The following is a 57,671-nucleotide window of genomic DNA, read 5'->3' as shown; positions in this document are numbered from 1 at the left end:
AATTACAAAAGGTGTTTCGTCTGTAGCAATGCATGCTGGTTCTACTCTGGCAATTACAAATCCAAAACTAGCAAAAGGACTTGTTTACCTTCCAGAAAATCCATCAAAATGGAATAACGCTGTTGATAGCGGCGTTTATAATGGCGGTGGTATTGCAGAAGGCCCATATGCTGCAATTGCAAAAGTAGGACTTGGAAAAGCTGCCTTTATTGGTGACTCTTCTCCTGTTGAAGATGCTACGCCAAAGTACGTTCGTGAAGATTCTGGCCAAACAAAGAAAACTTACGATGGTTATAAAGAAGAAAACGATGCTATCTTATTAGAAAACATCGTAAATTGGTTATCAAATAAAGAGACATTTACAAGTTTAGATCAAGTAAATGGTTTACAACTTGATTCACCTACAGCTCTACAAACATTTGAACAGCCAAGCTTATCAACAGAACCACAACCTGAACCTTGGAGTGCACCAAATGCAGGTTATCAATGGTTTAATACAAATACTTTTAAACCAGGTTCATACGGTTATAACGGTGCGGTAACAACAAGCGACTACGTCGTTACACACCCTAGCATTCTACCAAACAATGAAATTTTCCAAATGAAGATTCAAGTAAACAACTTACTACCTAATACAACTTATAACAACTATTCTTTAGGTATCTTCACTACTGGTGGAACACAAGTGGCTAAAGTACAAAATGCAAACGGCACTTGGCCATCTACTTTTGGATATAGTAGTGCATTTTCTTTCACAACAAACAGCTTAGGCTCTGCTGAGAAAGTTGTAAATGTACAGATTGATTCAAATACAATTGGACAAGCAACGCTTCGTCTACGCCAAAATACAACAACGAAATATAATGAAACTGTAACAATTAATAAGAAATAATAAAAAAGGCAATCCATACATGGATTGCCTTCTTCTCACTTCTCTTCCTTCGAGAAAAACATTCTTGAAATAACGATACCTATACTACCGACGATTAGGAATAACACTGCCCTAATCATCATCGATACCTCTGGTAAGTCAAGTAAGAATAACTTCCCTACCGTTACGACTAAAACGACTAAACCAGCATATAATATTTCATTCATATTTCTATTTCTTCCAAACCAAACCGCAAATAATGCATATACCATCCATAATAACGATACTGATACACTAATTACGCTTCCATCTGTAGATAAAACTTCACCGATTCTCGTAATTGTAATAAATACAATTATCATAAACCAATAGAGCACTATAGAATACATATATTTGCCGAAGCTCGCTAATACTTCTTTCGCTTCTCTCATGCAATAATAGAACGTTCCTATTAAAATAAGATGAGCAACAAAGCCTGCCGAAATAAATTGATCAAACGGGCTAAAAATAGTCTGTATCATTCCAATTGCGTAAACCGTCGCACTAACATACAATTTTATCTGTTGTTTTACTTTAATAGAAGTGACCATGCCGAGGAAACCTTGTAACAATAGTACAATCGCTGCATTCACTAAACTATACTCATATAAAATTGCTAAACTAAATGCTCCCATTGCGAAACCAAATAAGAGATTTGTAAATGTAGAATGTCTATTTTTCCTATATTCAAATACGAACATAACGGCATGCACGAGTGCACTAATAATTAATCCCCATGTTGTAAAATCAGGTATTTTTGAAATAGCTAGTATAAAGAACACTGCATTCGCACTAAATATTGCCAAACGTGGTTCTAGTATAAAACTTCTCTCCGTAAACATATGCCAAAATAATAGTAAATGAATCAAACCATATACAATCGTTAACTGTATTTGCAAGTTCTCTACTAACATTGACATAACAGCAAAGAAAACGAAAAGGACAATGGCAGCAACAGCGTAAGAAATCATATATAAGTATTTATAACGATTTTTCAACGCATACCATAATAAACTAAGTGTTAATACTGTCTCATATCCAAAGAAAATATAAGGATTAGGAGTCGTACTATTTAACAAGAATGGTACGAAGAACGCTCCGACCGCTACGAAAATAGTGAGATATTCCGATTGATATCTTTTCGCTAAATAAATACCTAAAATAACCCATGCAATATTACAGAGAAACGCGACACTTGCCGGAATAAATCCATATAAATAATGTGCTGCAAACGTTGTTAGAACAATCCCGGTAATACTTCCTCCAGCTAATACTAACCCTAACGCCTGCCGCTCTCTTTTAATTTGAATATCTCCTATATAATACAATCCGATAGATAATACGATACCAAACACAATTCGTATCGCTGGTGTTAATAAGCCAGCATCTGCCCCTGCTTTAAATAACCAGATCACTCCAAGCAACATAATACCGACAAATACACGCGGTAACCATGTTTGACAAAACTTAATAATATTAAATGGCTCTGGTTTAAAAGCAGATATATCTACTTGTTTTACCTCACGTTCTTGCAAAGGCTCTTTTATCTTAACTATTTCTTCTTTTGGCTTTTCCTCCATTACCGTTTCAATATATTCTTTCTTGTTCTTACTAACATGTTGCTGAGCGTTTTCTACTTCTATTTCCCTTTGCTTCACTTTTAATTCAGCAAGTGCTTCTTGAATTGTTTCAATTGCCGTTTCGAGTGCTTCTATTTTCTTATCCAAATCCTTCTTCATACGCTCCCCCCTCATTTGTAACTCTCATTAAACCTATATATTACCAATTATCTTTATCATACTCTTAGTCTATTCATTTTCAATAGTATTTTTTCCAAAAAAGAAAGGCGTCTTCCAAAATCGGAAAACACCTTTTTACTCAGTTATTCTTATTTAAAACAATGCTAACGATGAAACCAAGACACATGCCTACAATAGCTGGAACAATCCACCCAACACCTTCTGTATAAAACGGAATGTATTTTAATGCTGACGTCCACTGATTCATCATTACATTTTTATTTAAAATGTCAATTGCACTAAATATCGCTACAACCAAAACAGTTACTGCATATACGTATGCATACTTTCCAATATACTTATGGAATAACCCTAGAATAATAAGAGTTAATGCAATTGGATAAATAAATCCAAGAATTGGAACTGATACTTTTAAAATTTGCGTTAATCCTAAATTAGCTAAGATCATACTAACAACGCTTACTATAAATGCCCACACTTTATAAGATACTTTCGGAAATGCACTCGCAAAAAATTGACTACAAGACGTAACAAGTCCAATTGAAACACATAAACATGCGATAGTAAAAATAAGACCTAATAAAACGACTCCGCCCTCCCCAAATAATGTAGTCATAACTTGCGCTAACACTTTCGCACCGTTATCGAATGTTCCTAATGAGCCACTAATTGCCCCCACATATCCAAGGATGACATAAATAATCGATAATAATAATCCTGCCACAATGCCAGCAATACTCATATATTTCGCTAAACTTTTATCATCTTCAATACCTTTTGCACGTAATGCATTTGCAATAACAATTCCAAAGATTAAAGCAGCTAACGCATCCATTGTTAAATATCCATCTAAAAACCCTTGAAACATAGGAGCTTGTCCATAGTTCCCTATTGGTTCTTTCATATCTCCTACCGGTGTAAACATACTCTTTATAAAAATAAGTGCAATCATACATAATAATAACGGCGTCAATACTTTTCCAAACAACCCCATTAATTTAGATGGAGATAAACTTAACCAGTAAACAATACTAAAGAAAATAACTGTGTAAAACAACAATAGTCCGCTTCCTGCTTCAGGGAATAACTGACCTGGCCCCATTTCAAAAGCTAAACTTCCCGCACGTGGTATACCAAGCCCAGGTCCAATAAATACATACACGATACATGGAAAAATAATTGCAAATGAAGAATGAACCCTACCCGCTAACGTTTGAAAACTTCCTGCTTTTGCAATAGAGATAACACCTAATATAGGAAGACCTGTTGCTGATATAATAAACCCTACTAATGAAATCCAAACATGTTCTCCTGCTTCATACCCAAGGAAAGGTGGAAATATAAGATTCCCTGCTCCAAAGAACATAGAGAATAACATAAGGCTAATAAGTAAAATTTCTTTTTTCTGTAACAATTTCATTTCTTTCTCCTTCTTTAATTTCATCTTTTATGAAATCAATTTCACATATAAAAAAAGTACAATAACCCGCTTCCTTACAAAGAAAACATAGTCCATAGTCTATCACAAAAGAAACACCCATTCTATAGCTATTCCTCTTTTCCAATTTCTTCTGAAAAATCAACCTTTATTGACTTATAATAGTTAATAAAGTAAAATATTAAATATACAAAATTATTAACTTTGTTTTTGTTTGTGTCAGGAGGAAAATAACATGGAATCAGCGATACAACTAGAAAGAGAACAACAAAGAAAAAAGAAACATCCTCCAGGTTTATACTTACTCTTCTTTACAGAAATGTGGGAAAGATTTAGTTACTATGGATTACGAGGATTATTAACATTATATTTAACGACAGCTTTAGTAAGCGGTGGTCTTGGGTTTAGTCCCGCATGGGCACTCTCTATTTACGGATTTTATACTGGAGCCTGTTATTTCACACCAATGATTGGTGGATACTTAACAGACCGGTTCCTAGGTAGACGAAAAGCGATCACAATTGGTGGTATAACAATGGCAATCGGTAACCTTACACTATTTGCCATGCAAAACCAAGTCGGCCTATACCTCGGATTAGCGCTTATTATTATAGGTAACGGATTCTTCAAACCGAACATCTCTACACTGGTTGGGGAATTATACGAAGAGAACGATCCAAAACGTGATAGTGCATTTACGATTTTCTATATGGGTATTAACGTCGGTTCATTTTTAGCTCCACTCGTTTGCGGATTTTTATCAGAAAATTTATTCAAAACAACAGTGGATGGCGTTGTTCACTTTGGATTCCGTTACGGTTTCTTAGCCGCTTCAATCGGAATGATCATTGGACAAATTTTATTTACAACATTATCAAATCGCTTCCTTGGTAATATCGGTAAAAAACCAACTCGTGATTTGCAAACAACAGATGGACAACCATCAGTAGGAGATACACCGTTAACAAAAAAAGAAAAACAACGTACCGCAGTTATCGTCATTTTAACATGCTTCGTTGTCTTCTTCTGGGCTGGCTTTGAACAAGCTGGTAGCTCATTAACATTATATACAAACAAATTTGTAGACCGCTCTGTGTTCGGATGGGAAGTTCCAACATCTTGGTTCCAATCGGTCAATCCATTATTTATTATTTTACTTGCTCCAGTCATTTCTGCATTATGGGCAAAACTTGCAACTCGCAAGCGCGGTGATTTAAAAATCCCAACTAAAATGGGACTTGGTATGATCTTGCTCGGTATCGGTTATATCATTCTCGTTATCGCTACATTAAAAACAGGTAGTGATGAACATAACATTACAGAAAAAGCAAACTTACTGTTTATCGTCTTTACGTATCTTTTCCATACGTTAGGTGAGCTATTCTTATCACCTGTCGGACTATCAATGGTTAGTGCGCTTGCTCCGGTAAAATTAGCATCTTTATTAATGGGTGTATGGCTAGCAAGTTCAGGTATCGCCAACATTTTAGGCGGACAACTTGCAAGCTTCACAACTTCACTTGGATACGCTGAAGTATTCACAGTTATTGGCGCTGTGGCAATTGTATTAGGCTGTGTTTTATTATTAATTTCTAAGAAATTAGTGAAATGGATGGATTAAAAAAGATGAGGAATTTCTCCTCATCTTTTTTATGCTGTTTTACCTTTTTCTATTGCTTGTTCGTACAGCTCTTTATGTTCTTTATATTCACTTGGTACGAAACTCTTATAGAAGAATGAGAACCAGCTGTCTCCTTTTTTATACCCTTCTTCTCGAATTTCCGCTGCTTTTTTATTCGATTTAAATCCTTCAGTAAACCACTTCTTTAACAATTCATTTCGTTCATACTTAGCAGGAACTTTTAAATCATAGTTTTCAAATGCATACTTATAGCCAGCCTTTTCTACTGCCTTTTTTGTAGACTTATAGCCTTTTTCATACGCTGTTTCATATGCCTTCACGTATACTTCTTTCTCTCTATTTTCAGGATTCTTTTCAGCTAGTTCTTTCCCTGTCTTTTCCCCTAATTCAGCTTGCTCTTTTTCAATTTTTTCTGTTCTTTCTTTATTCCCTACTTTGAACCCGTCTGCAAAGTTTACCTTAAACTCTGGAGCAACTTGACTATCGTCCATCGTCTCTTGTGCTAAACCTTGTTCTTTTCCTTTTTCAAAATGCGTTTTCTTCTGCTCTTCTAAAGACCATGCGGCTGCATAAGTCGCTTTAAACGCTTGTTTATATGCATCAGATTTTCCAGCTACATGCACTTCTGCATCATTTTTTCCTGCTTTAAAATCAGTTTCTCCATTCTTTTGACCTTCAAGTTGACCTTTTTCCATATCAGCTTGGCGCTGCGCTTCCTCTTGCTTACGTGCCTCTTCAGCTTTTCTTTGTTCCTCGGCTACACGTTGTCTCTCCTCTTCAGCTTTACGCTGTGCTTCTGCATTACGTTGTTTTTCAGCCTCAGTATTGCGCTGTGCTTCTGCTTGTCTCTCAGTTTCTACAGCACTATTATTATTCTGACTAGGAGCTGGGCTCGTTACGCCACTACTAGAAGCTGGTTTATTGTGATAATGATATTCCCCATACTGTAATCCCCACTTCTCACAATTTGTACGACACGTATGTCCGCCATTAGCATCTGTACGCCCTGGATGCGCATAAGCTGAAATTGGAGCTATCAATAACGCTATACTCGTTGTTAAAAGAAGTTTCTTCACCTGTTGTCTCACTCTTGTTCCTCCCAAAATATAGAATTCTAAATTTATTATACATAAATAGAAGAATAATTAAATACAAACCGAAATATTCTATTATTTCTCAACATTAGTAAAAAAGAAGGGGAACTCTTTAAAGAGTTCCCCTTCTTTTTTACTTCTTCGCCTTCGTTCCTACTAAATCACCAGCAACAACATAACGCTTAGAATTATCCTTTACAGATACACATGTAATAAGCGTTATCTCATCTTTCCCATGATCCTCTACAACTTCCCACTTATCAGGAGTCACTTCAGATACACCAGTAACCGCATACTCATATTCATTTTCATTGTCATACAAATAAATTTTATCGCCTTTTTTCAAAGAAGCTATATCACTAAATAAAACACCTTTTTTAGACATATTATGTCCTGCTAATGCGTAATTTCCTTTTCCCATAACTTGATTCTCTTTTACTGTCGCTGCACCTGATAATAAGTTTTTTTCAGTAGAAGCTTTTAAAACAGGCAGTTCTACTGAAACACTTGGAATCGAAATACGACCAATTACTTGTTTCTTATCTAATGATGCATTCGCTACTTCCGCCAAGTCTGGTTGATTAATTTTGGAAGCATCTACAAATTCCGTCTCATGCTTTTCATAATCCATCTTTTGAACAGCCTGCACATTTTCAGTCTGTTTCTTTTCAGCCTGATATCCATCATAAAATGGCTTTCCAATTAACACGCCACCTACAACAAATAGCAAAATTGCTACTATACTATAAATTCTTTGCTTATTCATACACAGTTCCTTTCCCTTACAAAATCTTACTCTATATAAAATGATAAAATAATATCGCTATATGTACAAGTATTAGCTGAAAAGAAACCTTCTTGCCGGTGCAAGAAGGTTTCTTTTTAAGCTAATTTATTTCTGTATAGTGATACGTGAAATACTGTCATTTGAATAAAGAAAATAGAAAATAGAATATATAATGGGTATCCAGGAAGATATTCATTAATAATAGGTGAAAAAGTTAAAAATCCAACTGCACAAGGTAAGACAAACCATAACGATACAAATGTTGTTCTACAAGCTTTATCCGTAATCGCTTTTTCACGTTCATCTTCTAGTGGAAATAATAATGGATACATCAAAAAAGATAAATTCTTATATTTTTTCTTTTGAATTCGATAAAAAATTGTAACTATAATTGCTCCGATAAATAATAAAATGAATGGTACTCCATTAAACCATACTTCAAACGGGAATTTCTCATTTTTAATCATATCTGCTAACTCTGTAATAACACTATAAAATTCAACAAATGTCCAACATGCTAGTGCAGTATAGAGTACATTTATAATATAAGAAAAAACAATTCTATTCATCCTCTTCTCCCTCCTTATTTAAAACAAACACATCTTCCATCTTTAACTGGAACACATCACAAATCGTAAGTGCTAATAACAACGAAGGAACGTAATCCCCTTTTTCAATTGCTGCAATTGTTTGTCTCGTTACTCCAACCTTTTCTGCTAATACGCTTTGCGTAAAGTTAAAACGAGCTCTTAATTCTTTTACTCTGTTTAAAATGGTCAAATTTACCACCTCTCACCATTATTGTATGCTATTCTTAACAAAATGTAAACTCAACTTAACATTATTATTATAAAAAAATCCAACTCTACGTATTGTAAAGTTGGATTACTTGTTAGTTTAAAATTGTAACTTTAACTGTTCTTCTGCCCCAGCTACTTGATGAACCTTTATCTGGCATTAAAACATCAATTCTATGCCCTTTAATAGCCCCACCAGTATCGGCTGCAATTGCTACTCCATAACCTTCAACATTTACAGTCTTACCTAATGGAATAACATTTGGATCTACAGCAATTAATTTCATTCCTGGGTTTGCAGTTAGATTATAACCTTTACCACCTGGTCCCCATGCAGAAAATACTTGTTGACCTGGTGCATAACCATTTTCCCCTGGATCAGCTGTATAAGCTGTAGCTTCTACATAAATTTCTTTCCCACCAGCAGTTGGCTTAGAAGATGGTTCAGGTTTTGCAGGTTCTACCTTCGAATTATTATTAGCAACTGGTTCAGCTGGTTTACTAGCTTTTTCCTGCTTTTGCTTTTCAGCAATTTCTGCTTGTGCTTTCGCTAAAGCTTCTTGCTCTGCTTTTGCAGCCGCTTCTGCTTTTGCACGCTCTTCCGCTGCGATTCTTGCTGCTTCTTGCTCACGAGCAATCGTTTCTTGTACTGTCTTCATATTTGATTCAATTTTAGCTTTTTCTTCCGCTGCTAAATTAAGTTGACTTGCAACTTCATTATATTTAGCTTGAACTGTTTGTAAGTTATCTTGACGCTTTTTCAAGTTATCTTGCAGTTCAGCTTGCGCTTTTGCTAATTTTTGTTTGTCTACTACTAAAGATGCTTCTTTTTCGTCAATTGTTTTCTTATCTTCTTCAATTTGACGAAGATCTTGTTCTTGTAGACGTAAAATTTCTTTATCAGCTTCTAGAATAGTAGAAACTGCGTTCATACGTTGTAAGAAGTCTGCAAAGTTTTTTGACTCTACTACAACTTCTACTACTAAACTTGTATTTGAACTGTTTTGAACAGAAACCATACGTTTTCTCATAATATCTTTACGAGCAAGGACTTTATCCTCCAAAACGACAATTTCTTGCTTTTTTTGCTCAATCTGCTTATGTGTTTCATCGATTTTACGTTGAATAGCAGCTTGATCCTCTTTATTTTTTGCAATTGTATTATTTAAATTATGTAGTTCGTTTTCGATACCTTTAATTTCTTTACTAACAGCTTGCTTCTCTTGCTCTTTCTTTTGCATTTCTGCATCGTTTTGTTGCAATTGCTGTTGCATGTTGTTAAGTTTCTCGTCGTTTGACTCTGCTTTAACAGCGACTGTACTAGAAAGACCGATAATTCCTGCTAATACTAGACAGCTGATTCGCTTAAAATAGTTCATAATCCGACTCCCTTCTTATACAGTTATACATGATTTATTTTACAGTTTGTTTACAAAACGATTAAATACAGTTTATTTTTCGTGACAAAAAAAAGAGAATTATGAATAAAATGTAATAGATTCTTAAATATTTAACAATTCCTATATTTAAAAAACACAAAAGATGCTAAAATCCAAATATAGAGAAAATATAACTTTCGAAGGCGGTTGAAATAAATACATGTTTACTCAAAAAAAATCACTCCAACATACAATTTCTCAATTAGAAGAGCGTATACAAGAATTAGAAGCAGAATTAAAACAAAAAGATATCGAAAAGCAAGAGACTATTTCTACTATCCACGATCGTGTACAAAGCGTTATCCAAGAGCATCAACTTGTAAATAACCAACATAATACACTTCAAAATTTAGTTCAACAATTAAGTTCATGTTTCGAAAATGTTTCAACACGTACGACACATTCCAATGAGTTAAATAATGAAATGTTACAAAAGGAACAAAGCTTAATTCAGTCTATTGCAGAAATTATTGACTGCTCTAATGAAGGAAAAGAATCCGTTCACCGCTTACTTATTGTAATTAATAAATTAGGTGAACAATCTCAACGCACGTCTAATAGTATGAATCATCTAAGCGAACGCTCAAAGGAAATCGAGCAAATTGTAGAAGTCATTCAAAACATTGCAGCACAAACAAATTTACTTGCTTTAAATGCGAGTATTGAAGCCGCGCGTGCTGGAGAGCACGGTAAAGGATTCGCCGTCGTTGCCAATGAAGTAAGAAAACTAGCGGAAAGTACAGCAGAAAGTACAAAAAACATCGGCAACTTAACGAAAAAAATACAAGAAGAAATTGAAAAAGCATATGATAACACAAAAGATAATCTACATTTAGTCGATGAAGGTGTAGAAATGAGCGCCGATACAAATGCTAGAATTGAAAATATTTTAGTTATGATTCAAACGTTACAAAATGGTGCTACAAATGTTATTAAGGCTATCGAAAACCAAAAGTCTTGTAATGATGACATATTACGAGAATTCGCTAACACACAACAAATGTTCCAAAAATTAAATACTACTATTATGAATCATATTCATGATGCTGAAAAAGTCGATGTTCAATTATCTAAAAGTCTTCAAGGAACAGTGACTTCTTAATTAAAATTAAGAATCCCTTATACTGCTATAAGGGATTTTTATTTTATTTTGAATATTTATTTCTTTTCAATATTCATCCATATCTTTGTTATAATGGAAAAGTTGTTTCTTTCAACTAATAAACAAGGAGGTTATTATGGAACAATTTTACTACGTTTTAAAATATTTAATTCTCGGTCTGTTCCAAGGACTAACAGAACCAATTCCGATTTCTTCAAGTGGTCATCTCGTTTTAGCACAACATTTGCTAGGACTAAAAATAGAAGGGTTTAGCTTCGAACTACTTGTTAATTCAGCTTCATTATTAGCTGTATTACTTATTTATAGAAATGATTTAATTCGTCTAACGAAGAATGGTCTCTCTTATATATTTACAAGAGCAGAAGACGCAAAATCAGATTTCTTCTTTATTATTTATCTTGTTATTGCAACCATTCCAGCAGGTGTTATTGGTGTTTTATTTAAAGATTACATCGATCAGTACTTAAAAGGTGTGAAGATGGTTGGGGTTTCCCTTCTTATTACTGCTGTCGGCCTTTGGATTATTAGAAATTTACGCGGTCGTAAAAATGATGGCGACCTTTCTATGAAAGATGCAATCATCGTCGGATTAGCACAAGCTTGTGCACTGATTCCCGGAATAAGCCGATCTGGTGCCACAATCGTAGCAGCAATGTTACTTGGTATGAAGCAAGAAACAGCTCTTCGCTTCTCATTCTTACTATACATTCCTGTTAGCTTAGGTGGCTTATTGTTAAGCATTACAGACATTGCAAATGACCCAAATCTAGACACATTATTCGTACCATATGTCGTTGCATTCATCGCAACATTTATCATGACGTATATTTCACTAAAATGGTTTATGAACATTATGGCAAAAGGAAATTTAAAATATTTCTCTTTCTATTGTATTATCGTAGGTGTACTTACTCTTATTTTCTTATAAAGTAAAACTTACAAATTAAAAGCGAGTCATCTAGTGTAATAGAATGACTCGCTTTTTTATACCTTTATTAAGTTAAAACCTATTATTTACTTACAATTTTCAGAATAGTATAATATTTATCAAGTTCACTATTACAGTAATTCTATCTTTCCTACTATTATCGTAAAAGAGGTGTTTATATGTTTATAGTTACTAAACTCATTCACATTAAGTACGAATATGAAAATGAGCTACTTTATGGGCTTAAACAATATTATCCTTCCCCCGGAACGAACGGTTGTATTAACATAGAGTTTTCACCTGTTCATCGTACAAATGATAAGGCAGAGTATATGATTCGTATGTTATGGAAAACACAACAAGATTACCATACATGGCTTTCTCAAAAAGAAGGCAATGAAACTTTGAAGCACAAAATACAAGGCTATATCCTTTCTTCCAAATCAAATGCTACCTATGTGCATTAATCCTTCTCTTTTTATTCCTTACGAGGGGCAAAATGATAAAGTGAAACTTTAATCACCCTCATCAATTGGGCTATTCACAAATAACGAGATAAGGACCCTCTTACTTTTCATACTGTAAGAGGGCTTCTCTTATGCATACACTTTCTTCTCTTGACAATACAAACGAATAACATGTTTATTTTGTTGAAATACATCATGCGTCAGCCGAATAATAATAAAGTTTCGTTTTGTTTGATCATCATGAACAAAAATCTGTTCTCCCTCCTGAAAACGCCATGCACTTTCAAAAGTCGTAATATGATCCCCACTTACAGAAAAAAGTTCATATCGCATCTCTTGTACCCTCTCTCAACTTATATAATCACAATATCCTTATATTAATTTATTATAACTTAATCCCTATCAAATTAGTAATTTTTTCTATTTCGAAAGGTTTTAACTTTGTATTTAAATATTTTTAGCGCTATAATGATAAACGAATTTTTATTGAAAGGAGTTTTACTTTGACTGCATATTTATTTCCAGTGAAAACAGCATTTATTTTATTTCCTTTTTTAGCAATGTTTCTTTTAATCCCTTTTTTAATATTTAATTATCGAAAATACGGTTATTTAAATAAATGGCGCTCATTTATTTTATACTCATTATTACTTTACTTATTAAATGCCTATTTTCTTGTTATTTTGCCGTTGCCACAAACGTTTGATACTTGTAGCCTACAACCGGCTAATACACAACACATGCAACTCGCACCATTTTATTTCATACAAGAGATTAGTAGTCATACATCGGCAGTTTTAACGAAACCAGCTACTTATTTCTACTTATTAAAAGAGTCTGCGTTTTTACAAGTTGCCTTTAACGTTCTATTAACTGTTCCATTCGGTATTTACTTACGTTATTATTTCCGACGTAGTTTCTTACAAACAATTTGCATTTCCTTTTTCCTTTCACTATTTTTCGAGCTAACACAAGTGACTGGATTATACGGTATATACAATTGTGCATACCGATTATTTGATATCGATGATTTGTTTTTAAATACATTAGGTGGCGTAATTGGTTTTATCATTGCACCAATATTTACGTACTTCCTTCCGAAGACAAACGAGTTAGATAGTCATATTGATTTGGAAACGAAACCAGTCGGATTCATTCGTCGCCTTATCGCGATGCAAATTGATTGGATTTTCTTATCTATCGTCGTACCTGTCGTTAAAAACAAAGGAAATTCTTTCTTCGTTTCTAATATGCAATCTTACACCAATATGTATGAACTCATTTTCATTACGTGTTCAATCCTTATTTACTTTATTATTATTCCATACTTTACTAACGGAAAAACAATTGGGAAAGCATTGCTTCGCATTCACGTGAAAGGAAAATCAAATCGTATTACATTAAAAGAACTATTTATTCGCTACGGTATATTTTATTTTGCGTTAGGTGGAATCAATTATATTCTTTCTAGTAGCTCTATTTTAAATCACACAGAGCCTTTAGTATTACTCGTTACATTATTATTCCTATTCATCATTAACGGCCTATTTATTATTCATGTTTTACTACATGTATTTAGCCGTGATAAACTACTATTTTATGAACATATTAGTCATACAAGAAATGCAATTACACTAAAAAAAGCTGACAAATAATTATTTGTCAGCTTTTTCATATACATAATGTGAAACTTTAATTAGCCCTCACCTAACTTCTTTGCTTCCACTGAATTTTGACGTAGGGGTCTTACTGCCTGACAAATAGCGGGATAAATAACTTCTCCGCATAAGGATTAAAAAACATTCCAAGTTCATCTAGAGATTTCCTCACCTGTAAAAACGAATGAAACTCTGGATATATATATTGTAATTGCTCATACGATAATGTATGCATTTTCCCCCAATGTGGACGCCCTTCATACTTCAGAAAAATCTTTTCCACTTCGCCAAAGTAAGCAGCATATTTCATACCTTTATACATATGAACAGCGATATATGCTGAATCTCTTCCATAGGCCGGACTAAGCCATATATCATCCCCTTTCACATAGCGGCATTCGATCGGGAAGTGCACCTTATACTTTTTCTTTTCAATAAGATTTGAGATTTCTTCTACAACCGTCCTCATATACTTTGAAGGAATGCTATACTCCATTTCATAAAATGGCACCGTACGTGATGTAGCAAATACTTCATAGCTCGGGCCAATTATTTTTGTGTTTGGTACAGCTTTAGCTGATAATCGACTCACTCCTTTACTTATAGAAGGAAACCATTTACATCCTTTAGATAGTAAAGAGAACATCCTATTTTCAAGTAACTCTACCTTTAGTTTATGCCATTTCAAATCACTGCCTTTATTCGTTGTTTCGTTCGTAAGTTTCACTTGTACTTCATCAGAATAAGGAAAAACGAAAAATTCAAACTGACGATGCTTCTTATATTCTTCTAGTTTGTTCATTACAGTAGATAATGACTGTTTTTCACTTTCATAAACGAGTGAATACGCTGGAATAACCTTCAATTTTATCTTTACAATGATACCTAACATTCCAAGTGACAACTGAAACGCTCTCCAATATTCTACGTTCTCAGCTTCCGAACAAACTATACTCTCACCATTAGATAGAACTGCCGTAATCTCTATAACTTGTGTTGATAAACTCCCAAAGGTAATACCCGTTCCATGAGTCCCCGTACTAATCGCTCCTGCAATAGATTGCGAATCAATATCCCCTAAATTTTCTTGCGCATAACCTTTTTCCTCAAGTAACTTCCCTACATCATATAACTTTGTTCCTGCCCATACTTCAGCAACCATCTTCTCTGCATCAATATTCACAATACCCTTCAATTCATCTAAAGAAACTAAAACTTCTTCCGTTTGCACAAGGGGGGTAAACGAGTGTCCTGAACCGACAACACGAATTTTCTTTCCCTTTTTTCGCGCAAGCCCCACAACTTCTACTACATCTTGTATACTTTCTGGATACATCGTATAATGCGGCGTTCCTTCTACATTCCCTGTCCAATTTCTCCACTTTTGTCCCTTTATAGAAAGCATTGGCCATCCCCCCGATATGTTGAATACTCCCCGACAATCTCTCCTTTTTTAACACGATACAAAAAAGGAAAGCGTTCACATAATTCACCAGCCTTACTATGACGAAACAAAATGGTCTCTCCTATATCCACTCGTTCCTCGCCGTTATAAAAAATTGGCGTTTGTACCTCGCCAGCACCTTCTAAAGCTAATAATTTTGCACCCTTCGGTCTCCAAACTTCAGGCTCTTTATCTTTTCCAACTGCTCCTGAAGCAATATATCCACCACCTAGGCAAGTGTAAATAAACGGGACTGGTTTACGCACAACTGGTAAGGCAAATCCAACCGCTGGATGAAATTTCACCTCTTTATAATAATCAAACAGCTTCGGAGAATAAAAAGCAGAACCTATTGTAATCTCTGAAACTGAATTATCTTTCTCGGTTGTTTTTATGCTTCCTGTTCCGCCTCCATTTACAAACCTTAGCTCAATACCAATGTTTTGTATTGCTTTTACAATATGTTCTCTTCTTTCTTTAACTTCTAGCACTGATTTCTGCTTTAAATACGAAATCACTTTACTTTTCAACCATTGATTCGGTATATAATCGCCCACCCCGGCAATTTGAGCTTCATATCCCATTACACCATCTAACATTAAATATGATGACCTTCTCACCTTTTCTACTACTTTCAACGCATCTTGCACATTTTTTACTGGGGACCTTTTTACACCAAAATGAAATTGAAAGAAGCGACTACTCATATCAATATCCAAACAAACACGAAAACATCCTTTAGATTGCTCAGCAATGTTTTCTAAATACACAATATGCTCTTCACAATCCACCATACAAGTTATAATGAAACCTTTCTTTGTTAACAAACTAATTTCATACAGAGCTCTTTCATCGTAAGCAGGATATCCAAGCAATAAATCATTAAATCCTTGTTCTATTAAAAATAAAATCTCTCTAGGTGAAAAGCACATAATACCTTGAAATCGATCATTTGCAGCTAGTATCTTTTGCATAATCGGAACAGAGCGTAACGATTTACTCGCTATACGAATCTTTTTATTTCCACTTAACTCTATAATCGATTGAATATTTCTATCTAAAGCCACTTCATCCAAAAATGCACACGGTAATGGAACTTCTTTAAAAATTCCTCGATCCACATTTTTCTCTCCTCTTCTCAATATGTCTTATACATATTGGAAAGAAAGTGTGATTTTCCTGTTTGCAAATAAAAAAAGTTTCTTCTTTACGAAGAAACTTTTTGAAACTACTTCATAGAAATAGTCGCCTCTACTGGATAATGATCAGAGTAATCATTATACGTATATTTTTGGAACCATGATGTAACAGTCCATTGTGGAGATTGCGGCTGTAACACCTTATTCTCTATATACGATGGGTTCGCATGGTCTTTACTTGCAATAATATAATCTAAATACTCAGCAGGACTATCAGGGAAATTATATTTTGCAATACTGTTTGTCGTTGCGTCCCAAGTCGCTGTATGTCCAGTATAAGATGGTACAGAAGCGTTCAATGTTTTAAACATAGATGCATACTCTGAGTCATTCTTGTTCTCTGCATTTATTTTATTTACGTTCATATCACCACCAATTAATACATACTCATTATTTGGTATATTTTTATTTTTAATAAAGTCTTGAATTTCTTTTAATTGGTCTGTACGTACAGATGCAGGTGAAGTTTTTCCGCACATACTATCTTCCGCTTGCAAATGCGTACCAATTACATGAACAAAGCGATCATTTTTCTTAATTTTCGTGTATACAAATCCTTTATTCGATAAATTATCTGGCCCGCATCCTTTTGCAAATACATATTGAATCTTTTCAGCGATTGGCCATTTGCTCACAATCGCAACGCCACCATCTTCAGGAGTTGAAGATGAATAGTTTCCTAACGTTTTATCCCATTCACTTCCACTACTACGACCTAATACTGCTGTTTGATTTGGATATTCTTTCTTCAAATTCCCTAATAAACGATCTGATGCGCTATTATCAAACACTTCATTTAATATAACTACGTCTTGATTCTTTATATAATCTGCCGCCCCGATTAAATCAGCACGCTCAGTTTGTCCCCAGTTCGGATATAAGTTTGTTGATAGCATATATACATTATGCGTCATCACTTTTAATGTATCGTTTTGATTTGTAGACGCTTCTGCTTGAGCTGACGTTCCGCTATATAAAGCTCCTAGACCAACACCTAAGCTAAGTACACCTTTTAGCAATTTACCTTTCACGTTTCATACCTCCATGTATTGTATAGTGATAAAAAGGCCAAATACTCTATTCTGAGATTTGACCTTTTTTAAATACTTAACGATTTCCGTACGTATCAAACCAAAGCTGAATATATCCAGCAGTAACACGTTGTGCATCCATTAAACGCTTACCTGTCATTGGTGTAACTTCAGCGCGCCATTTATCTGCATATTCTTGTGATACAGCAGCTCTCACGAACCAATCTTTCGTATTATCATTTACAATGCCAGCGTAATCTTGTTTCGCAACTACTGCCGCTCCATGAATCCAATCTTCTGGATTCGTACCTTTCCAGTTCCAATATCCATTTCCATCCGTTACTTTATAGTTATCTTTTATCGTATCTACAAAGTTTTCATATTTAGAATGGAACCCTTGTGGATACGAAAGGTTCGTAAAGTTTGCTGCATGCATCGGTTGGTTTACATCCCCTAGATAATGAAGAGATAATCCTAAATAGAAGAATGCTTGTTTCATATCTTTATTTTTGTAAGACTCACCAGCTAATTTAAAATACTTAGCTCCAGTTTCCTTTGCCTGCTTTGCATACGGAATATAAGTTTTCCCATTGTCAGGGTCATAGAAATGTGAAGCAAATGTGCTATTATCATAATAAGGATTTTCATAGTCAGCAGCATAAATACCGTTCTCTAACTCCGTACGCCATTCATTTAATAGTGCAACTCGATCTTGTTTTACAAGTGTTGTATTACGAGACATAATATCAATTGCACGGTTTACAATCCATAAATGAGAATTCACGCCTTCTTTATGTTTATCTTCAGCAGACCAGCGTGGAATAACTCCAAATCTCTGTCCCCCATCATTTTCATGAGCAAATGCAACACTTTGTAATGGAGCAACTAATGTAATAGCTGCCGCTAAAGCAAGTACTTTCTTTTTCATATAAAATCCTCCATTTTATAATTGAATTATTGTAAACATTTTGTTAGGATCCTATGATGTCGTCCGGTTAACCTATGACTAGAATATCCCACCTTTCACGAAATTTCTATCAATAAATTAAAATATGCAAATGTTCATATCATTATAACTTTATACACAGTGAATATAATGAATGAATACACTTTCATTTTAATAAACTATTATTAAGGCTTGTCTAAACTAATGTAAAAAAAGAGTAAAGCATCTGAATGCTTTACTCTTTTTTTCTATTCGATAATATACTTGGCAATTGTACATTAACTGCTAACTTATGAATAAATCCAAACACTAATCCAATCCCAATAAATATGTATAAGATTGTAAATATCTTTCCGAAATCAGTTTGCGGACTAAAATTCCCATCACCGACAGTCGTCAACGTGACCACACTAAAATATAAAGCGTCAATAGGACGTAATTCTTCAACTGTACTATAAAAAATCGTACCCGATATTAAAGTCAAAATTGTTAATACGAATAATACTTGAAATTCTTTATCTTTCCACGCTCGTAAACAGGCTCTTAACATTCGCTTTAAAGTTAACAAAAATGAAAGCATTAGATTCTCCCTTCCAAACAAAAATACATTTAGTCAAAGGAAAGTCTATCACCTTTCAGTATAGAAAAAAAGTAGCCCTCTTCTATTTCTAGAAAAGGGCTACTCTATTCGATTCTATCTTATTTAGGTGAAACAAGAATTTTCACTTGTGTTTTATCTTTTACAAGTGCTTCAAATCCTTCTTCAACAACTTGATCGACTGTAATTTTTTTCGTAATTAATTTCTCTGCTTGAATTTGACCAGAGCTAATTAATTTAATAACAGCTGGGAAGATGTGACGGTATCCTAAAATACCAATAACTTCTTTTTCTTTTAATACTAAGTTATTTGGAGTAATTGTTGCGTCTTTTTCCCATACACTAACAATTACAGTTTGTCCTTCGAAGCTTGTACTTTCAATCGCTTGACGTAGTACAACTTCAACACCTGTTACTTCAAAGCTAACATTTACACCTAAACCATTTGTTAAGTTACGAATTTCAGCTAACACATCTTGAGTTGCTGGATTTAATACATAATCCGCACCTGCTAATTTCGCTAACTCTTGACGTTCTTTAGAAAGTTCAACTGCAATAACAGGAGTTGCTCCTGCTGCTTTAGCTGCTTGGATAACAAGAAGTCCAATTGGACCGCAACCAAATACTGCTACAGCTTCCCCTTCTTTTAATTTACTTTGACGTACTGCATGAACTGCTACTGCTGCTGGTTCTACAAGCGCACCTTGTTCATACGTCATTTCATCTGGAATGTGATGAACCATATCTTCTGGTACTACTGTATATTCAGAGAAACCGCCGCCTTCTCCGCCAAGACCGTGGAAAACAAGTTGTTCACAAACATTGTAATGTCCATGTTTACAAGCTTCACATTTACCACAAGAATAAATTGGTTCTACAACAACGCGGTCTCCCACTTTATGAGATGTAACTCCTTCACCAATCTCTATTACCTCACCACTAAACTCATGACCTAAAATAACAGGTGCTTTCACATGTGTTAATGGATGTTCTTCTGTTGGAATAAAAATAGGCCCTGCTAAATATTCATGCAAGTCTGTCCCACAAATACCACACCATTTAACTTTGATTTTCACTGTTCCTGGTTTTACTGTTGGTTCTGGTACTTCTTCTACTCGTACATCACGTTGATTATGCCAAAGTAGTGCTTTCATTTTATACATCCCTCTCTATGTATATACTTAACCTGGTGAAGTTTACAATTCTATTATAATACTTCTATCCATATATTTCAAAAAAAACAATCGCATCTCTACTAATTTTTTACAAATAACGTTCAATATTTTGTCACTTTGTACTTTTTTCCACATCTGTTAATTCAATTTCATTGCAGGTGAAATTAGCATTGTGCCATAATAGCATAGGAGAGGTGAATATCGCTTGAAACATTTTATTTACTTTATCGTTATCGTGGCTTTTTTAGATACATTTTCACAATTACCTATTATGAGTACTTTCGCTCAAAGCCTTGGAGGAACCCCTCTTATTATCGGGCTAGTTGTCGGTATGTACTCATTCGCTAATATGATCGGTAATATTATTGCTGGAGCAGCTGTCGATAAATTTGGTGCAAAAAAAATCCTTTATATAAGCATGGGAATTACGAGTTTCATAGTCTTGTTATACACCGTTGTTCAAAGTGGTGAACAACTATTAGTTGTTCGCTTTATGCATGGATTTAGTGATGGCTTTTTAATTCCTGCTGCCTTTACATTTTTATCAAAACAAACAAATGCAAAAAGACAAGGAAAAGCAATGGCTCTATCTGGTGCTGCTGTTGGAACAGCCGCAATCGTAGGACCGGCTTTCAGCGGTATTATGAAAGCAACAGCTGGCGTAGAATGGGTCTTCATTACTATTTCTATTTTAATGGCTCTTGGTACGATCGTATCTCTATTCTTCTTACCAAATAACGTATCAAGAAAAGATACATCAAGAACGCAAATGATGAACAAAGAAGATATGGTTGAACTTTTAAAATCAGAACCGTTATTACAAGCATATATTGGTGCTTTCACATTAATGTTTTCACAAGGAATTGTCACTTATATGTTACCAGTAAAAGTTGAGGCATTAGCGCTTAAAGCATCCACAACAGGCATGATGTTAAGTGTATTTGGTATAACTGCTATCCTCTTCTTCTTGCTTCCAACAAATCGTATTTACGATCGATTTAATCGTTCGAAACTAATGCTAATCGGAATTGCAGTTATGGCATTCGCATTATCTTTACTCGGATTATTTGCTACAAAAGGTATGCTCTTTATCGTAATGATGATTTATGGTATTGGATTCGCAATCCTCTTCCCCTCTATTAACGCTTTACTCGTTGAAAATACTACAGACGATAATCGCGGAAAGGCATTCGGATTATTTTATGCCTTCTTCTCATTAGGAGTTGTTGCTGGCTCCTTTACAGTCGGCGCAATCGGAGCATCACCTAGCATCAGCTTCATTATCGGGACAGCATTTTTATTAACATTTGCTGGGATGATTTATGTAAGAAGCAAAGTAAAAAAGACAATGATGGGATAATCCATCGTTGTCTTTTTTAAAATGCATATTGATATAATCCGTAATATAATGGAAGCGTTGGAATAATTCCAATTACTTTAAATATAAAAGGTAACGGCTCATCTCGCTCCTCATATAAACGAAAAACAAAAACTGCAGTTAAAGTCCAAATGATGCTAAACAAGAAAATACATTTCCAAACAATTGAGGTTAATATTTGTATATCAAATACAAAACCAAAGAGCCCTATCCACATAATAATAGAAACTACAAAGTCAAACTTTTGAATTGGTGTTTGAAACATGCCCCTTACTAACGAAATAATAGCTAACATTGCTACAATAACTAAATATATTTTCCAAAGCATTATGATAATCTCCTATTCAATTCAACTTTTAACTTTCAATAAGCCGTATTTAATAAACAATATAGCATTATATTTTTCATAGAAATAATACAATGGATAACAAAATAAGAAGAAAATAAGTACAGTTGGTACATCATCTATAATAGAAAAATATTTTACTAGTAATTCCTTAATACTCTCTCCAATTATAATAAACAGTGGAATGATACAAATTGCTGCTAATATTAAGCACGGTGTGATTCTCATTTCTTTTAACTTCACCTTGCAGTGTGGACATCTGAATGAAAAAGGATGCGGGAGATCAATAATATGTTGCGCAGTAATCTCTCCTTCACACTGTGGACATTCAATTATTTCTTTCATTTAACTCAACTCCTTTCTATCTACAAAAAGAGCACTATCCAATAGCGCTCTTTTACTGCCGAATATATTACTTTTGTGTGTAACCAAGTAACAATGTAAATAAATTAAACTGTAAAGGCAATACTACATTTCTTCTTTTACAAAAAAGGTGTATAAATACCGACGATACTTCGACAATTTCCTCGGAAATATTTCCTTTCCCCACATAATTTGATACACTACATATGAACAGAGACTTGTATTACATAAGCTAAAATAATAACTTACTGTACAAATTAAAAAGCACACTCTTCATATGAAGAATGTGCTTTTATGTTATTAGCGTTTAATCCAAACAGCGCCTGCCGATTTATCTTCTGCCTGTCCAACAACTTGGAATTTAAGTCCAAGGTTTGGAACTTTTCTTCCTGCGTCTGCAATTTGCTTGTTACTATATACTTTTGAATCATCAAAAGTTGTAACACCTTGTAATCCAGAATAGTTAAACTGACCACGTGTTAATGAATTTACACTCCATGCTGGTGTTTTATCAAATGAAAATGCAGCATCTGCAATTTGCATGCCCGTATTACCGTATGCTGGTTTCCCGTTTAAATTACCAACTAGCGCTTCTGGATGAGAGTCAACAACACCAAGGAATCCTTCACCTGGATGCATCCCAACCCAGTTATCTTTAAAGCTATCATCTGCATACCAAACGACAAGACCTGTATTGTACACTGGACCTTTTCCTGCTTTTAATCCATTATCTGATCCCGCATAGTTTCTCCATTCTAAGTAGTAGTAATGAGCTTTCTTCTCTGTCCCATCAGAAACAACAAAACCATTTAAATTCATTTTAGACTGTCCTTCTGCATCATCAGAAAATACAACTTGTCCATCAACAGTTACATTTACATTATCCATCGCAAAACCTTTATATGTTACAGCCGGATCTGTAATATAGTCGAATTGTAGTTTCACTTTTTTGCCTTTAAATTGACTTAAATCATATGATTTATCAATCCATTTCCCATCTGTTGTATCTTTATCTCCTTGGACTACTTTTTCTCCAAGTCTATCAATTAACGTCTTCATTCCATCTTCTGTTACTGCATGTACTTCGACGAAATCGCACTCTGCTTCTAACTCATAATTTGCTTTATAATCGAATTTTGCATTTGTTCCCTTTGTTAAATTAAAGAATGGTGTCTCTAACGTTGTATGCATATCATCGCCTCTTGTACTATAATATGCATGCTTTCCAAACTCCGGTTTAATCGTTTCAACACTTTTACCTGGTAAGTTAACACGTACAACGCCTGGACGGTTTGATTTCGTAACACTTTGATCAATATAGGTAGGAACTCCCACACCACTCTTAATTTTATCGTAATCTACTTCTAATATTTTTGCCCAGTTGCCACCCATATTCTTTTGTAAAAAGTCTTTATTTTGTGGTGAAAAACTAGTCGGCTCTGTTCCTGCGATTTTCCCTGTCCAACTACCTCCACTCATTAATGACCAAGCTTCGACTGGTGAACCATTTCCAGTATATTTCGTGTCATATTCATCTGGTAATCCAAGATCATGTCCAAATTCATGTGCAAACACACCTACAGCTCCATCTTCCGGTTCAATTGTGTAATCATGTGCTGCGACTTTACCACCAAAGTAATCTACCTTTGATTTCGTACCTTCAATCGCTACTGGATCTACTGCTAATTTTGAACGATGTGACCAGATCGCATCATCACCTAATTTACCGCCACCAGCTTCTTGACCAACACCAGCATGGATTACCATTAAATGATCAATTACACCGTCAGGTTCATTTTGATTCCCGTCCCCGTTTGTATCATATCTATCAAATTGATCAAACTGGGATAAATCTAGTCCTTTCTCAGCAGCTGCATGCAAAGCTTCTTTCACTAAATCACGTGCACCTTTCGGACCTTTATTATCGTGACCACTGCTACCATCAGCTCCATAATCAGATGCTTTTCCTGGAACAGTTAGCCACTCCGTTACATATCCATCTGTCGTATAACTACCACCAGACTGCTCTTCATAGTATTGTTTAAACGTTTTTACTTTTGAACCATCAAATAAAGTATAAGGCTCATTACCGAACAACATCTTTTGATAATGTTCTCTACTAAAGTCTTTCGAATACATATAACCTGGTGTTTGATCAATATTATTATGTTTATAATCACTAAATTCAACGAGTAGCACTAATACTTTATCCGATCGAACAGATCCATTATATGGAGCTTGCTTTGCTTTTGAAGTTGGAACTTGCTCATTCAATTGCTTTTTATTTGGTTCTGGCTTTTGCTCAAGGCTAACATTTTTTTCAGCCTTTTTTACATTTTCCTTTTCTTCCATCTTTTTCTCTTTTACTTTTTTTGTGAAATCAGACGTTTCTTGTGAGTGAGCATCTGGAAGAATTTCTTTATTCGCCTGATCTCCTTGTTTCTTTTCAATATATTGCTCAACAGCTTTTTTCGTCTCTTCTTTAGAAGATGCTGGATTAATTGTTCCTCTTTCTTTCAGTGCTTCCGCTAAACGATCTTCTTGAATTAAATTGTAATCAATTGGTGTTGTAGATACATTATCTTTCTCTTTTGCTGCCGTTTCTGCATATGCTAACGGAGCACTCATTACAGATGTACATCCGATAATTGCCGCAATTGCTAATGATGACAACACTTTAAATGGTGCTTTTCTTCTCATTCCATTTCTCCCCTTTTATAAAACTTAAAATTCAGATAAATTGGTGCATTTTTGTCGAAATCTCTGTTTACTACCCTCCCTATATAAAAAGACATAATTCTATAAACATTAAGCTTTTTGTTATAGAATCATGCCCTCCAGTTTTCTGGTCAGACCCTCTATCTTTTTATCCCTTGGTTCAATTAATAATCAGTGTGGGGATGAACAAAGCCCCCACTGATTAAAGTTTCACTTTATGTCGAAATATGAAAAATAAAGAGTTATGTGATATATATTAAATATCTTATATAACAAATTTAAAAGACAATATGCAAAATTGCATGAAAATTCTTTTAAATAAAAAAAAGAATCCTAGTCAATTAAACTAGGATTCTTGCTTTTCTATTATTTCTCTTGTGTTTTTTCCCAATCAGCTAAAAATTTCTCAATTCCTTGATCTGTTAATGGGTGCTTCACTAATGAAGCAATTACGTTTGCTGGGATTGTTGCAATATGTGCACCGTTTAATGCTGCGTCAGTTACGTGAACACTGTGACGTACAGATGCTGCAATGATTTCTGTTTCGATGCCATGAATTGCAAAGATTTCTGCGATTTGACGAATTAAGTCCATACCGTTATGACCGATATCGTCTAAGCGACCTAAGAATGGTGAAACGTATGTTGCACCAGCACGAGCTGCAAGTAATGCTTGAACTGCTGAGAATACTAATGTAACGTTTGTACGAATTCCTAAATCAGAGAACGCTTTTACTGCTTTTAAACCTTCTGTTGTCATTGGAACTTTTACAACAACGTTTGGAGCAATCTTCGCTAGTTCTTTTCCTTCTTCAATCATCTTATCAGCTTCTAAGCTAATTACTTCTGCACTTACAGGTCCTTCTACAACGTTGCAAATTTCACGAATGCGTTCGTGGAAATCTACGCCTTCTTTTGCTACAAGTGATGGATTTGTCGTTACTCCAGCTAATACGCCTAATGCATTTGCCTCTTTAATTTCGTTAATGTTTGCTGTATCAATAAAGAATTTCATTTGTTATTCTTCCTTCCTAATTTTCATTTTATATTTATTTTTTTTTCTTAATAAGCTCTAATTCAATCGGAATAGATTTGTCCACTTTTTTACCTTGTGTTATCTCTTTTGCTGTTTGCATCGCCTTCTCTCCGATTAATTCTGGTTTTTGAGCGACTGTTGCAGCCATACGCCCATCGTTAACCGCTTTCACAGCATCTTCTGTTGCATCAAATCCAACAACTACTACATCTGTTTTTCCAGCAGACTTCAATGCTTCAAGTGCACCTAATGCCATCTCATCGTTATGAGCAAACACGGCTTTAATATCGCTATTTGCTTGCAAAATGTTTTCCATAACAGATAATCCTTTCGCTCTATCAAAATCAGCCGCTTGTTTTGCAACTACTTTTAAAGACTTATCGGCTACGTTATGGAATCCTTTCCCACGTTCACGAGCAGCGGAAGATCCAGGGATTCCTTCTAACTCAGCAACGTTTGCTCCTTCGCCAACTAATTCCCGAATGTAATCACTAGCCATTTGACCACCTTCGATATTGTTAGAAGCAATGTGAGAAACAACCTTACCTGAATTCGCAACGCGGTCTACTGTAATAACAGGAACATTTGCTGCATTTGCCGCACTTACTGCTGAAGCAACAGCATCTGAATCGGTCGGATTAATAACAACTACATCGACACCCTTTTGAATTAAATCTTCAACATCGTTCGTTTGCTTTGCTGCATCATTTTGTGCATCAACAGCAATTAATTCGATGCCACTATCTTTCGCTTTCTTTTCTGCACCCTTTTTCAAAGTTACAAAAAAGGGATTATTTAAAGTTGAAACAGAGAATCCAACTTTAATAGTTTTATTTCGACCTTTATCGCTAGAATCCTTTGCCCATTCTGGCGGTTCCATTGAACAACCAGCAGTAATGACCATAATACATGCAACGAGTATAAGTAACCATTTCTTCATGAACTGTCCCTCCATTACGCTTCTTTTCTGCGATCAATTAATACAGCTAGTAAGATTACAAGTCCTTTTACAACTTGTTGGAAGAAAGAAGATACACCCAATAAATTTAAACCGTTATTTAGTACACCGATAATAAGTACACCGATGAATGTACCAACAATCCATCCTCTTCCCCCAGAAAGACTTGTTCCACCTAATACAACTGCTGCAATTGCATCTAATTCATAAGAAGTACCTGCAGTCGGCTGTGCAGAATCTAATCGTGATGTTAAGACAATACCTGCAAGCGCTGCCAAAATTCCGGAAAGACCGTAAATCATTACTTTAATTCTCGTAACATTAATACCTGATAGTGCTGCTGCTTCTTCATTTCCACCAATTGCAAATGTACGGCGACCAAATGTCGTTTTCTTCAAAATGAAGTACAGTACTGCGAAAGCGATCATCATTGTAACAGCTGGTACCGGAATACCAAGAAAATAACCGCGGCCAAACATTTGGAACATTAAATGATCACCAAGACCAGTGATCGGACGTCCGTCCATATAAACAAGCGTCAACCCCCGAAAAATAGTCATTGTTGCCAAAGTTGCAATAAATGGAGCTACTTTTCCTTTCGCAATGATGATACCGTTTACAATTCCCATTACAAGACCTGCTAATAATCCAACTGCCATTGCAAGGAACGGATCCATGCCACTTGCCATCATTCCAGCAACAAGTGCACTTGATAATGCTAAAATAGAACCTACCGATAAGTCAATACCCCCTGTTAAAATTACGAAGGTCATTCCGAATGCAATAAGCGCATTAATCGATACTTGACGCAGTATATTAAATAAATTTGGAATTTCAATGAACGCTGGATTTAAAGCTGTAATTACGACGATAATTAATACTAAACCGATTAAAGAACCGAGTTGTTGTAATACATTCCCCTTCTTAGCCATCCTTACTCTCCCCCTGTAGCTAGTGCCATAATAGACTCTTGTGATGCCTCATCTTTCTCTAAAATTCCGCCGACTTTTCCTTCATGAATAACAAGAACTCGATCACTCATCCCTAAAACTTCCGGAAGCTCAGATGATACCATAATAACGGCATCGCCTTGCTCTGTAAGCTTATTCATAATAGAGTAAATTTCTTTTTTCGCTCCAACATCAACACCTCTTGTTGGCTCATCTAAAATGAGTAATTGCGGATGAATGCCTAGCCATTTTGCGATTACAATCTTTTGCTGATTTCCACCAGAAAGAGATTTCACTGCCTGCTCTCCGCTAGATGCTTTCACATTAAGAAGCTTCATCATATCCTCTGTAAACTGTTGTTCTAGCTCATTGCTTAGAACACTTCCCTTTGAAAGACTTTCTAAATTCGGTAAAGCTAAATTTTCTCGAATTGAAAAATCTAACACTAATCCTTCAGACTTTCTATCTTCTGTAATAAAAGCAATTCTTTGTCTAATTGCATCTATTGGACTATCAATCTTTACCTCTTGTCCATTTATAAAAATTTGTCCAGAGTCTAAAGGTTCGTATCCAAATATCGCTTTCATAATATCTGTACGGCCAGCTCCCATCAAACCAGCTACACCAAGGATTTCACCTTTCCTCACTTGAAAAGAAACATTTTCAAATTTCCCTTTCTTCGTTCCGTTACGCATTTCAAAAATGACATCACCAATTTGACTATTTCGCTCTGGATAACGTTCACCAATGCTGCGCCCCACCATCATACTCACTACTTCATCAAATGATGTTTCTGGAATTAATCTCTTTCCGACGTATTCTCCATCACGCAAAATCGTAATAGCATCACATATTGAGAAAATCTCTTCCATACGATGCGAAATGTACACGAATGAAACACCTTCTTTACGTAACTTATTGATTACTGTAAAGAGCGTTTCGATTTCACGATCCGTCAGTGCCGCAGTAGGTTCATCCATAATAATAACGCTCGCGTTGGTCATTAATGCTTTCGCAATTTCGATAATTTGCTGTTGTCCAACCGATAATTCCTCTGCTAACATAGCGCCTCTTACATGCAACCCTAACTCCGCTAGTTGCTGCTGCGCAATGGCGTTCATTTGTCGAGTGCGTAAAATACCTGTTTTCCCATACATTAACTCTTTACCGAGAAACATATTTTCAGCTACTGTTAAATTCGGCAATATGTTTAGTTCTTGATGTATAAATGCGATGCCGTACTCTTCAGCTTCTTTCGCATTTTTAAAGGTGCGCTCTTGCCCATCAATCGTGATTGTCCCACCATCTTTTTTGTATACACCTGTTAAAATCTTCATGAGCGTTGATTTACCCGCTCCATTTTCCCCCATCAATGCATGGACTTCTCCTGTTTCAATCATAAACTGTGCATTCTTCAAAACAGGATTTCCATTGAACGCCTTTGAAATGTTTTTCATTTCAATATGCATTCCCATCACTTCCCTTTATTAAAAAATCACGCCTGCATGTAAAATTACATTTGCATAAGGCGTAGCCTCGCCTGTACGAATAATCGCCTTCGCTTTCTTTGTATGCTCTTTAAATTGCTCATGAGATACATACTCAAATGCTGGCTCTATTAATTTCTGCTCTATTTCTTTATTTACTTCCGCATTATTTATAATGACTTCTTCTGCTAACGTCACTTTTTCGATTGCCATATCATCAGCTACAACTTGTAACACCTCTAAAAAACTCGGTTTTCCAATCTCAACAGCTAAATCAATTCGTTTTACTCCATCCGGAATCGGTAACCCGCAATCAGCAATTACAACCGTATCTGTATGCCCAAGTGAAGCAAGGACTGCCGCGATTTCACTATTTAATACACCATGCTTTTTCACCCAACAATCACCTGCACTTCACGTACTCGATCTCTCGTTGGCATACCGCCCTGTGCTCCAAGTTTCGTTACAGAAAGACCACCGGCAATATTCGCGAAACGAATTGCTTTTTGAAGTGTCTCTCCTTCAGAAAGTGCAACTGCTAACGCACCATTAAATGTATCACCAGCTCCAGTTGTATCCACTACATCAACAGCAATGCTAGGAACATGTACAATCTCCGTCCCATTATGGAAACGAACACCGTTAGAACCTTCTGTCATCAATAGTTTATTTGGATATTTAGCCAGTAAATCTTCAATTGGTGAGATGAAATCATCTAATACGATGCGGCACTCATGTTCATTTGGCGTAATATAAGTTGCCTTTTCTAAAATTTCTTCTGATAAAACTTGTGCTGGCGCTGGATTTAACATAACAGGAATATTATGTTTCTCACAAATAGCCAATACATATTTTACTGTTTCAAGTGGAATTTCTAGTTGAAGAACAACCATATCCGCTTTTACAAGAAGGTCTTTGGAGCGATCTACAACTGACTTATTTACAAGAGCATTTGCCCCTTGTACGACAACAATACTGTTATCTTCTTCTGCTAAAACGATATGAGCAATTCCTGTCGTTCTATCTGTAACCGGTACCACATAATCGATAAAAATGCGTTCGTTCTCTAAATTTTTTCTAACTACTGTTCCATAATCATCATTTCCTACCGCTCCAACCATTGCTACATTTGCTCCTAATCTAGCTGCAGCAACTGCTTGGTTTGCCCCTTTCCCTCCTGGGATTGTATAAAACGCTTCACCAATTACTGTTTCTCCTGCTTTCGGCCGTTTTTTTGAAACAGCCACTAAGTCCATTGAAATGCTCCCTACTACTGCAATATTTGGCATCTGTTTCATCTCCTTACTTCGTTGTATTTCGTTCTATAATTTCAATCGGCAAACGATAATGTTTCTCTTCTAATGTATTTCCTTCCATTTGCTCTAACAACAACTCTGTTGCAATTTTCCCCATTTCATATATTGGTTGTGCAACTGTCGTAATAGATGGATACATCATTTCCGTTAAAGAAATGCCATCAAATCCGATAATTTGTAAATCATCTGGAATGGCAATCCCCTTTTGAAGTGCAGCCTTTACAATACCGATCGCAATTAAATCATTCCCAGCAACAATACCATCAATATGCGGGTATTCTTCTAATAATTCCATCGCTACACGCTCACTATTTGCTGGATCAAACGTACTCTCTGCAATCATATACGAAAGATTATTTTGCGTAATAACGTCTACAAAACCTTCAAAACGTTCATTTGCAGTACTCACATCACGTGGACCGCGAATATGTGCAATATGTTTACATCCCTTATCTAGTAACAACTTTGTCGCAGCCTGACTTCCTGCATAGTTATCTGCATATACAGTAGGAATACGCTCATTAAACATACGGTCAATCGCAACAATTGGAATAGATAAATTCATGTAATTAACACTATTTTGTGGATTCGTTGCTACAATAAATCCATCTACATTATTTTGTCTAAGCACATCAATATATTGTTTCTCTTTTTCTAAACTTTCATCAGAGTTACAAAGGACAACTGTGTAACCTTGTTTATGTGCTACATCTTCTACGGCACGTGCAACTTCCGGAAAGAATGGATTCACGATATTTGGAACAACTAAGCCAATTAAACGAGACTTTTTATTATACAGTGAACGCGCTACTGTACTAGGCTTATAATCTAACATCTCAATTGCACGTTCTACCTTTTTTAATGTATCTTCGTGAACATATCCATTTTTATTTAGAACTCTGGAAACGGTCGCAACAGATACTCCCGCTAATTTCGCAACGTCTTTGATCGTACTCATTCTCTTTTCTCCTCATTTCATGTAACCGTTTACAGAAAATAATATAACGTATTTCTAAAAATACGTCAATCATTTCTCACTAAAAAGCTTTTGAGGTTATACTCAAAAAAGCACCGCCATAAGGCGATGCTTCTTCATTACGAGTATGATACAGTTTTTTCTTTTTCTTCTACAGCAGGCTCTTTAGCATCTTTTTTACGATCTGACAATTTAATTTTTTGTAAGAAAATCGTAAAGATGGCACCTACTACGATAAATACTAATCCTGTTAAGAATACAGTATGAAGCGAGTCTACTAAAGAGTTTTTCAAAATAGGTACAATACTGTTAGCGAACGCTTCTGGCATTTGTTTTAATGCCTCTGGGCTAAATAGCATTGAATATAAACCTTGTGGATCTGTGTGAATCATATCTTTAAATTTCGTTACCATTTGTCCCGCTTCTTTCGGGAATGTATCTAATACAGGTACTAAATTCTTTGTTAATGTCGTACCTGAAGTGTTATTCATAATTGATCCTAAAATTGTAATACCAAATGTACCACCGATTTGTCGGAAGAACTGACTTGATGATGTTACAACACCAAGGTCTTTTTTCGGGAAGCTTTCTTGTAACGCTAATGTTAATGTCGGCATTACAAGACCCATTCCTAAACCGATAACCATCATATAAGAAGTAGCTGTAAGCTTCGTTGTGTGCATATCCATCGTTGTTAATAACCAAAAACCACCGGCCATAATAAGCATACCTGCGATAATTTGTGGTTTTACACCAACTTTTAATACAAGTTGCCCACCGATAATACTCATCACAATCATTGTAATCATCATTGGAGTCATAATTGTTCCTGATTCAGCAGCACTTACTCCTACAATACCTTGCATGAAGAATGGTACGAACATAATCGCGCCGAACATTCCAATACTCATAAAGAATCCAATCGCATTCAGTATTGTAAATGTACGATTTTTAAAGAAATGCATTGGTAAAATTGGCTCTTCAGCTTTCGTTTCAACGATAACAAAGCTAACGATACCAATTACAGCTAGTGCAAATAAACCGATAATTTGCCAAGAATCCCATGCATAATCTTTTCCGCCAAACGTTAGCGCAAGTAATAAACTTACAACACCGAGAATCATCGTAAAGATTCCAGCGATATCAATTTTAATTGGTCCTGTTTGTTTATGCGATTTTAATCCCATTGCAATAAAGATTGTTGCTAAAATACCAACCGGTAAGTTAATGTAGAATACCCATCTCCAGTTCACTGCATCTACAATCCAACCACCAACTTGCGGTCCAATTACAGAAGCAAGACCGTATAATGCACCAAAAATACCTTGCCATTTCGCACGTTCTTTTCCCGTGAACATATCTCCAATAATAATCATAGCCATTGGCATCATAATACCGCCACCAAGACCTTGAATACCACGGAAAATAATTAATTCTGTCATACCATTTGCCATACCACATAACGCCGAACCAATCATGAAAATAACTAGCCCTGTTATATATACGTTACGACGACCAAGTAAATCCGCTAATTTACCTGCAATTGGTACAACTGTCGTTGATGTTAACATATAAGCTGTTGTTAACCATGTCATTAAACTTAATCCACCTAGGTCACCGACGATACGTGGCATTGCTGTACCAACAATTGTTCCATCTAATGCAGCAAATAGCATCGCGATAATTAAACCGATTAACAACAACTTTCTATTTTGATTTTCTTGTTGCTCCATGTAATCTCCTCAATTCCTCTTAGTTATTCTCTTTTTTCTCTTGTGTCCCACAAATAATGGTTTCTAACTTCTCAAAGAGACGTAATAAATCTTCTCTTTCTTGCAACTCTAAATGTGAAAAGTATTTTGCAATATGCTCGTTACGAGCTGTCATTGCCTCTTCTACTCTAGCTTTCCCCTTTTTCGTTAACTCGATGATGACAACGCGACGGTCATCTTTGTCGTGATAGCGTTCTACAAGTTCTTGATCGATTAGACGATCAATCATCACTGTAATCGCGCTAGGCTTCACATACATCTTTTTCGCTAATGTTGTCGCTCTTGAAGCCCCATAATGATCTAAAATCTTTAAAATATAAAACTGCGGTGGTGTAAGTCCTGTCGCTTGCATTTGTTCTAATAACTCCGTCTGCATTTTCTTTCCAATCGAAAAGGCAAGAGCTTGAATTTTATCGATATGCGTCATATCATTTGGCATGTTATCCACCTCTTATTTAAACAATAAAATATTTAATGTATTTAAATATTAATCCCACGAACAAAATCCGTCAATACTTTTATTCATAAAAACGTTTACATTTTTGTCACAAAGTTGTATAATTTTCGACGAAGTTAATATTGACAGTCACGGAGAAACGGAGTACACGGCTATGAATCATAAAAAAGGAAACTTTTTTATATTTCATGGCCTTTTTATGTTCTCTGTCTTAAAACGCTTCGAATTAATTAGGGGAGGATTTTCATTTTATGTTTTTCACACAATTATTTAAACCTGCGCCCCACGCGGAACGCTTACCAGCTGATCGCGTTGATAGCGAATACCGTAAATTACGTTTACAAGTATTCTTAGGTATCTTCATCGGTTATGCAGGTTACTACTTTGTTCGAAAAAACTTTTCACTAGCAATGCCATACTTAATCGAGCAAGGCTTTAGTAAAGGGGAACTTGGGGTTATCCTTTCAGCAGTTTCTATCGCTTACGGATTAAGTAAATTTCTTATGGGTATCGTATCCGATCGTTGTAATCCTCGCTACTTTTTAGCAGCTGGGCTATTTTTATCAGGTATCATTAATATTATTTTCGGCTCATTTTCTTTCATTACAACGAGCATTATACTTATGTTTGTACTTCAGTTTTTAAATGGATGGGTACAAGGTATGGGATGGCCTCCTTGTGGTCGTACGATGGTTCACTGGTTCTCTATTAGCGAACGTGGTACAAAAATGTCTATTTGGAACGTCGCTCATAATGTTGGCGGAGCGCTTATGCCTTCACTTGTAACATTAGGCTTATACTTCTTCGCAGATGACTGGAAAAGTATTTTTTACTTCCCAGGTATTCTTTCAATTTTAGTTGGTATTTATGTATTAATTACGATGAAAGATACACCTCAATCTTGTGGACTACCTTCTATTGAAGAACATACTGGAGAATATCCACCAGATGAAAAAGTAAAAGATCGCGAACGCGAGCTTTCAGTAAAGGAAATTTTATTTAAATACGTATTAAACAATAAGTTTTTATGGTACATCGCTATTGCGAACGTTTTCGTATATTTCGTACGTTACGGCGTTGTAGACTGGGCTCCTACTTATTTAGTAGAAGAAAAAAGCTTTACTCATAGTAGCTCACGTACTGCTTACGCTCTATATGAATGGGCTGGTATTCCAGGTACACTTCTTTGCGGATGGATGAGTGATAAACTCTTTAAAGGACGTCGTGCACCTGCTGGTATTCTATTTATGGTTGGTGTATTTATCGCAGTTCTTGTTTACTGGTTAAACCCTCCTGGTAATCCAATGGTTGATAGTATCGCACTTGTCGCAATTGGATTTTTAATTTACGGACCGGTTATGTTAATTGGTCTACACGCTCTAGACTTAGCACCAAAGAAAGCTGCTGGAACTGCAGCAGGCTTAACTGGATTCTTCGGTTACTTAGGCGGAGCTGCTTTTGCTAGTGCAGCTATGGGCTTTATCGTAGATGCATTCGGATGGGATGGCGGATTCATCTTATTACTTGCATCTTGCGTACTTGCAATGTTCTTCCTTGCTCTTACTTTAAATACAGGATCAGTAAAACAAAAGCAAGCTTAAATAATATATAACAAGCATAAAAATAGCTCTTAGCATTTACATACATGCTAAGAGCTATTTTTTATTTTCATTGCTGTTCCTACTAATGATAACAACCAATTCCTTCCCTACTATAAGATTAAAAGATTTGATGAAACACCTTTATTAAAACAGCTAACGTAACAGATGCAGCAAATCCCCCTAAACAAATAAGACTGACACCTTGGCTATATGACAAATTTTGAAATGATTTCATTACTTCCATCCTCCCTATCTCCCCTTTGATACTTTTATTTTACCAATGGGAAAAATTTCATAACATCGATTTCTCTAACAACTAACTTACAAATTTGTAAGTTAACATCTTTTCAACTTATATATCTAGTATTTCCACAAATAAGAGTCATTTATACATAAAAAAAGACCTCAGTTATACTAAGGTCTTCGTTACGTTCTATTTCATTTTATAATCATCACTGGACATTTCACACGCTTTGCTATTTTATGACTTACACTTCCCAGCACCATTTCTTGCAGTGTATTGAGCCCTCTACTTCCAGCAATGACAAGATCTATATCTCCTGTATTTACATATTGAACAATTGTATCTCCAGGATCACCATGTAATATCGTAATTGTATAAGAAATGTTCTCTTTCTTTAATAAACCTTCAATCTCTTTTAATTTATCTTTTCGACTAGCCGATATTGTTTCTAAATCTGTTTGACCTTGTATAATATCTGATTTTGCCGTTCTATTATCTACTACGTACACAACTTCAACATTTGTTTCTTCGCTACATTTCGCAATATAGGTTGCATGCTCCGCTGCTCGAAGTGCATGTTCAGAACCGTCACATGCTAATATAATTTGTTTGTACATATGCTGAATCCCCTTTTCGTTATCCTATTCGTATTATATAATAAAGCCCCCTAAAAAGGAGGCTTTTAACTAGCAATTCTTTTATTATAAGTAGCTAAATTTGCAACAAGTTTTGAACTACGTTCATTTAATCCTGTTATACTTACTTTCACACCACTTTGTTCATACTTCATGATAACTTTATCAATTGATGCCACTGCCGAATCATCCCATACGTGCGCATGAGTAAAGTTCATTTCGATTTCTTTTACATCTTCATTAAATGAAAAATTATTTATAAAGTCGGCTGTAGATGCAAAAAAAAGTTGACCGTGAATTTCGTATATTTTCTTATTTTCAATATATAAATGTTTCACGTGAATCTTTGCCATATTGAATGCAAATAAAACCGCACTAATTACTGTTCCGATAATTACACCTAATGCTAAATTATGTGTAATTAAGACAATCACAACTGTTACAATCATAACAAATGCGTTTCCTTTTGGTACTTTATGAATTGTTGTTACAGAGTTCCAATCAAACGTTCCGATTGAAACCATAATCATAACTGCAACTAAAGCTGCCATCGGAATATGAACGACATAATCTCCTAAAACAAATAGTAATACGATTAAAAATCCGCCCGCTACAAATGTTGATAGGCGACCTCGTCCACCTGATTTAATATTAATAACAGATTGACCGATCATTGCACAACCTGCCATTCCTCCGAAGAAACCAGCAACAATGTTTGCGATCCCTTGACCGCGTGCCTCTTTATGCTTATTACTTTCCGTATGCGTCATATCATCTAAAACTGAAGCTGTTAATAATGATTCTAGTAAACCGATAATTGCAAGCATAACTGCATACGGTAAAATAATCCCTAATGTCTCAACTGTAAAAGGCACGTCAGGAATGCTAAAGAATGGTAATTCTTTAGGCAAGCTTCCCATATCTCCTACTGTTTTCAACTGTAGTCCGCTCATAAGTGCAATACTCGTCACAATAATAATTGAAATAAGCGTAGAAGGTACAGCCGTTGTAATACGTGGAAATAAATATATAATTGCAAGTCCTAATACAACGAGTGCATACATTTGCCAAGTTGCATTTTTAAAATGTGGCAATTGCGCTGTAAAAACTAAAATTCCAAGTGAATTTAAAAAACCACTCATAACAGATTTCGGAACAAACTTCATAAATGAGCTCAGTTTGAACACGCCAAAAATAATTTGGACAATACCTGTTAATATTGTTGTAGCAAATAAATATTGCAAACCATGATCTTTAACGAGCGTCACCATTAATAATGCCATTGCACCTGTTGCAGCTGAAATCATCCCAGTTCTTCCGCCAACAAATGAAATGGTAACTGCAATACAAAAGGCTGCGTATAACCCAACGGTCGGATCCACACCAGCGATAACAGAGAAGGCTATCGCTTCAGGAATTAATGCTAAAGCAACGACAATTCCTGATAACACGTCCCCTCTCACATTAGAAAACCAATCATTTTTTATCGTTTGAAACAAAATACCACTCCTCTACTCCTTTATCATTTGATTTTCTCCATAAGAAAATCAGCCGACTGCACGAAAGCTATTATATAACGAGTAGAAGATTTTTTACTATGTAAAAGTTTCCTAAAAAGATGTTACCTTCGTAGCTTCTTTTTTAGGAAACTTTAAATATACTATCACCTATTGTTGATTTAACGTACAATGATTTAGGATTCTACAGTATGTCAAATGAAGAGAACTTTGTTTGGATGGATGGATGGATGAAAAATGCACATGTAATTTAGTTCATTTAATTGAATAATCCAAGGATCAAGATATTAGCTACCAAGGGAATTCATTTAAAGTTCTATAGATATTTCCACTTCATATATGAGGTTTAGTTTGGATAGTTTTGGATTAGAGGAGTTTATGCTAATTTAATGAAAATAGTAAGAGCACTCTTTCGAGTGCTCATTTTATGCAGATACAGTTGCTTTATCCTTCCGGAATATACCCATTAACCCACCGATTAATAATAATACGCCTGGTAATAAGTAAATTATAGAAATACAAATAAATCCACCGATAGCAGCCACAGTCATCATAATACCGCCAACCTTCGCTTTACTTCTTACCATAACAGATCCAACAATCCCTAAGATTGATAGAGCCACAGCTCCCCAACCTAAACCAATAACAGTATTTGCTCCATCAGCTTCAAAAGCAGCTCCCATACCGCCGATCAACAAAGCAATAAATGCACAAATAATACCAAAAATACCTCCAATAAGACCTAATACAAATTCAGCTGTTCTTTTCATTTCAATCTCTCCTTATTTAGCAACTTCAAATTCAAATTTCACTGATTTCTCGTCAAATGTAAATGTAGGTTTAAATGTACCAACAAACTTATCGCCTTCTGGTACATCAAATAACATTTTGTTTGTAATTTGGTTACCTGGCGCAATATTTTCGTTTATAAACGTATTTTCCCCACCAAAGTACTCTTTGAATTGGTTGCCGTTAGTATCAGCAATTTTCAACTCAGAAGTTCCAAAATATATATCTTTTTTGCCATTATTTTTAGCGTTAAAAGCGATTTCTAGTACTTTCCCTTTTTCAGCTTTTATGTATTCGTTAGGCTCAACGAATTTAGCTGAACTGAAAGTAAGCTGTAGACCATTAACTTCTACCGTATCTCCAATTTTATAAATCTTGCTTTCAGCTTTTTCCTTTTTATCTTTCTTTTCAGCCTGTTTAGGAGCATCGTTTTTACTCACTTCTTTAACTTCAGTTTCACCACAAGCAGCTAAACTAAAAGCAAGTGCACCTGTTAAAGCAATAGTACCCAATTTTTTATACATTCTTTTTCCTCCGATTATGTAAAATGTAAGATTTCCGAAACTATCATAACAGAAACAGTTACAACTTTTTTGTCATATTTTGTCGAGAAAAATAAAAAAAGACGCTATATCAGTAGCGTCTTTTCTCATTTCATTAATGTCCACCGTGTCCTTGACCACTTTCCTGAACAATTTCTAACCTCTCATCTAGTATTCCTTGTGTTTCAAATGAAATATCACTCGTACTTCCTAATAAGAAGCCATGATTATATGGTCCAAGTGTTGGATCATCTTTAAACTTCGGCTGAATGCTTGCAAGGAAGTCATACACTGGTTGTGAAGCTTTACCTTCTTCTAATAATACAACAGGTGCGTGTTTACCCATATGTGAAAAAGGTGCCCCAGCAACTGCTAAATCTGGTGTTTTACTTGAAACAAATGATAAACTGTGACCAGGTTTTGTGAATCCCCAGCCAAATTTTGTTTTTTCATCTTTAAATTTAGCGAACGCAATCGAGTTTTCTGTAGGGGTCTCTCCACTAATACGCGTTACTTTCCCGTATTTGCTCAGCTCTTTTTCCACTTCTTTTGAAACAATTTTTTCTGGCCCTAATACATATATATTTGCTTTATCTTTTCTCATTTTTAATGCCTCTATTGTCGCTTCTGGCACTTTATTCTTTTCTGTATAGAGTAGTGGTTCCGGCATATGAGAAATCCAATTTACAGCGGGTGTTGTATATAAACGTCCTTCTTCTGCAGACGAACCAATAATAACACTATTTGGGTAGCTTCCTGTTATGTCGGCATACTCCTTATCAACATCCTTCGCAAATATAGCTGGGTCCATTTCTTTTATTTGTTTTACTTTATAACCTTTTAATTGTTCAAGCGCGCTAGTACCTACATCCCCCATCACCATAATTTGTGTCCCATCTTTCGTTCCGATTGGATTTAATCGTTTTATTTCTTTTAACGTCATTTCCGGTATCTTTTCTTTTTCTATAAATAAAATCGGCCCGTTATTCGGATGATGAATAAGGTCTGCACTCGCAATACCTAATTGCCACTCGCTTGCTGGTACTAAAATAACAGCACCTGGCTGGTTCTCCTTATGAGTTGCTGGCCATATCGTTTGCGAAGTTAATACTGCCATTTTTAGGGGGTCATTTGTATTTAACCTCGTCACATTTTTTAGACTTGTCGTTAATAAATCATTCAATGCACCTTCGTTCATTTCTTTTGGCGCCGTTACCTCCTGATTCATTTTCATTTCCTTTTGCTCTGTTTTCTTCTCTTTTGTAGATTCATGGTTTTTATGGTCTGTATTCGTTTGTCCGCATGCAGCAAGACCAACTGCTGTAATTATTGTTATCCCAAAAATTCGGGTCATTTTTTTCACTATACCGCCTCCGTATTAATCATTTTTGAGCCAATATGATTACCTAAAATGTAATTTCAACTCCACAATAACAAGCAATTCTGAAGAAATTATGCAGACGCATCATAATCTGCACCATTTCTTCATGATTTTGCATTACACTTTAAGTAACAATTATAAATATGGAGGGCTCTCTATGATTGATATACTGCTCGTAGACGATGAACCGAGAATGCTTGAATTATTAACGCTTTATCTTACCCCAATTGGATATAACTGCGTATGTGCGACTTCAGGAGAAGAAGCTATTTTACATATAGAAAATCGAAACTTTAAATTTGTTTTACTCGATATTATGATGCCAAAGATGGACGGATGGGAAACGTGCAAAAAAATCCGATCTTTTAGTAACATTCCTATTATTATGGTTACAGCTCGTGATCAAACAGTAGATGTCGTTCAAGGATTAAAACTTGGAGCCGATGATTACGTAACGAAACCTTTCCATGAAGAAGAACTTTTCGCAAGAATTGAAGCCGTTTTAAGACGTACAAATGAACATAAACAAATCCAATATCACGGTATTGTATGGGATGAAACAAAACACTTCGTTTCTGTCCATAGTGAAGAACTCCTTCTCACACCAATTGAATTTTCTTTACTCGGATTATTTTTACGCCATGTGAACTACGTATTAAACCGTGATCAGCTCATCGAACGAATTTGGGGATTAAACACAAATACAGAAGATCGCACAGTCGATTCGCATATTCGTAATTTACGTGATAAATTGCGAAAAGCAAATTTCCCTATTGATCATCATTTAAAAACCGTGTATGGAGTAGGTTATCGATGGATTGATACTGAACAGTAAGGGGAAAAACGATGAAACGGATTTCAATTCAATTCGGATTTTATTTTTTAATTGTTACACTTTTAATTGAAAGTGTTCTCTTTATTTTGCTCTATTATAGTCTCGTAAACACTAGAGTAAATGAAGAAATGACAGCTTTATTAAAGCGAGGAAATAGTCATCGAGATGTACTTGAAAAATATTACGATAAGCAAACCATCTCTCACGTAGCATTAATGGAATCTGAAGCTGAAACAACTGTCGTTATTACAAATGCAAATAAAGAAATATTAGCTAAATCTAACGAAATAAACAAGACTATAAACGATCATATTAGTAAAATGCAAACTCGAACAGACCATAATGGAGCGATTATAGAAAACCATTGGAAAACATCTAATTATATATGTACAGTTAGTCCTATCATAGTAGCTGGAAAACATGAAGGATATGTGTATATGTTTCTTGGAACAGAATCCATTGAAAAGTTGGTAAATGGATTAACGAAACAATTCATTATTGCTGGCGCCATCACGTTTCTACTCACAGTCATCACAATTTTCCTATTATCACGTTTATTAACAAAACCATTGTTACACATGAAACATGCAACTGAAAAAATGAGTAAAGGTGATTTGTCCGTTTCATTAACGACTACTCGAAATGATGAAATTGGTGAACTAGCATCATCTATTCAAACGCTCGCAAATGATTTACATTATATGAAAACAGAGCGAAGTGAATTTCTAGCAAGTGTTGCTCACGAATTACGAACACCGTTAACATACGTAAGAGGTTATGCTGACATTGCTTCAAAAGAAAGCACCCCTTCTGAACAACGTTTGCGATATTTATCAATTATAAAAGATGAGTCTGATTACATTACAAACTTAGTTCAAGATTTATTTTCACTTGCACAAATGGAACAACATAACTTTTCTATTCAAGTAAAGGAAGTACATTTACACACCTTCCTAACTCGCATAGCCGAAAAAGTAAATGCCATATATAAAGAAAGATACATTAAAGTTTCTTTCTCTTGTCCTCCTACACTGCTAGTAAACTTAGATGAACAACGATTTGAACAAGTTGTGGTGAACATTTTAAATAACGCTTATAGACATTCAAAAGAACATTCTCATATAAACATTTCTGTTACAGAAGAACATAAAAGTATTTCCATTACAATTGAAGATGAAGGCGAAGGTATTCCTCCTGAAGATCTCCCTCACATTTTCGACCGCTTTTATCGAGTTGATAAAGCGAGATCACGATCTACAGGCGGAACTGGTTTAGGACTATCTATCGTAAAAGAAATTGTAGAACTACACGGCGGAAATATTACTGTAACGAGCGAAGTCGATTACGGGTCTTGCTTTATAGTTTCATTACCATCCATAAAGAAACACGACTATCATCAATAGTCGTGTTTTTTTATCACTTTACTTTATAATATAAATTTACAAATTGCCCAAAACGTTTCGTATCCGTTAAAGTTAAATTAATTTCCGGGTTCTTGTCTTGAAATAACGGAACTCCAGAACCTAATATGTGAGGTGTAATCGTAACAACATATTCATCAATTAGATTATTCTTAAAGAACTCTCTTAAGAGACTCCCTCCACCGACCATCCATATTTTAGATCCTTCTTGCTCTTTCAACCTTTTTGTAAACTCCACTACATCTTCATTTACAAACTCCACGTGTTCGTTTGAACCTTTTTCTGAGTTAGAAAAAACATAACATTTTTTATCTAAATACGGGAATGGTTCTATATGCTCTACTACATAATCGTACGTTCTTTTTCCCATAATTATTGTATCAATCGTTTCGTACATTTCTGTATAACCGTTATCTCCCTCCCCTTCGGTTTCCATTAACCACTGTAAATCATCATCTTCTTTCGCAATATATCCATCTAAGCTCGCCGCAATAAATAAAACTATTTCACGTGACATATTTTTTCCTCCTTACATCTCATCTTGATAACATTATGCTGTAAACAATATACTAACAATAAAACACGACAATTTATGTCATGTTTAAAAAGAAAAAAGGTGATACATTTGTCAAAAGCTAAACGCTTATTAGATATTCTTATATTTGCTTCTGCGAAAAAAGCATTTACAGCGCAAGAAATAGCTGATGAATTTAATATTTCTGTTCGTACTGTCCATAGATACATTTTAGATTTAAGTGATATGGGATTACCCATTTACGCTGAACAAGGTCGCAACGGAGGATATAAAGTATTAACGAATAGAGTAATTCCACCTATTTTATTTACGGAAGAAGAAGCAGTCTCCATCTTTTTTGCCTTTCAATCTTTAAGCTACTACAGAGACTTGCCTTTTAACACAGAAATAAATTCCGTTACACATAAACTATATAGCTCCCTACAACATGATGCGAAAGCTAAAGTTGACAAAATACGTTCTTATATCGCCTTTTGGAATCCGAAAAGAACAATTGAGACACCACTTTTAAACGAAGTGTTAACAGCGGCTATTGAAAATAAAAATTTACACTTTCAATACGAATCTAAATCAAAGATCAAAACAAAACACGTTCATCCTATCGGTGTATATGCGCATGATGGTTTATGGTATTTACCTGCTTATGATTTTAATGTAGAAAAAACATTACTGTATCGCGTCGATCGTATTCTTTCTATATTATCAACGGAAGAAAATGAAGATACATTCATGAATTTAAAAGAGTGGTTTGCCTCTAACTCTCACGTAGTACATAATCCTACTCAGTTACATGTTTTACTGTCAACAGAAGGCGTACGCCAATGTAAAAGCGTGCCTTACCTTGAAGAATTCGTTGTAACAAACGAAAACGGGACAGGATATATACATTCAACAATTGATAAAGGAGAAATCAATTTTATTACCCCTTTATTTTATAGACTCGGAAAAGATGCAAAAGTTTTAGAACCGATAGAATTGATAGATGGTTTACGTATGCGTGCGAAAGAAGTTTTACATATGTATGGAGACGAAAAAAGCTGCTAAATATAAGCAGCTTTTTAATCTAGTTGTTCTTATTATGTTTACGATTGACGAATATCAAACCACCAACGATTTTTCGAATTCATATTTTCAGTGTCACCAATCCCTCTGTAATTGAAAGCATCCAAAAAGATTGAATCTAATTTATCTTCATCTACAAAATAACCTAAATTAACTTTTACCGTTTCTCCTGGTGTGATACTGCCAATATTGTAAAAGCTTTTTCCATCTCCATGAGGCTCTAAATAATCAACTTCGCCTGTCATAATATTTTTTTCTGCGATTCCATCTTTCCCAGCATACTGCCATGCATTTCCTTTATATTCAAGAACTTTTATAGATGGAGTCATATAGATTTCTTCTGTCGCCTGTTTACCTATATTTTTCACTGTTGTTGTCAGGTAGACAAATTTAGGATGAATTAATTTTGATTCTACTAATTGATCAATTGAATCTTTACCATTTCCAATTTTATATTTATCCCTTCTATATGGTATCAATTGTCCAGCTTGATCCAAAGCTTGATTCCTGCTTAGTATTCCTAAGCCCATTTCATTAAAGTTCTCTTGTTTAAAATCTTTGATTGAATCAAAGATTTCAACTTTTTCTATCACATATTCAATTTGACTGTTATCCATAGATATCGTTACTGGAACCTTTTGCCCTATATGAAATAGTCGTTTGCTATCCTTCTTCAAAGGAATTACCTTAGTTGTTTTACTTTCTTGGCTAAAATACTTTTTATCATAATCGCTTATATATGATGACTTTTCTTTTGACGTGGGCTCAAGTGAAATGCTCCCTAGCACATCTATCATTTGTTCTTCGTTTATATCATTTCCAATGTAACTTTGTAACATAATTCCTTCTTCCTCAAAATAGAGAAAAATTACTCTATTAAACATTAAATCTTTATTACCATTTTCTCTATGGACAATTACTGCCTTCTTACCATTTATCTCTTTTTCTTCATAACTTTTCGAGTACAGAGTTGGAAAATCTGAATTCCCTCCTACTCTCCAAAGAACGAATGAAAATCCACCCATTGCGTAGTTATCTTTAAAGGAATATTTCATAGCAGAGTCATCAATTGCTTCCATATTTTCTGGTAATTTATCGATTTTCAGCTTATACCACTTATCAGCCTTTTTCGAGTCCTTATTTGTTACTGAAACATTTACTTCATAATTTTGTTTTTGAACGATCATATTATAGACCTTTACTGCTCCAAAAACGGTTGTCGGCATGCCGATCAATAAGCAAGCAGCAGCGATTAACATACGATGTCTTTTACGCTTTTTCAGCGGTTGTCCATCTTGCGGTTTCATTTCCTCCATAAACAATTTCTTTTTGCGCGTATATGTATGTGAAAATTCATGTTGTTGTTCAAGTTTATCAAAATCATCTAAAGCAATTTTTTCAGCAAGTTCATATATTTCTTTGGAGTTCTTTGAATTCGTCATGTTGTATACCTCCTATCATATTTTGGACTCGTTTTCGAGCGCGTTCAAACTGCTTGCGGACATTTGCCTCGGTTATCCCCATGACACTTGAAATTTCTTGATACGTTAAGTTATAGAAGACTTTGTACTTAAACACCTGTCTATTAGATTCGTTTAACTCTTTTAGCAATGCATCAATTTGAACCTCAGACATTTTACGTTTTTCCCACTCTTCAATATTTTCATCTACTGCTTCTACAGATTCTCTTTCATATTCTTCTAAAAATGTTTCATGTCGTTTGTTTTTCCGGTAACTATCAATCGCCTTGTTTTTCGCAATCCTCAAAATGTAACGTTTAAGCTCTTGAGTAGCCAAGCTATGGAGCTTTTCCAAATTCTTATAAAGAGTAATAAACGTCTCTTGAACCGCATCTTCAGCCTGTTGAATATTATTTAAAATAGAATATGCTACATAATAAATCTTTTGTTCATACAACTCATATAGCTCTTCCATCTTTTCATAATCGTTGTTTGTAACTTTCATATAATTCCTCCTCTCACTCTATATAACGAATGAGCGCTATACTTTGTGACACTGCAAAATCTTTTTATATATAAAATTTAATAATAGAATAAACAAAAGCCCAATTTCTCTATTGTAACTGAGAAACTGGGCTTTTTAATATTAGAATTTTCCTGACCGCTACGCCTTTTCAGTAAGCAGCATATGCTCTATCGCTTCTTTTAACAAATTCTTTGTCTCTTCCAAGTTATGATTCTGCTTTTCTCCTGGTTGTACCATATAAAACTCAGCAAACGAACGCTCTTTATATCTTGGTACGACATGCATATGATAATGTGTTAACTCGTTAAATACTCCACCATTTTGACAAACTGTAACTCCGTCAGGTTTATATACTATCTTAATCGCTTTTGCAATGAGCTTAGAAGCATCCATAATAGATTTTGCTACAACGTCATCTAATTCGTCTACTTCTACAACATGCTGCTTTGGCACAATTAAAGTATGTCCTGAGTAGAAAGGCGCATGATCTAAAAAACATGTTACATAATCATCTTCATATATTTTATATATAATTTCCTCTCCGCCTGCTAATTTACACCCTAAACATTCCATCATATTTCCCCCTTTATTAAAAACATAAAAACGTGAGAGCCGTATTCTCACGTTTTTATGTTTCATTTTATTAGTTCAATTGTTTCCGTAACCTTTATACTATCTTTTACAGATTGAACAATCGTACAATTTTTCACTGCAAGCTGCAATGCTTTGTCCAACTGCTCTTCTGTAATGTTTTCCGCTTTAATTTTATAGTGCAAATGAACACTTTCAACTGGCTTCGATAACGCTTCACTTCTACCAATTTCAGTTTCGATTGTAAACGTATCGTATGGAATACGTTTCTTTTCTAAAATCGTTCGAAAAACAATTGCACTACACCCTGCGATAGAAGAAACGAGTAATTGTAACGGTGAATAACCGTTTTCTTTTCCAATCGCTAATTGACCATACGATAAATCTGCTTCTATATCATCGTGTTTGATTGTTAGTTTCATTTGTTTTTTCCATCTCCACTTTCATCGGTTTCTGCCGTTTCTTACTAATATAATAATATATATAGCAGAAAATGATAAATGGAATACCACAGTATAACGCCATTCTTTGTTCAGGAATAAACGCTAAACTAATAACAACAATGCTATTTGTAATTAAAGCTAAAATTGGAACAATCGGGTATAGTGGTGTTCTATACTTTAAGTCCTCTAACTTTCCTCCGCCTTTTATATACTGACTTCTAAAGCGAAGTTGCGATAGAGCAATAATGATCCAACTTGAAACAGCCGATAAACCAGCTATCGATAATAAATACATGTATACTGTATCTTCTGCAAGGAAACTTGTGAATAGAGATAATCCAGCTACCGCAATCGTTACGACTAGCGCTGTAATTGGAATACCACGCTTATTTACTTTCTGGAAGGAAGTTGGTGCCATTCCCTCATTTGCAAGTGACCATAGTATACGCGTCGCTGCATATAATCCAGAGTTCGCTACAGATAATAACGCAGTAATAATAACGAAGTTCATAATATCAGCTGCGTATGGAATACCAATTTTATCAAATACGACTACGAATGGACTTTCAATTACACCTGCTTCTTTCCAAGAAATTAATCCTACTAAAATTGTCATTGTTAAAATGAAGAATAACATAATGCGCCATACTGTATTACGGATCGCACGTGGAATTGTTTTTTCTGGATTTTCACTTTCTCCCGCTGCAATTCCGATTAACTCTGTTCCTTGAAATGAGAAGTTAACTGTAATCATTGTAAGTAGTACGGCAGCTAGTCCATTCGGGAAAAGTCCACCATCGCTTACAAAGTTAGAGAAAAGAGGTGCTGCTTCTTTTCCGTCATATGATATAAATCCTAATAATGCACTACCACCAAGAACAACAAATGCAAGGATTGTAATTACTTTAATACTAGAAAACCAAAATTCTAATTCAGCATAACTTTTTGCCGAAATTGCGTTTGAAGCATATAAAATAACACCGAATACAAGGCACCATACCCAAACATCAACATTTGGAAACCATCTTTTCATCATTAAACCGATTGACGTTAATTCTAGACCCACTGTTACTGCCCAGCCAAGCCAGTATAACCAGCCAATCATAAAGCCCGTTCCTGGTCCAATAAACTTCGTTGCATACTTTTGGAAAGATCCTGAAACCGGCATCGCTACCGTTAACTCTCCAAGACAAAGCATTGTTAAATACATAATAAATCCGCCTACTAAATATGAAAGGATGGCTCCCCCTGGTCCAGCCTGATTAATAGTGTAACCTGAACCTAAGAAAAAACCAGTTCCGATTACACCACCAAGTGCGATCATAAATAAATGTCTACTCTTCATCGTGCGATGTAATTTCTCATTCGTTGGTTGCTGCATCTAAATCCTCCCCCTACCAATACCCCTATATCTTGTTAAAATTTTCTGATAATAAAAATATACACGAAAGCGATTACATTTTCTATATAAAATTAAAACTTTTCTGATAAAATAATATAAAAATCGAATTATTGCAAGATTTAGATTCTATTTAGAGGAAAATAAGGAGAAACAAGGAAAAAACCCTTACATATATTGTAAGAGTCAACGAAGTTCTAATCTTCTCGATAAAATTGATAAACTATAATTTACGATAAAGTACATACAAGCTACTAATATAAATGTTGGAATCATGTAATTCACATTTTGCCCGCTAATAATTTGAGCATTATGCATAAGCTCAGGGAGTGATATAACAACCGCTAGCGACGTATCCTTCAGCAATGAAATAAATTGACTGACAAGCGGCGGAACCATTCTCCTTAATGCTTGTGGCAAAATAATATGCCAAAGCGCTTGCACATAAGTTAATCCCGAAGATCTTGCGGCTTCAACCTGCCCTTTTTCAATAGACAATAAACCACTTCTAACAATTTCAGATATCATTGCTGCCTCAAATATTGTTAAAGCAACAATTGCAGCTGTTATAATTTCTAATTTCAAGCCTGCTTCTGGAAGTGCAAAATACGTGAAAAATATAATTAACAGTAGTGGTAAGTTTCGAATCACTTCAACTATAACTCCTAATACTTGTGAGACGACAGGTATTTTCGTGTAGCGCAATATACCGATTACACTTCCAATAATAAAACTAAGTACAATTGCTATGAGCGCTACCTCTAATGTTATCAGTAATCCTTTTAATAAAAATAGAATATGATCCCCTGTAATTGCTCCCTTGAAATCCATTTACACCGCCTCCTTTGCCAAGCGTTTTTCTAAATAACGCACTAGCATACTGAGCGGAATTGTTAATATTAAATAAAACATCCCGACAAATATATAAACATCAAACGTAACAAACGTCTTCGTTGAAATTAAATCTCCTTGATACATTAAATCAGAACCAGCAATGATTCCAAGTATTGAAGAGTTTTTAACTAAATTGAGAAACTGGTTTCCTAAAGGGGGAATTACAATTTTCACAGCTTGGGGTAAGACAACATAATACATCGCCTGCACATACGTTAGCCCTGAAGAGCGGGCAGCTTCCATTTGCCCTTTCGCAACTGATAAAATACCAGCGCGAATTACTTCTGCAATAAAAGCTGCCGTATATACCGTAAGCGTAACTGTTCCTGCTACAAAACCATTTAAAGTAATTCCTATTACAGGTAAAGCAAAATAGAATATAAATGCAATTAATACGAGTGGAATATTTCTTACAAACTCCACAAAAGCTGATCCTATCCAATTTAAAATACGAATAGGTGCAATACGCATTACTGCCAAAATTACTCCTAAAATAAAACTGCCTATCAATGCAATTACACTAGACATAACTGTATATTTAAATCCTTCTAAATACATATCAATGTTATTCGTTAATATAGAAAAATCAGGCACATATTCTCCCCTCTTTCTTTACAAGAAGAGGATGAGTACTCTCATCCTCTCACTTTTACTATCTACTTTTCTGGTTTTTGTCCAATCCACTTCTCATATAATTTGTCATACTCCCCGCTTGCTTTCATGTCTTTAATTAAAGTATTAATCTCTTTCGTTAAATCATCTGCCCCTTTTTGCACTGCAATTCCGTATGGTTCATCTGTGAAAATTTTCCCTACTACTTCATAATTAGAATCTTGTTTTGCCATTCCGTAAAGGATCGCATTATCTGTCGTTAACACATCACCTTTACCTGCCTTTAACGCTGTAAATGCCTCACTATAATTTTCAAACTCTAATACAGTCGCTTCTGGTGACTTTTGACGAATGTTATTTGTAGATGTTGATCCTTTTACAGCTAATACTTTAACGCCTTGTTTTATATCATCGACACTCTTAATATTGCTTCCTTTTTTCACAAGTAACGATTGTCCTGCTTTAAAATATACATCTGAAAAATCCACTTCTTTTTTGCGTTCTTCCGTAATTGTCATTGTTGCAATAATTGCATCAATATCACCATTTTTCAGCATTGGAATACGTGTTTTAGACGTTACTTCTTTCAGCTCTAGCTTCTTTTCATCTCCGAGAATCTTTTTCGCAAGTGCCTTCGCGACATCAACATCGAATCCTTCTACCTGCCCTGTTGAAGGATTTTTTAATCCAAATAAATTCGTATCATTCTTTACCCCGACTACTAATTTCCCTCGTTTCTTAATTTGTTCAACAGCCCCGCCTTGCTTCGTATTTGTTTCCTTCGACTCATCTTTCTTACTTCCGCATCCAGCAACAACAAGCACGAATAAACATGAAAATACAATTAAAGTAAATAATTTTTTCATTTTAAGCATAAAATTCCTCCTCTAATGATTTAGCACCCGACTTAAAAATAAACGAGCTCTTTCTTGTTCAGGGTTTGCAAAAAATTGCGCCGGTGTTGTATCTTCAATAATTTGACCATCATCCATAAATAAAATCCGATCTGCTACTTCTCGCGCAAATCCCATTTCATGCGTGACAACGACCATCGTCATCCCTTCTTTAGCCAGCGCCTTCATAACATCAAGTACCTCTCCAATCATCTCTGGATCAAGAGCAGACGTAGGCTCATCGAATAGCATAATTTCCGGCTGCATCGCAAGTCCTCTAGCAATTGCTACCCTTTGTTGTTGTCCTCCGGATAATTGATGTGGATATACGTTAGCCTTCTCTGGGATTCCTACTTTCTCTAAATAAAGCATTGCTGTTTTCTCTGCTTCTTCTTTGGAAACTTTATTTACTTTAATCGGTGCTAATGTAATATTTTGCAGAACTGTTTTATGTGGGTATAAATAAAAATGTTGAAAGACCATCCCAATATTTCGCCGCAATTCATTCATGTCCGTTTTTTTATTGTGTACCTCTGTATTTTGTACAATTAATTCTCCATCTGTAATTGCCTCTAATTGATTTATACATCGAAGCAATGTACTTTTTCCTGATCCTGAAGGCCCGACAACTACCACCACTTCACCTTTTTTCACTTGCACATTAATATTTTTCAAAACTTGAAAGTTACCATAATATTTATTTACATTACAAAATTCTATCAACATACTCCCCCTTCCCCTAACAATGCATGTACATTCTTTTTATATTCAAAAATAGTCTCAAAAATAACTTTTAGCTTCAATTTGTCCATAAAAAAAGCAAAGAGTTTCCCCTTTGCTTCTTCATTTCTATTCTGTTAAGATACTTCTTCTTTCTTATCTTTCCCGTATTCATGCTCCCAAAAATCAGCATTTTTAATTCCTAATGGCCCTGGATCGAATACTGGATCTTTTCCTTCTTTTTTCTGTTTTTCATAATCCTTTAATGCGACTAATGCAGGTTTTTGTAATAGTAAAATCGCAATGATATTTACCCATGCCATAATTCCTACCCCAATGTCGCCTAAAGCCCAAGCCGTTGCTGCTGTTTTTATACATCCATAGAATACAGCTCCTAAAAATACAAACTTTAGTACCATAGACATCCAAGGACGGTCTTTATCACGATTTAAGTACGCAATATTCGTTTCTGCAATGTAGTAATACGCCATAATTGTTGTAAACGCGAAGAATAATAACGAGATTGCAACGAAACCGTTTCCAAATCCAGGGAAAACAGATTCTACTGCCGCCTGTGTATACCCCGGTCCTGGCTGAGCACCGTTTAATTTATTTACGATAAAGTTTTTTCCGCTCGCATCAAATACGTTATACATGCCTGTAATAATCATCATAAATGCTGTTGCTGAACAAACAAATAATGTATCAATGTAAACGGAAAATGCTTGCACTAAGCCTTGCTTAGCTGGATGTGATACTTCAGCAGCTGCTGCTGCATGTGGCCCAGTTCCTTGCCCTGCTTCATTGGAATAAATACCACGTTTTACTCCCCAAGAAATTGCTAAACCGATAATACCACCGAAAGCCGCCTCTAATGCAAAAGCACTTCTTATAATTAACATAAATGCTTCTGGCAATTTTTCAATATTCATAGCAACAATAACGCAAGCTACTAAAATATAACCAACTGCCATAAACGGTACGACAACTTGTGCAACGTTAACGATTCGCTTTACTCCACCGAAGATGATAATAGCTAATACAACAACTAATAAAGTCCCTGATAATGTAGTGTTAATTCCAAAAGCTGTCTCTAAACTTACAGCAATACTATTTGCTTGCACACCTGGCAATAAAAGCCCCGTTGCAATAATTGTCGCTGCAACGAATACTAATGCATACCATTTTACACCTAAACCTTTTTCGATGTAATAAGCAGGTCCACCACGAAACTGCCCTTGATGTTTCGTCTTATATATTTGCGCGAGTGTTGATTCTACATAAGCTGATCCTGCCCCTAAAAAGGCTACTGCCCACATCCAAAATACAGCTCCTGGTCCACCGAATGCAACCGCTGTTGCTACCCCAGCGATATTCCCTGTCCCAACTCGTCCTGATAATGAAAGTGCTAACGCTTGGAATGAAGAAACACCAGCCTCTGATTTTTCTCCTTTAAATGTCAGCTTCACCATTTCTCCTACGTGCCTTACTTGTAAAAACCTCGTTCGAATGGAAAAATATAAACCTACTCCTAAACATAAATAAACAAGTGCTGGACTCCAAACAATATTATTTATCCAATTTACGAAAGTTTCCAACATTCCCCCTCCTCCTTTATAAAGAATATTCAGAATATATATAAAATTATAAGTGCATACTGAATCTAGGACAATATTATTTTAATAAAGTAAACATATTTTTGTATAAAAAAACAAAGTATATATTTGTTTTATATACTTTGTTTTGAACTAAATGTATTATATATTCACAATTGCTTCTCTTTTAATAATTCTTTCGTATAGCTCTTCTGATAATTTCAAGAAGTTATCAGGCATATCTTTACCTTTAAACTTCTTCTGAAGCGTTCCATATAAACCTATATCACGTAAACGTAAAAATAGTGGCAACGATTCATACCAACTATCCGCCAGCCTGTGCTCATACTCATATCCTTTTCGTAACACTTGTAACTGTTTACGAGCAAAATCTGTCTTCTCTTCTGCTGTCCACGTTGTAAATAGAACAGAGTAGTATAGAACCATCGCTAAATCATGTATAAAGTAATTATAAGCCGCATCATCAAAATCAAAGATTGTTAGCTCTTTACCATCATAATGAAAATTACCTTGATGGATATCACCGTGCATAAGACCGAACGTTTCTCTTTCAACTGGAAGGGCCTTAATTTCATCCATTAGTACCGCTGCAATCTTTTTCACTTGACCATCTTCTAATTCATTAACAATTCCACTTTCGTCTTCTTCCCACGTATCACGGTAGTCTGTTTTAGGATAATCCATTGTAAGGCGATGCAGTTGCCCAATCGCTTTTCCCCATGCTTCAAAATAAGCATCTCCCCAATAAGGCGATTCCTCTCCTTTTACTTGCTCACCTTTTGCATATGTAAATAAAGAAGCGAAAAAGAACGTTCCATCCTCTGCTACGATTTCTTCTACGAGATTTCGAGACGTTGAATAAAGAGGTCCTGCTACCTTTGCCCCATTCTCCGCAACATATCGTAAAAAATCTAGTTCAGCCTCTACCTCTTGTTTAGAACGATGAGAAGAATGTGTTAAACGTAATACGTAATCTTCATCATTATCACCCTTCGCCTTAAAAATATAATTCTCAAAATCTCCAAGTGGCTTTTCTTCCACTGTTACATGAAACAAATTCGCTGCTCTTTTTAAAATCTCTTTCGTAAAAACACGTTCTACAGCTATTTCCACATATATCCCTCCTATATATCTTCTTAATTCGACACAAATGTTAGAAGTACTGCTATGAAATTGAATAATGCGCAAAAGACAATGTAACGTAACTTTGAATTCTCTTTTTAAAAAAATAATTCAAGCATAAATTTCTCACAAACGACAAAAATTAACAGAAACAATTGTACTTTAAAAGAGGTGGAAATTATGACAGACAAAAAAGAACAACAAGAGAGTAAAAAACAAATGCATATGTTTCCATCACTTCTGGAGAACATTAATTACATTGAAAATAAACTTTCTCATTCTGATGATATAAAAAAATTAGATCTCCCTTTTCAAAACGGAAAAGGAATAATCATATATATTGAATCTTTAGCAGATCCAAATTTAATTCATCAATTAGCTCTTGAACCATTATTAACGAGGTCGGATTTATCTTTAGATAAAGCTTTTTCTACGTTAAATATGAAAAAAGAAACGAATTTAAATTATGGAGTACAGGTTTTATTACAAGGTAAATCCTTATATTTTCATGAACACGTCGATAGTTTTTGTATTTTCGAAACAGCTTTATCTTTAAAGAGAGATATAGCGGAGCCTGATAATGAAGGGATTGTGCGTGGTCCACATACTGGTTTTGTAGAGGATCTAGCAACTAATTTAAGCTCTATTCGTAAACTCATTAAGAGTCCAAATTTAGTTGTTAAGTATTTTACAATCGGTGAAGAAATGCACACGAAAGTGGCAATTGCTTATATGCAAAATATAGCGAATGACGATTTAGTTACAGAAGTGAAAAGAAGATTAGAAACGATTAAAACGGATGCACTTATGTCACCAGGATACATACAAGAATTTATAGAGGATACGTCTTTCTCCCCATTTCCGCAGCAATTAAATACAGAGCGTCCAGATAGAACTGTTGCTAATTTAATGGAAGGACGTGTTGCCATTTTATCTGACGGAGATCCAACAACGCTCATCGTACCTGTTACGTTATTCGCTTTTTATCAATCACCAGATGATTATAATAACCGTTGGATTGTCGGTTCTTTCGTCCGAATGATTCGCTTAGTAAGTTTTTTAATTGCCTTTCTCTTGCCAGCTTTATATATTGCAACTGTCGCATTTCATCCCGATGTGTTGCCGCTCGAACTTGTGTATACGATTAAAGCTTCGTTAGAGAAAGTACCGCTTCCTCCTATTTTTGAAGCTCTCTTAATGGAGTTAATTTTCGAGTTATTACGAGAAGCTGGTATTCGCTTGCCGAGCCGTGTTGGACAAACAATCGGTATTGTAGGTGGTTTAGTAATTGGTGATGCGATTGTAAAAGCTGGGCTCGTTTCTTATACGATGATCATCGTAGTAGCTTTAACTGCAATCTCATCTTTTCTCGTTCCATCAAACGATATGAGTTCAGCAGTTCGAATTCTTCGTTTTCCATTAATGCTCCTTGCTGCCATATTTGGATATGTAGGCATATCATTCGGTCTCATTATAACTTTCGTTCACTTATGTCAGCTTCATTCATTTCATACACCATATCTTTCTCCTGTTGCCCCGATGCGGATTAAAGATATGAAAGATTCTTTCGTAAGACTACCAATTTGGTCATTTTGGGAACGACCACATGATCCAAAACCAAAAAAAATGCAACGCCAACATGTAACGAGAGAGGATGAGGACGGTGACAAACACGCAAAGTAAAATCTCGCTAGTTCAATTTACCTTTTTCGTTATTCAATGCCAAATTGGGGTCGGTATACTATCTCTACCTAACCGGCTTCATCCGATAGCAAAAGGTGGTGGTTGGATTTCTGCGCTCATCGCGGGGCTTGCCATTCAACTTATTATTTTACTTATGTGGCTTTTCTTAAAACGATTTCCTGATGCAGATATGTATAAAAGTGTTTGTATGCTATTTGGTAATAAGTTAGGAAAACTATTGGGCTTTTCTTATATTTTTTATTTTACCCTTATCGGTATGACGGTTATGTTGAATGCTTGTAACGTCATTAAAGTTTGGATATTACAAGCAACTCCGTGGTATGCCATTCTCATGCTATTTACAATAGCTTGTTGTTATGTAGCTTATAATACGTTTAAAGTCATCGTACGATTTTATGTCATGACCTCTATTCTCATTTTACCTATGGCGCTTTTAATCGCCCTAGGGCTTTCCCGAGCTGACTTTTCTTATATTTTTCCCATTACAGAGGCTGGATGGTGGAATATTATTCAAGCATCGAAAGAAACAATTACAGCTATGTATGGTTTTGAAATCTTTCTCATCGCATTTCCTAAAGTAAATGGGAGTTCTGTGGAAAAACTGAAGGCAATTTCTATCGCTAATGGATTTGTGACTCTCTTTTATGCTTTCACTGTTTGGATTTGCTTTATCGTATTTAGTCCAAAACAAATTGAACTTATCCCAGAACCAGTTGCTTACTTATTACGCTCCTTACATATCGGGATTATAGACCGGACTGATTTACTATTCATTCCAATATGGATGATAACAGTTGTCGCTTCTATTGCGAGTTATTACTGTGCCGCTTCTATAGGAATTGGACATATATTCAACCTCGCTAATCATAAAAAGGCTGTTCCAATCGTTGGTATTATTGCTTTTAGTGTAGCCTTATTTATAGATACACCTGAAGAA

The 57,671-nt window shown here is 35.2% G+C and carries 56 protein-coding genes and 1 pseudogene (2 of these 57 cut by a window edge); 13 read left to right on the top strand and 44 right to left on the bottom strand.

Going from position 1 to position 57,671, the window contains the following annotated elements; translation table 11 throughout:
- On the top strand, positions 1-892 hold the 3' portion of the coding sequence (locus MHB52_RS03570) for a hypothetical protein (protein WP_061664113.1). Its footprint begins 656 nt before the window's first position; 892 of the gene's 1,548 nt are visible here — the last part of the coding sequence; its start codon lies beyond the left edge, outside the window; it ends in the stop codon at positions 890-892.
- A 35-nt stretch (positions 893-927) separates the two neighbouring features.
- On the opposite strand, the gene MHB52_RS03565 is transcribed toward MHB52_RS03570, so the two are convergent.
- Both MHB52_RS03565 and brnQ1 read right to left on the bottom strand, forming a co-directional pair.
- Positions 928-2,649, bottom strand: a complete 1,722-nt coding sequence (locus MHB52_RS03565) for a DUF2339 domain-containing protein (protein ID WP_061664112.1) — start codon at positions 2,647-2,649, stop codon at positions 928-930.
- A 139-nt stretch (positions 2,650-2,788) separates the two neighbouring features.
- Complete coding sequence (gene brnQ1 / locus MHB52_RS03560; RefSeq protein WP_016117175.1) at positions 2,789-4,090, bottom strand: branched-chain amino acid transport system II carrier protein BrnQ1; 1,302 nt, start codon at positions 4,088-4,090, stop codon at positions 2,789-2,791.
- 253 nt (positions 4,091-4,343) lie between these two features.
- On the opposite strand from brnQ1, the gene MHB52_RS03555 reads away from it, so the two are divergent.
- Positions 4,344-5,729, top strand: a complete 1,386-nt coding sequence (locus MHB52_RS03555; protein WP_061664111.1) for a peptide MFS transporter — start codon at positions 4,344-4,346, stop codon at positions 5,727-5,729.
- Between the two features lie 29 nt (positions 5,730-5,758).
- On the opposite strand, the gene MHB52_RS03550 is transcribed toward MHB52_RS03555, so the two are convergent.
- From MHB52_RS03550 to MHB52_RS03530, 5 genes are all read right to left on the bottom strand, one after another.
- Positions 5,759-6,838, bottom strand: a complete 1,080-nt coding sequence (locus MHB52_RS03550; protein ID WP_061664110.1) for a YHYH domain-containing protein — start codon at positions 6,836-6,838, stop codon at positions 5,759-5,761.
- A 139-nt stretch (positions 6,839-6,977) separates the two neighbouring features.
- Complete coding sequence (locus MHB52_RS03545; protein ID WP_001041724.1) at positions 6,978-7,610, bottom strand: class A sortase; 633 nt, start codon at positions 7,608-7,610, stop codon at positions 6,978-6,980.
- 116 nt (positions 7,611-7,726) lie between these two features.
- Positions 7,727-8,200, bottom strand: coding sequence for a hypothetical protein (locus MHB52_RS03540; protein ID WP_061664109.1), 474 nt, complete (start codon positions 8,198-8,200; stop codon positions 7,727-7,729).
- Positions 8,193-8,411, bottom strand: coding sequence for a helix-turn-helix transcriptional regulator (locus tag MHB52_RS03535; RefSeq protein WP_000154019.1), 219 nt, complete (start codon positions 8,409-8,411; stop codon positions 8,193-8,195). Before MHB52_RS03535 ends, MHB52_RS03540 begins: the two co-directional genes overlap by 8 nt.
- A 112-nt stretch (positions 8,412-8,523) precedes the next feature.
- Complete coding sequence (locus MHB52_RS03530; protein ID WP_001105787.1) at positions 8,524-9,807, bottom strand: 3D domain-containing protein; 1,284 nt, start codon at positions 9,805-9,807, stop codon at positions 8,524-8,526.
- Positions 9,808-10,438: 631 nt separating this feature from the next.
- Here MHB52_RS03530 and MHB52_RS36745 point away from each other — a divergent pair.
- The 3 genes and pseudogenes from MHB52_RS36745 to MHB52_RS03515 form a co-directional block, all read left to right on the top strand.
- Positions 10,439-10,969: pseudogene (locus MHB52_RS36745) on the top strand (methyl-accepting chemotaxis protein); the annotation flags it as partial.
- A 136-nt stretch (positions 10,970-11,105) separates the two neighbouring features.
- Complete coding sequence (locus MHB52_RS03520; protein WP_000434796.1) at positions 11,106-11,918, top strand: undecaprenyl-diphosphate phosphatase; 813 nt, start codon at positions 11,106-11,108, stop codon at positions 11,916-11,918.
- 179 nt (positions 11,919-12,097) lie between these two features.
- Entirely contained in the window at positions 12,098-12,385 is a 288-nt protein-coding gene (locus MHB52_RS03515; RefSeq protein ID WP_000471239.1) for a hypothetical protein, read from the top strand.
- A 129-nt stretch (positions 12,386-12,514) separates the two neighbouring features.
- Here MHB52_RS03515 and MHB52_RS03510 read toward each other — a convergent pair whose 3' ends face one another.
- The gene (locus MHB52_RS03510; protein WP_001268332.1) at positions 12,515-12,718 is read right to left on the bottom strand and encodes a hypothetical protein; all 204 of its coding nucleotides are present in this window, start codon (positions 12,716-12,718) and stop codon (positions 12,515-12,517) included.
- Positions 12,719-12,888: 170 nt separating this feature from the next.
- On the opposite strand from MHB52_RS03510, the gene MHB52_RS03505 reads away from it, so the two are divergent.
- Positions 12,889-14,040, top strand: a complete 1,152-nt coding sequence (locus tag MHB52_RS03505) for a VanZ family protein (protein WP_000128013.1) — start codon at positions 12,889-12,891, stop codon at positions 14,038-14,040.
- A 91-nt stretch (positions 14,041-14,131) separates the two neighbouring features.
- Here the strand turns inward: MHB52_RS03505 and MHB52_RS03500 are convergent, their stop codons facing one another.
- From MHB52_RS03500 to bdhA, 6 genes are all read right to left on the bottom strand, one after another.
- Entirely contained in the window at positions 14,132-15,448 is a 1,317-nt protein-coding gene (locus tag MHB52_RS03500) for a D-arabinono-1,4-lactone oxidase (protein ID WP_061664107.1), read from the bottom strand.
- Positions 15,436-16,608: an amino acid deaminase/aldolase gene (locus MHB52_RS03495; RefSeq protein ID WP_061664106.1), complete on the bottom strand. Its 1,173-nt coding sequence runs from the start codon at positions 16,606-16,608 to the stop codon at positions 15,436-15,438. The genes MHB52_RS03500 and MHB52_RS03495 overlap by 13 nt, the downstream gene beginning before the upstream one ends.
- Positions 16,609-16,715: 107 nt before the next feature.
- Complete coding sequence (gene sph, locus MHB52_RS03490) at positions 16,716-17,717, bottom strand: sphingomyelinase C (protein WP_000676797.1); 1,002 nt, start codon at positions 17,715-17,717, stop codon at positions 16,716-16,718.
- Between the two features lie 76 nt (positions 17,718-17,793).
- Entirely contained in the window at positions 17,794-18,645 is an 852-nt protein-coding gene (cerA, locus tag MHB52_RS03485; protein WP_000730997.1) for a phospholipase CerA, read from the bottom strand.
- Positions 18,646-18,898: 253 nt separating this feature from the next.
- Positions 18,899-19,243 carry a potassium channel family protein gene (locus tag MHB52_RS03480; protein ID WP_000948209.1) on the bottom strand — a complete coding sequence of 115 codons (345 nt, stop codon included), beginning with the start codon at positions 19,241-19,243 and terminating at the stop codon, positions 18,899-18,901.
- Positions 19,244-19,362: 119 nt separating this feature from the next.
- The gene (gene bdhA, locus MHB52_RS03475; RefSeq protein ID WP_000645827.1) at positions 19,363-20,415 is read right to left on the bottom strand and encodes a (R,R)-butanediol dehydrogenase; all 1,053 of its coding nucleotides are present in this window, start codon (positions 20,413-20,415) and stop codon (positions 19,363-19,365) included.
- 226 nt (positions 20,416-20,641) lie between these two features.
- Between bdhA and MHB52_RS03470 the strand changes: the two genes are divergently transcribed.
- Entirely contained in the window at positions 20,642-21,796 is a 1,155-nt protein-coding gene (locus MHB52_RS03470) for an MFS transporter (RefSeq protein WP_061664105.1), read from the top strand.
- Between the two features lie 16 nt (positions 21,797-21,812).
- Here the strand turns inward: MHB52_RS03470 and MHB52_RS03465 are convergent, their stop codons facing one another.
- The 12 genes from MHB52_RS03465 to MHB52_RS03410 form a co-directional block, all read right to left on the bottom strand.
- Positions 21,813-22,142, bottom strand: a complete 330-nt coding sequence (locus tag MHB52_RS03465) for a hypothetical protein (protein ID WP_061664104.1) — start codon at positions 22,140-22,142, stop codon at positions 21,813-21,815.
- A 21-nt stretch (positions 22,143-22,163) separates the two neighbouring features.
- Positions 22,164-22,505, bottom strand: a complete 342-nt coding sequence (locus tag MHB52_RS03460) for a hypothetical protein (RefSeq protein ID WP_000658666.1) — start codon at positions 22,503-22,505, stop codon at positions 22,164-22,166.
- Between the two features lie 318 nt (positions 22,506-22,823).
- Entirely contained in the window at positions 22,824-25,223 is a 2,400-nt protein-coding gene (inhA2, locus tag MHB52_RS03455; RefSeq protein WP_061664103.1) for a M6 family metalloprotease immune inhibitor InhA2, read from the bottom strand.
- Between the two features lie 384 nt (positions 25,224-25,607).
- On the bottom strand, positions 25,608-26,255 hold the full coding sequence (gene fsa / locus MHB52_RS03450; protein WP_000667661.1) for a fructose-6-phosphate aldolase: 648 nt from the start codon (positions 26,253-26,255) through the stop codon (positions 25,608-25,610).
- A gap of 34 nt (positions 26,256-26,289) precedes the next feature.
- Positions 26,290-27,216, bottom strand: coding sequence for a ribose ABC transporter substrate-binding protein RbsB (rbsB, locus tag MHB52_RS03445; protein WP_044797147.1), 927 nt, complete (start codon positions 27,214-27,216; stop codon positions 26,290-26,292).
- Positions 27,217-27,230: 14 nt separating this feature from the next.
- Positions 27,231-28,166, bottom strand: coding sequence for an ABC transporter permease subunit (locus MHB52_RS03440; RefSeq protein WP_001074641.1), 936 nt, complete (start codon positions 28,164-28,166; stop codon positions 27,231-27,233).
- Between the two features lie 2 nt (positions 28,167-28,168).
- A complete protein-coding gene (gene rbsA, locus MHB52_RS03435) occupies positions 28,169-29,653 on the bottom strand; it encodes a ribose ABC transporter ATP-binding protein RbsA (protein WP_016117168.1) in 1,485 nt (494 codons plus the stop codon).
- Between the two features lie 18 nt (positions 29,654-29,671).
- Positions 29,672-30,067 carry a D-ribose pyranase gene (gene rbsD / locus MHB52_RS03430; RefSeq protein WP_000716151.1) on the bottom strand — a complete coding sequence of 132 codons (396 nt, stop codon included), beginning with the start codon at positions 30,065-30,067 and terminating at the stop codon, positions 29,672-29,674.
- Positions 30,064-30,960 (bottom strand): ribokinase, encoded by an 897-nt coding sequence (gene rbsK, locus MHB52_RS03425; RefSeq protein ID WP_016117167.1) that lies wholly within the window; start codon positions 30,958-30,960, stop codon positions 30,064-30,066. The genes rbsD and rbsK overlap by 4 nt, the downstream gene beginning before the upstream one ends.
- Positions 30,961-30,973: 13 nt before the next feature.
- Positions 30,974-31,945, bottom strand: a complete 972-nt coding sequence (gene rbsR, locus MHB52_RS03420; RefSeq protein ID WP_016117166.1) for a ribose operon transcriptional repressor RbsR — start codon at positions 31,943-31,945, stop codon at positions 30,974-30,976.
- Between the two features lie 137 nt (positions 31,946-32,082).
- Positions 32,083-33,696: an MDR family MFS transporter gene (locus tag MHB52_RS03415; protein ID WP_061664102.1), complete on the bottom strand. Its 1,614-nt coding sequence runs from the start codon at positions 33,694-33,696 to the stop codon at positions 32,083-32,085.
- Positions 33,697-33,715: 19 nt separating this feature from the next.
- Complete coding sequence (locus MHB52_RS03410) at positions 33,716-34,174, bottom strand: MarR family winged helix-turn-helix transcriptional regulator (protein ID WP_001132365.1); 459 nt, start codon at positions 34,172-34,174, stop codon at positions 33,716-33,718.
- 269 nt (positions 34,175-34,443) lie between these two features.
- Here MHB52_RS03410 and glpT point away from each other — a divergent pair, with 269 nt between their 5' ends.
- Positions 34,444-35,793, top strand: coding sequence for a glycerol-3-phosphate transporter (gene glpT, locus MHB52_RS03405; RefSeq protein WP_000466384.1), 1,350 nt, complete (start codon positions 34,444-34,446; stop codon positions 35,791-35,793).
- 118 nt (positions 35,794-35,911) lie between these two features.
- On the opposite strand, the gene MHB52_RS03400 is transcribed toward glpT, so the two are convergent.
- From MHB52_RS03400 to MHB52_RS03375, 6 genes are all read right to left on the bottom strand, one after another.
- A complete protein-coding gene (locus tag MHB52_RS03400) occupies positions 35,912-36,028 on the bottom strand; it encodes a DUF4027 family protein (protein ID WP_000834733.1) in 117 nt (38 codons plus the stop codon).
- A 203-nt stretch (positions 36,029-36,231) separates the two neighbouring features.
- On the bottom strand, positions 36,232-36,654 hold the full coding sequence (locus tag MHB52_RS03395) for a universal stress protein (protein ID WP_000277998.1): 423 nt from the start codon (positions 36,652-36,654) through the stop codon (positions 36,232-36,234).
- 65 nt (positions 36,655-36,719) lie between these two features.
- Positions 36,720-38,171 (bottom strand): SulP family inorganic anion transporter, encoded by a 1,452-nt coding sequence (locus tag MHB52_RS03390; protein ID WP_000487914.1) that lies wholly within the window; start codon positions 38,169-38,171, stop codon positions 36,720-36,722.
- A 443-nt stretch (positions 38,172-38,614) separates the two neighbouring features.
- Positions 38,615-38,959, bottom strand: a complete 345-nt coding sequence (locus MHB52_RS03385) for a DUF4064 domain-containing protein (protein ID WP_000831280.1) — start codon at positions 38,957-38,959, stop codon at positions 38,615-38,617.
- Positions 38,960-38,971: 12 nt separating this feature from the next.
- Positions 38,972-39,502: a DUF4352 domain-containing protein gene (locus tag MHB52_RS03380; protein WP_000277055.1), complete on the bottom strand. Its 531-nt coding sequence runs from the start codon at positions 39,500-39,502 to the stop codon at positions 38,972-38,974.
- A 133-nt stretch (positions 39,503-39,635) separates the two neighbouring features.
- Positions 39,636-40,883 (bottom strand): cell wall-binding repeat-containing protein, encoded by a 1,248-nt coding sequence (locus MHB52_RS03375; RefSeq protein ID WP_061664101.1) that lies wholly within the window; start codon positions 40,881-40,883, stop codon positions 39,636-39,638.
- Positions 40,884-41,058: 175 nt separating this feature from the next.
- Here MHB52_RS03375 and MHB52_RS03370 point away from each other — a divergent pair, with 175 nt between their 5' ends.
- Together MHB52_RS03370 and MHB52_RS03365 are read left to right on the top strand one after the other, a co-directional pair.
- A complete protein-coding gene (locus MHB52_RS03370; protein ID WP_000565483.1) occupies positions 41,059-41,736 on the top strand; it encodes a response regulator transcription factor in 678 nt (225 codons plus the stop codon).
- Positions 41,737-41,747: 11 nt separating this feature from the next.
- Entirely contained in the window at positions 41,748-43,139 is a 1,392-nt protein-coding gene (locus tag MHB52_RS03365; RefSeq protein ID WP_061664100.1) for a sensor histidine kinase, read from the top strand.
- 13 nt (positions 43,140-43,152) lie between these two features.
- Here MHB52_RS03365 and MHB52_RS03360 read toward each other — a convergent pair whose 3' ends face one another.
- Complete coding sequence (locus MHB52_RS03360) at positions 43,153-43,674, bottom strand: dihydrofolate reductase family protein (RefSeq protein ID WP_000085766.1); 522 nt, start codon at positions 43,672-43,674, stop codon at positions 43,153-43,155.
- 75 nt (positions 43,675-43,749) lie between these two features.
- Here MHB52_RS03360 and MHB52_RS03355 point away from each other — a divergent pair, with 75 nt between their 5' ends.
- Positions 43,750-44,736 carry a helix-turn-helix transcriptional regulator gene (locus tag MHB52_RS03355; RefSeq protein ID WP_137026709.1) on the top strand — a complete coding sequence of 329 codons (987 nt, stop codon included), beginning with the start codon at positions 43,750-43,752 and terminating at the stop codon, positions 44,734-44,736.
- Between the two features lie 38 nt (positions 44,737-44,774).
- Here the strand turns inward: MHB52_RS03355 and MHB52_RS03350 are convergent, their stop codons facing one another.
- The 11 genes from MHB52_RS03350 to MHB52_RS03300 form a co-directional block, all read right to left on the bottom strand.
- Positions 44,775-46,196 (bottom strand): anti-sigma factor, encoded by a 1,422-nt coding sequence (locus tag MHB52_RS03350; RefSeq protein WP_061664098.1) that lies wholly within the window; start codon positions 46,194-46,196, stop codon positions 44,775-44,777.
- The gene (locus tag MHB52_RS03345) at positions 46,162-46,719 is read right to left on the bottom strand and encodes an RNA polymerase sigma factor (protein WP_016117159.1); all 558 of its coding nucleotides are present in this window, start codon (positions 46,717-46,719) and stop codon (positions 46,162-46,164) included. Before MHB52_RS03345 ends, MHB52_RS03350 begins: the two co-directional genes overlap by 35 nt.
- Positions 46,720-46,878: 159 nt before the next feature.
- Complete coding sequence (locus MHB52_RS03340; protein WP_137026707.1) at positions 46,879-47,379, bottom strand: HIT family protein; 501 nt, start codon at positions 47,377-47,379, stop codon at positions 46,879-46,881.
- Positions 47,376-47,753, bottom strand: a complete 378-nt coding sequence (locus MHB52_RS03335; protein ID WP_016117157.1) for an OsmC family protein — start codon at positions 47,751-47,753, stop codon at positions 47,376-47,378. Before MHB52_RS03335 ends, MHB52_RS03340 begins: the two co-directional genes overlap by 4 nt.
- Positions 47,728-49,155, bottom strand: a complete 1,428-nt coding sequence (locus MHB52_RS03330; RefSeq protein ID WP_001187097.1) for an amino acid permease — start codon at positions 49,153-49,155, stop codon at positions 47,728-47,730. Before MHB52_RS03330 ends, MHB52_RS03335 begins: the two co-directional genes overlap by 26 nt.
- A 204-nt stretch (positions 49,156-49,359) precedes the next feature.
- Positions 49,360-50,004: an amino acid ABC transporter permease gene (locus MHB52_RS03325; RefSeq protein ID WP_000345958.1), complete on the bottom strand. Its 645-nt coding sequence runs from the start codon at positions 50,002-50,004 to the stop codon at positions 49,360-49,362.
- Entirely contained in the window at positions 50,005-50,661 is a 657-nt protein-coding gene (locus MHB52_RS03320) for an amino acid ABC transporter permease (RefSeq protein WP_001112669.1), read from the bottom strand. It lies immediately after the preceding gene.
- A 62-nt stretch (positions 50,662-50,723) separates the two neighbouring features.
- A complete protein-coding gene (glnH, locus tag MHB52_RS03315) occupies positions 50,724-51,554 on the bottom strand; it encodes a glutamine ABC transporter substrate-binding protein GlnH (protein ID WP_016117156.1) in 831 nt (276 codons plus the stop codon).
- 12 nt (positions 51,555-51,566) lie between these two features.
- Complete coding sequence (locus MHB52_RS03310; protein WP_033693778.1) at positions 51,567-52,298, bottom strand: amino acid ABC transporter ATP-binding protein; 732 nt, start codon at positions 52,296-52,298, stop codon at positions 51,567-51,569.
- A 131-nt stretch (positions 52,299-52,429) separates the two neighbouring features.
- Positions 52,430-53,890, bottom strand: coding sequence for an alanine/glycine:cation symporter family protein (locus MHB52_RS03305; RefSeq protein ID WP_033693781.1), 1,461 nt, complete (start codon positions 53,888-53,890; stop codon positions 52,430-52,432).
- Between the two features lie 159 nt (positions 53,891-54,049).
- Positions 54,050-55,021, bottom strand: a complete 972-nt coding sequence (locus MHB52_RS03300) for a phosphotransferase enzyme family protein (RefSeq protein WP_061664097.1) — start codon at positions 55,019-55,021, stop codon at positions 54,050-54,052.
- Between the two features lie 189 nt (positions 55,022-55,210).
- Here MHB52_RS03300 and gerKA point away from each other — a divergent pair, with 189 nt between their 5' ends.
- The gene (gene gerKA, locus MHB52_RS03295; protein ID WP_044797136.1) at positions 55,211-56,713 is read left to right on the top strand and encodes a spore germination protein GerKA; all 1,503 of its coding nucleotides are present in this window, start codon (positions 55,211-55,213) and stop codon (positions 56,711-56,713) included.
- Positions 56,694-57,671: the 5' portion of a GerAB/ArcD/ProY family transporter gene (locus MHB52_RS03290; RefSeq protein WP_016117152.1), read on the top strand. The gene runs 129 nt beyond the window's last position; the window shows 978 of its 1,107 coding nt (coding positions 1-978); the start codon lies at positions 56,694-56,696; its stop codon lies off the right edge, out of view. Before gerKA ends, MHB52_RS03290 begins: the two co-directional genes overlap by 20 nt.

Source organism: Bacillus sp. FSL K6-0073 (assembly GCF_038006085.1).
GTDB classification, from domain to species: Bacteria; Bacillota; Bacilli; order Bacillales; family Bacillaceae_G; genus Bacillus_A; species Bacillus_A cereus.
This window is presented reverse-complemented; position numbering and strand designations above follow the sequence as displayed.

Bases quoted from the DNA above. Each gene is read 5' to 3' on its own strand.
- MHB52_RS03415 (WP_061664102.1), bottom strand. From the start codon at position 33,696: ATGGAGCAACAAGAAAATCAAAATAGAAAGTTGTTGTTAATCGGTTTA.
- rbsB (WP_044797147.1), bottom strand. From the start codon at position 27,216: ATGAAGAAATGGTTACTTATACTCGTTGCATGTATTATGGTCATTACT.
- MHB52_RS03380 (WP_000277055.1), bottom strand. From the start codon at position 39,502: ATGTATAAAAAATTGGGTACTATTGCTTTAACAGGTGCACTTGCTTTT.
- MHB52_RS03355 (WP_137026709.1), top strand. From the start codon at position 43,750: ATGTCATGTTTAAAAAGAAAAAAGGTGATACATTTGTCAAAAGCTAAA.
- rbsR (WP_016117166.1), bottom strand. From the start codon at position 31,945: ATGAGTACGATCAAAGACGTTGCGAAATTAGCGGGAGTATCTGTTGCG.
- MHB52_RS03385 (WP_000831280.1), bottom strand. From the start codon at position 38,959: ATGAAAAGAACAGCTGAATTTGTATTAGGTCTTATTGGAGGTATTTTT.
- MHB52_RS03350 (WP_061664098.1), bottom strand. From the start codon at position 46,196: ATGACGAATTCAAAGAACTCCAAAGAAATATATGAACTTGCTGAAAAA.
- MHB52_RS03410 (WP_001132365.1), bottom strand. From the start codon at position 34,174: ATGCCAAATGATATGACGCATATCGATAAAATTCAAGCTCTTGCCTTT.
- glpT (WP_000466384.1), top strand. From the start codon at position 34,444: ATGTTTTTCACACAATTATTTAAACCTGCGCCCCACGCGGAACGCTTA.
- brnQ1 (WP_016117175.1), bottom strand. From the start codon at position 4,090: ATGAAATTGTTACAGAAAAAAGAAATTTTACTTATTAGCCTTATGTTA.
- MHB52_RS03565 (WP_061664112.1), bottom strand. From the start codon at position 2,649: ATGAAGAAGGATTTGGATAAGAAAATAGAAGCACTCGAAACGGCAATT.
- MHB52_RS03515 (WP_000471239.1), top strand. From the start codon at position 12,098: ATGTTTATAGTTACTAAACTCATTCACATTAAGTACGAATATGAAAAT.
- MHB52_RS03310 (WP_033693778.1), bottom strand. From the start codon at position 52,298: ATGTTGATAGAATTTTGTAATGTAAATAAATATTATGGTAACTTTCAA.
- MHB52_RS03365 (WP_061664100.1), top strand. From the start codon at position 41,748: ATGAAACGGATTTCAATTCAATTCGGATTTTATTTTTTAATTGTTACA.
- fsa (WP_000667661.1), bottom strand. From the start codon at position 26,255: ATGAAATTCTTTATTGATACAGCAAACATTAACGAAATTAAAGAGGCA.
- MHB52_RS03330 (WP_001187097.1), bottom strand. From the start codon at position 49,155: ATGCAGCAACCAACGAATGAGAAATTACATCGCACGATGAAGAGTAGA.
- MHB52_RS03500 (WP_061664107.1), bottom strand. From the start codon at position 15,448: ATGCTTTCTATAAAGGGACAAAAGTGGAGAAATTGGACAGGGAATGTA.
- MHB52_RS03340 (WP_137026707.1), bottom strand. From the start codon at position 47,379: ATGAAACATAAAAACGTGAGAATACGGCTCTCACGTTTTTATGTTTTT.
- inhA2 (WP_061664103.1), bottom strand. From the start codon at position 25,223: ATGAGAAGAAAAGCACCATTTAAAGTGTTGTCATCATTAGCAATTGCG.
- MHB52_RS03540 (WP_061664109.1), bottom strand. From the start codon at position 8,200: ATGAATAGAATTGTTTTTTCTTATATTATAAATGTACTCTATACTGCA.
- MHB52_RS03480 (WP_000948209.1), bottom strand. From the start codon at position 19,243: ATGCTTTCATTTTTGTTAACTTTAAAGCGAATGTTAAGAGCCTGTTTA.
- MHB52_RS03335 (WP_016117157.1), bottom strand. From the start codon at position 47,753: ATGAAACTAACAATCAAACACGATGATATAGAAGCAGATTTATCGTAT.
- cerA (WP_000730997.1), bottom strand. From the start codon at position 18,645: ATGAAAAAGAAAGTACTTGCTTTAGCGGCAGCTATTACATTAGTTGCT.
- MHB52_RS03370 (WP_000565483.1), top strand. From the start codon at position 41,059: ATGATTGATATACTGCTCGTAGACGATGAACCGAGAATGCTTGAATTA.
- MHB52_RS03325 (WP_000345958.1), bottom strand. From the start codon at position 50,004: ATGGATTTCAAGGGAGCAATTACAGGGGATCATATTCTATTTTTATTA.
- MHB52_RS03530 (WP_001105787.1), bottom strand. From the start codon at position 9,807: ATGAACTATTTTAAGCGAATCAGCTGTCTAGTATTAGCAGGAATTATC.
- MHB52_RS03440 (WP_001074641.1), bottom strand. From the start codon at position 28,166: ATGGCTAAGAAGGGGAATGTATTACAACAACTCGGTTCTTTAATCGGT.
- MHB52_RS03545 (WP_001041724.1), bottom strand. From the start codon at position 7,610: ATGAATAAGCAAAGAATTTATAGTATAGTAGCAATTTTGCTATTTGTT.
- MHB52_RS03395 (WP_000277998.1), bottom strand. From the start codon at position 36,654: ATGTACAAACAAATTATATTAGCATGTGACGGTTCTGAACATGCACTT.
- MHB52_RS03465 (WP_061664104.1), bottom strand. From the start codon at position 22,142: ATGCTTTGGAAAATATATTTAGTTATTGTAGCAATGTTAGCTATTATT.
- bdhA (WP_000645827.1), bottom strand. From the start codon at position 20,415: ATGAAAGCACTACTTTGGCATAATCAACGTGATGTACGAGTAGAAGAA.
- rbsA (WP_016117168.1), bottom strand. From the start codon at position 29,653: ATGCATATTGAAATGAAAAACATTTCAAAGGCGTTCAATGGAAATCCT.
- MHB52_RS03400 (WP_000834733.1), bottom strand. From the start codon at position 36,028: ATGAAATCATTTCAAAATTTGTCATATAGCCAAGGTGTCAGTCTTATT.
- MHB52_RS03510 (WP_001268332.1), bottom strand. From the start codon at position 12,718: ATGCGATATGAACTTTTTTCTGTAAGTGGGGATCATATTACGACTTTT.
- glnH (WP_016117156.1), bottom strand. From the start codon at position 51,554: ATGCTTAAAATGAAAAAATTATTTACTTTAATTGTATTTTCATGTTTA.
- MHB52_RS03345 (WP_016117159.1), bottom strand. From the start codon at position 46,719: ATGAAAGTTACAAACAACGATTATGAAAAGATGGAAGAGCTATATGAG.
- MHB52_RS03460 (WP_000658666.1), bottom strand. From the start codon at position 22,505: ATGAAAGAAATAATTGAATGTCCACAGTGTGAAGGAGAGATTACTGCG.
- MHB52_RS03520 (WP_000434796.1), top strand. From the start codon at position 11,106: ATGGAACAATTTTACTACGTTTTAAAATATTTAATTCTCGGTCTGTTC.
- MHB52_RS03360 (WP_000085766.1), bottom strand. From the start codon at position 43,674: ATGTCACGTGAAATAGTTTTATTTATTGCGGCGAGCTTAGATGGATAT.
- gerKA (WP_044797136.1), top strand. From the start codon at position 55,211: ATGACAGACAAAAAAGAACAACAAGAGAGTAAAAAACAAATGCATATG.
- MHB52_RS03555 (WP_061664111.1), top strand. From the start codon at position 4,344: ATGGAATCAGCGATACAACTAGAAAGAGAACAACAAAGAAAAAAGAAA.
- rbsK (WP_016117167.1), bottom strand. From the start codon at position 30,960: ATGCCAAATATTGCAGTAGTAGGGAGCATTTCAATGGACTTAGTGGCT.